We start from the raw sequence: 57,671 nt of genomic DNA on the forward strand, positions 1-57,671 counted from the left end.
TGACCGGGCGCTAATCGGCGTGCCCTTCAACGCCCCTAAACAGGGGTCCCTTTTGCGCGAAAATACGGGGTCCCAATTCCACGGTCATTGACAAAATGACCAAGCGGAAGTTCCCAGTCGGGTTTTGAAGATCCAGGTGGTTCACGCTCGAATAACTCAGTCCTGCTCGGAAGATTCAGCCAGGTCAGACGTTTTCGCAGCAAGTCGGTGATAGGGGCATCGGTAAATTCGATATCCAACCCTATGAAAGTCACTCCAGCGAAACTTTCATTCATTTGGCCTGGAAGGACCTCGAAGATCGTCTTAGGCTTCGTTTCATCCTGGAACGCTACCATAACGGGGTAACGCCCGTAAAAGTTGAAGGGCATACGCCCCGCCGCCTCTGCCAACCTCTGGAGGTCGTCGTCGTTCAGCCCCCCGACGCTGTTTTTAATACCCAGAGTCTCTAAAATGCCCGGCTCATAAATTTCGGAAAAACCGCCGCCTTTGCTACGCAAATAGGGCAGTATGAAAATGGTGCCACCGGCAGGCAGATCAAAAATCAGCGCCTCGCCGTAGAGCGTAGTTGACCCACCCATACCGACCAAACTGTTTTTCAGGCGCGAGTAGCGGCATTCCATGACGGTTGAGGCTTCATGCGTTTGTCCATTGTAGAGGACTTTCGCGATCACCCGATAACGGACAGATGCGCCTCCGTCCTGACAGCCTGCCAAGGGGAGACTGCAAAGAGAGCCTAGGACCGCGCGCCGGCTGATCGTCTTGCCTGTGGACTGCTTCATGGCTCCAACCCCGTGTGGTAATGACTTCAAACTTAAAGCTCCGCTGTCATTGCGCATCTGCCACTTTATCTTGAGCGACGCGTTTCGCATTTCGCCAACCAGTTGGACGAACGAACATACTCTCGCCTTCACCGCTGCGCTCGCCATGGTCGAGCATGTGATTGAATATTCTTGCGAGTAGCCGATCGATTTTTTGTGCTGTCTGCATAACCCTCGGTCGATCAACGTACCAAGCGTGATCAAAATTCCTAATTGAGAAGATGGCAGCCGTCTCAGAACTCGAACCGTCGCTATATGGCCAATGGACAATCTTGTCGCGCTCTCCCTTGATTGAGAGTGCTTCGTCAATCAGAAGAATCATACCTTCGGACCCGGCTTCGCGCGCAAAATCCATTCTGAGCAGATCTTTCAATTTCGCCCATCGCTTTACCGTTGAGCCTTGCGAAAGCAGTTTCACAGTGTCGATGTCATCGGGATCTGATGCCCAAAAAAGCGACTGGTTCAGAATCTGATCGAGGATGGCCCATTTTACTGTCACGAGACCGATTGCCTCGAGCATTTTGGGCTTTGGTATCGCTATGAACTCTTGTTTCATGTCGCGTATCATGTCGCGTCGAGTGGCCGCGCGCCAGTCCATTTGCGGCGCGAGATCACACCTGTCCCGCGCGGCAATTCAATCTGTAGAATGTTTCACAAACTGCTTTTGGTTGGTTAGCCAACTTCGAATGATTAGCTTGCACCTCTGGTTCTGCGTGTTTTCCTAGATCATCTAGAATTTCGTGAGCACTCGCTGATGGCTTGGCACACCGCAATCTTGTTGGTTTTGCTGGCTTCTTCGGCGGCCGCGCAGGAATGCGATCCAAATTATGATCCCTGCGTGCCAGTAGCGAGCGATGTTGATTGCGCCGGAGGCAGCGGAAACGGCCCCGCCTATGTTGCAGGACCGGTTAGGGTGATTGGTACCGATATATATGGGCTTGATAGAGATGGGGATGGGATTGCTTGTGAATGACGAGAATGGCGCGGCTGGCGGGTCTGAAAAACAAACGACTGGTCTGCCCCTCTCACTTGCCCTTGATCACGAGATGCTTTCCCATCCAGTCCTTGATGATGAGCCGAACCGCTTCTGGGCGTGTGATCTCATGCTCTGACGCATACTGATCCAGACCGGCAAGCATGTCGGGCTGAAGCCTAACGAGAATCGGAATACCTTTACCAGTAGCAGCGGGGCCACGTTTCCTTGATATCACAGTTGTTGACTTAGTCATGAAACCTTGATATCACAATCAACGTCGGGCTGAAAGAGGCGGCAACCTCCCTCAGCCCTAACCGAAACGAACCTGTGTTGGAGGCTCGCATGGCTGTTCACAGCAATAGCACAACTTTGCCCAAAATCGACCGTGCCGCAGTAATGCGCACAGCGTGGGCTCACTATCGCTCATCGTTCACTCGGTCATGGCGCAAAGACGCGTTCAACCGCTCGAACTTCGCCTAATGCCTGACATGTGCGTGGCAGAAGCATCGTGAGGCTCAGATGTCTCCTAGCGAGCAGCACGTTGCCCGCGTCGAGCGCGAGATTGACATGCTCAAGTACAAGTCGCTTCGTTACGACATTGCGCCGATGCAGCGCCGTCTCGAAGCCGAACTTGCAGCACTGGCTGCTTGAGGGAGGCGAGAATGAAAAAGATATCTCGCCGCCTGTTCTTGAGAAGCATACCGCCAGCAGTTGCCGTCGGAACTGTGGTAGGTGTCCCTGCCGTCGCGGAAGAAAAAGCAGAATTGCCCGTCACTCGTGTCAACCGCCTTGCGAAGGAACTATCCCTCGCAATGGATGTTTGGATCGATGACTTGGCGTATCCCAGTATCGAACGGGATATCTGGAAGGCGCATGTCTATCCTGCCTCGTACTGCCAATACCCGGTGTCGTTTGAGAACATAGACGCTCGACCAACAAGGACGCGTCACGCTCATCTGAGCCGACAGCATTCCTCGCAGTCACTCCTTCCATGCGCAAGAAGCTCGTCGCGACCTGCGAAGCCCTAATTGCTCTGCTCGATGAAATAGACGGCGACGAAAACGTAGAGGGGACCGCCGACGAAGAGCCGCTTTTAGGTTGGCCGGATGGAGGTCAGCGACCTACAGCGGAAATGTCATGCGATGGCGACCGAGAGGCAGACGACTGCGATCTTGAATCGGGTAGCGATGATGAACGCGAACTCGGTTGGCAGGATGAGGGCAGCCAAGCCAGCCTGCAGGGCTCGTTATACGACGGCGAGCCGGACCTTGGTTTCTGTGGTCATGGCACAGGGTGGCGTGAAGGTGAAGCGACCGACGACCGCGAGCAGGAAAACGAACACCTCGACAAATCCGATTATGAGCCGTTCCTAGGTTGGTCCGAAGTTCAATCGCAGCATGGAGCGCAACCTACCGGCGAAGAGTTTCCCATAGAATGCGGGGGTTCAGCCAAAGCTGACGGCAGCGGCGTGCGCATCGCAAAGAAGCAGCTCAAGGAAAATGCGCGCCGTCGAAAAGCAGCCGGTGTCAGAGGCGAGATTCTATTCAGGCGTGAAGAAGCTGATGCCACCCCAATGCCACGCTACATGTGGAACGATCAGTGGACCGGCAATCTACCACCTGAGGCGAACGAGGTGCTGATTCCGAACTTCTCAATGTATCGGGCGTCGAAATGACCTGCGTCGAGGTTCATTTGCCGATCCCGTCTGGAGAGCGCAATATTTCGATGTGGTGTATTGAGATCGAAAATCGGCTCTGACAATAAGCTGGCTTGCTTAAACGAGTTTCGAGAACCTACGCGGGCCGCAATGGATGCTACTTCCCCAGTAGTCAGCAGACCTAAGACACACCTTTCGATCTTGCTGATTCTAAGCGCGACACACCTGCTGAATGATCTGATGCAGTCGCTCATTCCGGCGATCTACCCCATCATCAAGGGTACGTACGCCTTGGATTTTGTGCAGATCGGAATGATCACGCTCACGTTCCAGATCGCGGGATCGTTGCTGCAACCTGTTGTCGGCTATGTCACCGACAAGCATCCAATGCCCTACTCCACAGTGGTCGGGATGACGTTCACGCTTGCTGGGCTGGTTGGGCTCGCCTTTGCTTCCAGCTATGGGCTCATTCTCATTTCCGTCGGATGTATCGGGATCGGTTCATCGATTTTTCATCCGGAAGCGACACGCATGGCCCGTCACGCATCGGGTGGCAGGCAGGGATTGGCGCAAGGGTTATTTCAGGTAGGAGGGCAAACGGGCGGTGCGTTGGGTCCGCTGCTGGCGGCGCTCATCATCGTGCCACGCGGCCAACCAAGTCTTGCATGGTTTGCAAGCCTCGCACTGATTGCAATGATGCTAATGGTTTGGACAGCCGGCAAACATGCCGAAATTCGCAGACACGTAGAGCGCGCGCACTCCGCGCTTTCAAATGTCACCACCACGCGCCACGCTCATTCCACAGCAACAATCGCGCTTGGCCTGACTGTCCTAACGCTGCTTATGTTCTCGAAGAATGCTTATGGTGAGAGTTTTCGGTCATTTTACACCTTCTATTTGATCGACCGTTTCGGCATTTCAATCCAGGCATCACAGCTTATGCTTTTCGTTTTCCTGGTCGCATCGGCTGTTGGCGCGCTTATCGGTGGCATAATTGGCGACAGGATCGGTCGCTATCGGATTATCTGGATTTCAGTACTGGGCCCGCTCCCATTCACGCTCATTTTGCCCTACGCGGATCTGTTCTGGACCGGTGTGCTCACTGTTCTGATCAACCTGATCATGGCGAGCGCGTTTGCGTCAATTCTGATCTATGCAATGGAATTGGTTCCAAATCGCATCGGGTTGATCGGTGGATTATTTTATGGGCTAAACTTCGGTTTGGGAGGAATAGCTGCAGCTATCCTCGGTGTTCTCGCAGACAGTATGGGCATTGAAGCGGTCTATCAGCTTTGTGCGTTCTTGCCGCTCGCTGGCTTGCTGACCTGGTTCTTGCCAAGGATCGAAGACAGTCGCGAATTGCCAACAGGATGATGCGCTCACGATCCTCAGCCAACTAGCCACAATCCGTAGCAAAAGTAGCAGGAGTAGCAACCGTAGCAGGTGATGGAATTGAGTTTTGTCCGTTTTGTCCCATTTGTCCCGAGAGCGTTCTAGCTTTCGCGTGTCATTCGCAGGATTTGTTGGAAAAATAGTTGGCTATCGATATCAATCCTTATTAAAACTGTAGCATTATCAACTTGTTACATAAAACATTCGGTGGACCTCAGCTCCACCAATGGAACGGCGTGATCATAAGGCGATCCGGCCGCAGACTATCTTCTCAAAAAATGTGGACTTTCCAGTTCGTTCCAGTACCGTCGGCGCGATGTTGCTAGCGTTTCGTAAGGAAGCGGCTGAAAAAAGGGGCACCCCATGGCGATGAAAGCCCGCGGGATCGATCCGGCGGCCAAGCCGTCAGGAACCGGTTGCGAAGAATGTCTGGCCGCGGGAACATGGTGGTTTCATCTGCGGCGCTGCGCAGAGTGCGGTCACATCGGCTGCTGCGACAGCTCTCCGCACCAGCATGCCACCAAGCATTTTCATGCCACCGGCCATCCGATTATCAGAAGTTTCGAACCGGGCGAGACATGGTTCTGGAATTTCGAGACCGAATCCCAGGTTCGCGGCGAAACGTTAGCGCCACCCGAATCCCACCCGCTAGACCAACCCGCGCCCGGACCGGCCGGCCGGGTTCCCGCAAACTGGCAGTCGCTGCTGAACGAATAAAGTAGCAGGCGCATTGGCAAGCGGGCGGGCTTTACAGGAGAACACGCCATGAGCACCGGCAAGTCACCTTCCGATTTCTCATCCGGTGACCTTTGGCCGGCGCTTTCCTATCCAGCCTTCGAGCCGACGCGATATTTGCTTCACATGGTGTTGCAGGCCGTCGGTAAGCTTAAGCTAACGGAGCCATTCCAGGCGCAATGGGCCGAAGTTCCGTTGTGGCTTTATGCAAGGGGCCTCACCACCGGCCCGATTTCTTATGGCGGCGGTGTCTACGAGGTGCGCGCAGACTTGATCTCGCATGAGATGCAGTGGATTACGAGTTCGGGCGCGTCAGGACAAATGCCCCTCGGCCCGACATCCGTAGCCATGTTCGTCGACACCTTCCTTGACCAGCTTCGCCGATCAGTGAAGGACGCCTCGATCACTCTCATGCCGCAGGAGGTGCCTAACCCGATCGCGTTCGACAAGGACACTGCGCACCGTCCGTACGACCGCGACCTTGCCAATGCCTGGTGGCGCGTTCTCCACAGTACGCAACGCGTCCTTCAAGTCTTTCAGGGTCGGTTCACGGGTAAGACGCAGCCTATCGGGCTGATGTGGGGAACGCTCGACATCCGCTTGGCCCTCTATAACGGCAAGCCTGCTTTGCCGGCACCGAACGCAGGCTATATCCGGCGCAACTCGATGAATGCGCAATTGATGGAGATGGGGTGGTGGTCGGGTGATCCTTCCTATCCCAAGCCCGCGTTCTACTCATTCACCTATCCTCAGCCTCAAGGTATCGAAGAAGCGAAGATTAGCCCGCCCGCCGCACGATGGGACTCTGGGATGGGTGAATTTATTCTCGACTATGACGACCTGCGCCGGTCCGACAATCCTGACCGCGACCTGCTTGCCTTCATCGAAACAACCTACAATGCCGGTGCAACCCCTGCGGGCTGGGATTCCGGGCTGCTCGGCAGCGGGCGTCCGGAGTGAATCTCTGTGCCACACGCTACTAGACAAGATTGATCCCCGCCCCTCCCAGCGCGCCGAAGATGACGACAATCCATGGTGGCGCCTTCCACACAACAAGAAGGACAAAGCAAACGAGCGCCAGCGCGAACGAGGCCGGGCTGACGATGGCACTTGTGAAAAGGGGATTGTATAGCGCTGCGCCAAGTATGCCCACGACAGCAGCATTCGCCCCGCGAATGACACTTTGCGCACCTGGGCGTGCACAAAGCGCTGACCAGAACGGTATGCTGCCAACCAGCAGCAAAAACCCAGGAAGAAAGACTGCAAAAAGCGCAATCATCGCTCCTGTGATGCCGTTTGGTTCGGGGCCGAGAACCGTGCCGAGATAGGCGGCAAAGGTAAAGAGTGGGCCGGGTACTGCCTGAGCCGCCCCATAGCCAGCAAGGAATTGATCGTGGCTGACCCAGCCTCGGCTTACGACTTCCGATTCGAGAAGTGGAAGCACGACATGACCACCACCAAACACCAGGGATCCGGCGCGATAAAAAGAATCAAATACCGCAAGTCCTGGGTTGCCCAGTGCATTTGTGGCAAGGGGTAAGCCAACCAGCAACAATGCGAACAGGGCCAGACATATCGAGCCCGCCGTTCGCGAAACTTTGAAGGCGATGGGCCCGGATACAATCGCGCCGTCACTCTTGACGAACCAGAGGCCTCCCACCGCGCCTGCTATTATTGCGGCGACCTGACCGAATGCACCTGCCATGCCTGTTACAATCAGAGCAGCTGCAAGAGCAATGGTCGCGCGTTCTCTGTCTGGGCAAAGGTTCTTTGCCATGCCCAATACTGCCTGGGCGACGATGGCAACGGCAACGATCTTCAATCCGGCGATGCCGCCGCTCCAGAGCGATCCGTCGAAGATCACCACGCCGTAGGCGAACGCGACCATTGCTATGGCGGACGGCATTGTGAAGGCGGTCAGGGCGGCCAGCGCTCCGAGAGGTCCGCCTCGGAGCAATCCCATCGCAAAACCAACCTGACTGGACGCGGGGCCGGGCAGAAACTGGCAGAGCGCGACAATATCCGCATAGCCCTGTTCATCGATCCACTTTCGGCGCTCGACAAGCTCGTTGCGGAAATATCCCAGATGCGCGATTGGACCGCCGAACGATGTCAGGCCAAGTTTAAGAAAGACGCGAAAGACCTCGCCAGGGTTACCCTGCCGCGAAGGCACCGGCTGCGACACCACGCTGGCTGAATTCGTCACACGCGTTCCACCTTCAAAGCGCTCATAATGTGATGATTCCAAAGATTGCATTATTGAACAGGTGGCTGGAACAGAAAGCCACATCATCAGTTCATTTTGGCAGTTCAATTTGATCTGGGGTTGGAACGATGGCAGACAAACAGAAACTCAAGCCGCTCAAGGGCGAAGAGGAGCTTGCGCTGCACATTGCCGAACAAAGCGACCTTTCATTGAATCAGGCTAAGGAACTTATCCAGAAGCACGGTAACAATCTGAAGAAGATTGAGGAGGCTGCGAAGATATACAAGGCTGAAGGGTGATGGCTCATTCCAAGCCAGGTCGAGAGGGTTCGCTCGGTGCGGTTCTGGTTGTCGCCTCGGTCATTTGCATCGGGTCGATAATCGGCGTGATCAATACGCCGGATGCTTGGTATCAGGCGTTGAACAAGCCATCTTTCAACCCGCCGCCATGGATTTTTGCACCCGTTTGGACGTCGCTATATGTGCTTATCGGTATAGCCGGGTGGCGCTCGATCTTCGTCAAGAACGACAGGCTGTTGACGTCGCTTTGGTTCATCCAGATGGTTCTGAACTTCGCCTGGTCACCTGCGTTCTTTGGGCTTAAGGCGCCCTTCGCGGCGCTGATCATCATTCTGGCCTTGGCGTGTACAACCGCCCTCTACGTCCTCTATGCATGGAAGCGTGATCGACCTGCGTCACTGATGTTCGTGCCCTATATACTTTGGGTCGCTTTTGCGTCAGTTCTCAACGCTGCGATTGTCTGGCTCAACTAGCTTCGTGACTGGACAGGCGCGCAATCGAGGCCGCTTGAATGTTCCGAAGAGTATTCGCAATCTGCCATCATCATTCTATTCTTCATGCGAATCGACCGCAAAGCGCTTGATCCGAAAATGGGGACAGGAAGATGGCTGCCAACGCAGGTAGGCATTCCACAAAGGTGCGGCGGAAGCGATTGCTGGAACGTCCTGTTATGGGGCCGCTGGTCGCGCTGGGCGTGGGTGTGCTGCTTGAGGTGAAGCAGGCAACAATCGGGCGCTTGCCTGTCGCTCCGGAAATAGTGCTGTCGGTGCTGGTCCTCGCACTGGCTTTCGTGACGGTCTTCATCACATTGCGCCATGCCGAAGCGATTGCGCACAGGGTTGGCGAGCCGTACGGAACCTTGGTGCTGACCGTAGCGGTAACGGCAATCGAGGCGTCGGTGATCGTAAGCGTCATGCTTGGGGGCGACCAGAATCCCACGCTGGTTCGTGAGTCGGTATTCTCAACGGTCATGATCGTATGCGGCGGTATGCTCGGCATATGCCTTACGCTCGGCGGGCTGCGCCACAATCATCAGGAGCTGAAACGGCAGGGCACAAGTGCGTTGCTATCCGTTGTCGTCGCGCTATCGGTTTTGACGCTCATCCTGCCGGATTATACGCTCACCTCCACCTGGGGCACGTTTTCCCGGATGCAACTCGTTTTCGTCAGCACGCTGTGTCTGCTGCTATATGGCAGCTTCCTGTTCGCGCAGATGACGCGTCATCGCGATGATTTCCTTGATGACGTGTTTTCTGGCGGCGAAGATGAACACACTCCTTCGAACGACAGTCTCGGCAAAAGCCTTGTGCTTCTTGCGATAGGATTGATCGGCATTGTGCTTCTCGCAGAATATGTCGCCAGTGCGCTGGAAGAGGGACTGGCCGCGCTGCAGATCGGGCAGACGGACGCCATCGTCGGCGCGTTTATCGCCACGCTTGTGCTGATGCCGGAGACTGTTTCCGCAATACGCGCTTCCATGAACAATGAATTGCAGCGCAGCCTGAACATCGCACTCGGCTCCGCTTGCGCAACGATTGGCCTGACGGTTCCCGTTGTCGCAGCCATAACACTCTTTACCGGTACGGATCTGACGCTAGGGCTTGGCGCGGGCGACACCGTGCTCCTGTTGCTGGTGCTTGCAGTCAGCACAATCAGCTTTGGAACCGGGCGCACGACCGTGCTGACCGGACTGGTGCATCTGGTCATATTCGTGGCTTACCTGATGTTGATCGCGGTTCCATGAGTTCGCTTGCCCAGTGAAGCGAACCAGCTACATTGCCGCGACAGGTCGCATATTGCAGGAACTGACATGAGCAATCATCTATTCGATGCCTTTCGGTCCGCCGCTCGCCCTGATACGCCATTTATCAAAACTCCGGACGGCCGTGTCTGGACCTACGCTGACATGCTGGATTTCTCCGGTCGTCTGGCAAGCGCGCTTCAGCAGCGCGGCGTGCGCCCCGGCGACAGGGTCGCCGTTCAGGTAGAGAAAAGTGCCGAAGCGCTAATGCTCTACCTCGCCTGCATCAGAGCAGGGGCAGTCTACCTTCCGCTGAATATTGCCTACACGCTCGCTGAACTCGACTATTTCATCAGTGATGCAGCGCCGCGTCTCGTCGTCGTATCGCCCGGCGCGCAAGCAGGGGTGCAACCCGTTGCGGTGCGCTATGGTGCTGAGGTTGAGACGCTTGACGATGCTGGCGGCGGTTCGCTGATCGATCTGGCCAAGAACGCATCTCCAGCCTTTGCAGACGTAGCGTGCGGACCGGATGACCTCGCGGCGATCCTTTATACCTCCGGCACGACCGGCCGCTCCAAGGGCGCCATGCTCACGCATGACAATCTGCTGTCCAATGCCCAGACGCTTGTGCGCTATTGGCGTTTCACCAGTGCCGACCGGTTGATCCACGCGCTGCCGATTTTTCACACGCATGGGCTTTTCGTTGCCTCCAACGTCGTGCTGCTGTCCGGCGCGTCCATGTATTTCTTGCCGAAGTTCGATGCGAACGAAGTTCTTCGCTTGATGGGCGAAGCGACGTCGATGATGGGCGTGCCGACATTCTATGTAAGGCTTGTCGGACATCCGGGCCTGACGCGCGAAGCGGCCGCGGGCATGCGGCTGTTCGTGTCGGGGTCTGCGCCATTGCTTGCGGACACGCATCGCGCGTTTTCGGAAAAAACCGGCCACGCTATTCTCGAACGCTATGGCATGACCGAAACCAATATGAACACCTCAAACCCGTATGATGGTGATCGCGTTCCCGGCACAGTCGGCTTTCCGCTTCCGGGCATATCCTTGCGAGTGACGGATCCCGAAAATGGAAAGCAATTGCCGGATGGGCAAACGGGCATGATCGAGATCAAAGGCCCGAACGTGTTCAAGGGTTATTGGCGCATGCCCGAAAAGACCATGAGTGAGTTTCGTGCGGATGGCTATTTCATCACCGGCGATCTCGGCATGATCGACCCGCGCGGTTACGTGCATATTGTGGGTCGCGGCAAGGATCTCGTGATTTCCGGCGGATACAACATCTATCCGAAGGAAGTCGAAACCGAGATCGACCAGATCGATGGTGTGGTTGAAAGCGCGGTCATCGGTGTGCCGCATCCGGATTTTGGCGAGGGCGTCACGGCGGTTGTCATCAGGCAGCCGGGCGCTGCGATTGACGAAGGCGCAATTCTGGCTGCGCTGGCAGATCGCCTTGCCCGATATAAGCAGCCCAAGCGCATTCTGTTTCTTGAAGAATTGCCGCGCAACACGATGGGCAAGGTGCAGAAGAATATTCTGCGCGAGCGCTACAAAGCTATTTATGATGCGTTGGCATCCGACTGATGCAACTGCATGGCGCTAAAACATAAGCCGATAATTTTGCTATCGCGCAGTTTTGCGAAAACCTTCAAATGTCATATCTGTGTTACCTGGCAACCATAAGCGGGAAGCATTCTGAACACGGAGAACAGAGATGCGCCACCTGATTGGAACGCTTGTGTGCAGCACGATGCTGCTTTCGCCCTTTGCTGCGAACGCAGCCACTGTCTACCCGTTGGATCGTGCGACGATTCTGGTTTCATCCCCGTTCGACTTCAAAGTCGAGTTCGACGGCATCGTTCAGGAAGGCGATGTGTCGGTAACGGTCAACCGCAAGCCGGTAGCTGAAGTGTTCGGCAAGCCTGCTTCCTTCATCGGCAAGGAAGATGGTGTCGATGCATCCGCAGTGCGCCTCAATGGCGTGACGCTGGCCGAGCCCGGAACATATACCGTTGTCGCCAAGGCCGGAAACGAAGAGAAGACAGTTAAGTGGGAAGTCTATGACACGCCCGAAACCGCATCCGCGAAGAATGTGATCTTCCTGCTCGGTGACGGCCTTTCCGTTGCGCACCGCACGGCTGCCCGCATCATGTCCAAGGGCATGACCGAGGGTAAGGCCAATGGCCGACTGAACATGGACGATATGGATCGTTCCGTGTTTATCGGCACCTCCTCCACCAGCGCAATTGCCACCGACAGCGCCAACACCATGTCGGCTTACATGACCGGCCACAAGACGGCGGTAAACGCGCTCGGCGTCTATGCTGACCGCACCAATGATTCGCTCGATGATCCCAAGGTCGAGACGCTCGCTGAAGCGCTGCGCCGCCAGACGAAAAAGTCGATCGGCATCGTCACCACCGCGGAATTGCAGGACGCTACGCCTGCCGCAGTGTTTGCCCACACTCGCCGTCGCTCGGATAAGGCAGTGATCAACGGTCAGACATTCGACCTCAAGCCGGACGTGATCCTTGGCGGCGGCTCGGCATATTTCCTGCCGCAAACGCAGCCGGACTCCAAGCGCAAGGACGACACCGATTATATCGCGCTTTACAAGGACGCGGGCTACACGCTGGCCACGACGAAGTCCGAACTGGAAGCCGCTGATGGCACCAATATGGGCAAGGTGCTGGGCCTTTTCCACACCGGCAATATGGATACGACGCTCGACCGCGAGTTCCTCAAGAAGGGCACCGTCGAGAAATTCCCGGAACAGCCCGGTCTGGTTCAGATGGCGAAAACCGCTATCGACGTTCTGTCGCGCAACAATGATGGCTTCGTTCTGGTTATCGAGGCTGCCAACATCGACAAGATGTCCCACCCGCTCGACTGGGATCGCGCTGTCGTGGATACGATCGAGTTCGATAAGGCAGTCGGCGTTGCCCGCGAGTTCGCCGCAAAGAACCCGGATACGCTTGTTGTGGTAACGGGCGACCACACGCATGGCGTCTCAATCATCGGCACCGTCGATGATGAGAAGCAAGGCGTAGATATGCGCGAGAAGGTCGGCACCTACGCGGAAGCCGGCTTCCCGAACTACGAAGACAAGAACGCTGATGGCTATCCTGACCGTGTCGACGTTACGCGCCGCCTGTTCCTCAGTGCAAATAACGGCCCGGACCATTACGAGACGTTCCGTCCGAAGCTCGATGGTCCGTTCGTTCCGGCTATCCAGAACGAAAAGAAGGAATATGTCGCCAACGAAGCTTACAAGGATGTTCCGGGCGCGATGTTCATGCAGGGCAACATCCCCCATGAGGGCGACTCAGGCGTTCATGCGGTTGACGACGTTGTGCTGCAGGCTTCCGGTCCGGGATCGGAAAACTTCAAGGGCTATCTTGAGCAGAGCGATGTTTATCGCGTGCTTGCGCAGGCTTTGGCGCTCGGCGTCAAGCACTCTCAGTAAGCGACCGTCGAGCATATCTTCCCGGACAGCGATGTTTTCAGCATTCGGCGTGACGCTGCAGGCAAGGCCCTGATAAATGAAAAGCCCGCCGAGGGAGGATGTTCGGCGGGCCCAAGCCAGTCGGTCGCTTACTGCGTAATCTCAGGTTCAACGAGTCGAGCGAGATTGCGCAGCGATTCCTGCCAGCCCAGATAGCAGGCTTCGGCGGGGATAAGGTCAGGGATCCCGGCCTGCGTAATGTTCACCTCGGTGCCTACGGAAACTTGCTTCAGCTCCACCGTAACCTTCATTTCGCCCGGCAGGTTCGGATCATCGAACTTGTCCGTATATTCGATATGCTCGTTCGGTGTGAGCTTTTGATATTCGCCGCCGAAAGAATGGCTTTCACCGGTCGTGAAGTTTCGAAACGACATTTTGAATGTGCCGCCAACCTTCGCCTCGAAATGCTGCACGGAGCAGGTGAAACCGTTTGGCGGAAGCCACTTGGCAAGCGCATCGCTTTCCAGAAATGCGCGGTAAATCTTTTCAGGGCGGGTAGCCATAACGCGGTGCAGTTTAATGGTGCTCGGCATATCTATGTCCTCTCATTGCTGAATGTCCCAAGGACGTCGGAACGAGCTCTAGTCCGACAATAGATAAACATGGATTTCGAAAATTTTTCGACGCGCCGCCAGTGATTCGGAGCTAGTTTCCAGCGCCTTCGACAATTTCTTCCCAGTGCAACTGGTAAATATCGCCGTTCAGCTGTTTGACTTTTCGCCGGATAATTCCCCGTCTTTCCAAAGCATCGAGCGTGCGTTTCCAGTGCGGTAACTTCTGGATTCTCGCAATGGGCAGTATGTCGTGGCTGCTTGCGCGTATCTCCGCCAGCACATGTTTCATCTGCGGAGTGATACCAACAGTCTCGGGGGCTGACTCTTTCGTGATTTTGCGGGGTTTGCGGCCCGTGATTCCCTATTGCCGAAGGAGATTCGGCGATGGGATCAGCGGTGAAGTTGCGGAACGACTATTCGGCAGGCGAGCTTCGGCGGCTGGCGCGAGCCTCGAAGGATGTGCGCCAGAGCAGCCGGCTGTTGTCGATCGCGGCCGTCCTGGACGGGATGAGCCGGGCCGACGCGGCGCGGATCGGCGGCATGGACCGCCAGACGCTGCGCGACTGGGTGCATCGGTTCAACACAGCAGGTCCCGTAGGTCTTGTCGATCAATGGTCGTCTGGTCCGCCGTCGCGGCTGTCTGCGGAGCAGCGATCCGAGTTGGCTGCGATTGTCGAGAAGGGTCCGGACCGCGCCATCGACGGCGTCGTTCGCTGGCGGCGTGTCGACCTGAGGCGCGTCATCAAGGAGCGGTTCGGGGTGGACTATGACACGCGCTATGTCGGCAAGCTGCTGCACAGGCTCGGCTTCTCGCATATCAGCGCGCGCCCGCAGCATCCGGCGCAGGATGCCCAAATCGTCGAGGCGTTCAAAAAAACTGGCCGCGCACGCTGAAGGCACATCTTTGCGACCTGCCGCCGCGCACGAAGGTGGAACTGTGGTTCCAGGATGAAGCCCGCATCGGCCAGAAGAACGGCATCGTGCGGCAATGGGCAAGATGCGGCACACGTCCGCGGCAGCCCGCCGACCAGCGGTATCAAAGCGCCTACCTGTTCGGCGCCATCTGTCCCGCGCGCGGCGTCGGTGCTGCTCTCGCGCTGCCCTTCGCCGACACCGAGGCCATGCAACTCCATATCGACGAGATCAGCCGGCACGTCGAGAAAGGCGCCCATGCCGTGCTCGTCATGGACCGGGCCGGATGGCACACCACCGCCAACCTCAACATGCCCGAAAATATCACGCCGATCTTCCTGCCCTCGCGCGCGCCGGAACTGAACCCGGTCGAGAACATCTGGCAATTCCTGCGCCAGAACTGGCTTTCCAACCGCGTCTTCGACGGATACGACGATATCATCGATGCCGCCTGCAAAGCCTGGCGGAAACTACTCGCCTCTCCCGAAACCATCACATCGATCGGAATGCGGGAGTGGGCGCACGTCGGTCAAACACCATGACTCTTGGTATGAGTCCCTGCCTTGGTCGTGGCATTCTTTTGCCCCTTTTGATGCAGCCATCCCCGCCTGCGCTAAATAGGAGGGCTGCATTTTCGCCGAGCTAGGCTGAGGTTCTAGTTCCCCTTTTGGTGGATAGCCGGCGTTAATCCGGCAGCTTCGGCGCGTGTTCTTGCGGCGGCGCCCTGAATTGCGGCTTCAAAGGCGACCGCACCTCGCTTTAAACCAAGAGCTAAATTTCTGACTTGGCTCCAGCTTTTTGCGCAAAATATCGCGCAAAAGCATCGCCTATATCTTGATCGCCTTGCCTTCCTTGACCGATTGCACTGCCGCATCGGCCAGCAAGAGCGCTGCCAGGCCATCCGCGCCGGATGGTTCCGCCTTCTTTCCCTTGGTCATTGCCTCGATGAAACTGGCAATTTCATTGGCATAGGCTTCAGTATAGCGGGTCATGAAGAAATCATGCAGGGGCGGGCGCGTATAGCCATCTGCATTGGCGATTTCGATTGACACTGGACGCTGGTTTTCCGCAGCCACCATGCCCTTCGACCCATGCACTTCAATGCGCTGGTCGTAGCCGTAAGTAGCGCGCCGTGAGTTCGAGATAATCGCCTGCTTGCCTGATTTGGTCTGGAGAATGACGCTCACGCTGTCGTAATCGCCAGCCTCGCCGATTGCCTTGTCCACCAGCACTGCCGCATGGGCCGAAACGCTGACGGGCTCCTCGCCCAGCAGAAAGCGCGCCATGTCGAAATCATGGATCGTCATATCGCGGAAAATGCCGCCTGAACGCTTGATGTAATCCACCGGCGGCGCGCCGGGATCGCGCGAAACGATAGTCACCATTTCGACCGCACCGACAGCGCCATCATCGACCGCCTTGCGCACGGCTGCGAAATGCGGATCGAACCGGCGGTTAAAGCCAACCATCAGCGTCGCGCCGGTATCTTCAACGACTTTGAGGCATTCCCGAACGCGTCGTGCGTCCAGATCGATTGGCTTTTCACAAAAGATCGCTTTTCCGGCGCGCGCAAAGCGCTCGATCAAATCGGCATGGGTGTCAGTCGGCGTGCAAATCACCACCGCATCGATGTCCTTCGCCTCCTCGATGTCATCGATGGTCCGCACCTGTGCGCCATAGGATTTCGCAAGGTCCTGTGCGGCCTTGTCGAAGGCGTCCGCCACTGCCACCAGCTTTGCATTGGGGTTTGAGGCAACGGCCTTGGCGTGAACTTTGCCGATGCGGCCAGCGCCAAGCAGGCCAAAGCGTACGGTCATTTTTATCTCCAGATATTTGATGTGTGCTTGGGCTACACCATGCCGCCGAGTTCGTCGGAAAGCGACTGCAATTCCTTGTCGCCCGCCATCAGATTTTGCAGTTCTTCAATGCCGATTTCCGACTTGCTGAACGTGCCAAGCGTTCGCCCGCGATTGAGCACTGTGAACGAATTGCCGACTGCATAGGCATGGCGAACATTGTGGGTGATGAAGATAACGCCCAGTCCGCGCGAGCGCACGAGGTTGACATATTTCAGCACCATCGACGTCTGCGCCACGCCGAGCGCTGATGTTGGCTCGTCGAGGATCAATACTTTCGCGCCGAAATAGACCGCGCGGGCAATCGCCACACATTGCCGTTCACCGCCTGAAAGCGTGCCAACGGCCTGCCCCGGATCGCGCACATCAATGCCGATCTTGCGCATTTCCTGCCGCGCCACGTCTTCGGCAAATCCCATATTCATGAATTTGAGCGGCCCGAATTTGCGCACCGGCTCGCGACCCATGAAGAAGTTCCGCGCGATAGACATCAGCGGCACCATTGCGAGATCCTGATAGACCGTCGCAATGCCTGCATCGAGCGCGTCTCTCGGCGTCTGGAACGTCACCTGTTTCCCGTCCACGAAATACTCACCACCATTCGGCTTGTGGACGCCGGACAGGGTTTTGATGAGCGTTGATTTGCCCGCGCCATTGTCGCCCAACAGGCACAGAACTTCGCCCGCGTGAACCTTCATCGAAACACCGGCGAGCGCCACCACGGCCCCGAAATGTTTCACGAGGTTGCGAACTTCAATTATTGGCGTTTCAGAAGGCTGATTGGTCGTCGCCGTCATGATTTGCCTCCCTTAAACGCAGTTCTTATCGACCCCTTGTTCGGCTGCCGACACCTTCTCCCGCAATGAGAGATGGCAGAAGCCGTCAAAGAGGCGTCAAATTTATCATCCTTCTTCTTTTGCGGGAGAAGGTGCCGGCAGGTGGATGAGGGGTAGCTGCTCAACATCTTACCGTTCACCTGTCGCGCGGCGACGAATGACACTGTTGAACAACACCGCCGTCAGCAGCATCAGGCCGAGGAAAACCTGGAACCAATCATTCGGCGCGCCGGTAAACAGAATACCCATTTGCACAACACCGAATATCAGCGCCCCGAAGAATGCGCCGATCACCGAACCATAGCCGCCCGTCAGCAGACACCCGCCGATAACCGCTGCAATGATGGCTTCGAACTCTTTCAGCACGCCGCGATCTGCTGCTGCGGAGCCGAATTCCATCACCTGACACGTGGCATATACGGTGGCGCAAAAAGCAGTGACCATGAACAGGGTGATCTTCACCCGCGCAACCGGAACACCGACATTGCGCGCCGCATTCGCATCGCCGCCGGAGGCAAAAATCCAGTTTCCGAAGCGTGTGCGCGTCAGCACGATGTGGCCGACTGCGGCGATGGCGAACGCCCAGAGAACGACCGCGGGAATGCCCTGCACGGCAGGCTGTCCGTTCGGCAATGTGCCGATCACACCGGCCTCCGCCAGCCAGATGAAAAAGCCGCGAAATGCCTTGCCCGCGAACAGCCAGCTTACGAAGGAATCGTCGGCAAAGTTCTTCACGCCGCTGACAATGGTGCGGTTCGCGAAAAGAATGGAAAGCGCAATCGTCATGCCACGCAGAATGTAAAGCGAGGCGAGTGTGACGATGAAAGACGGTAGTCTGGTTCGCACCACGATCACGCCGTTCAGGAAGCCGATCAGCAACGCTCCGCAAAATGCAAACAGGACGCTCAGAGCAATGGGAACGCCGAAATAGACTGTCGGGATGGCGATCATCATGCCGGCAAAGCCGATCATTGAACCGACCGAAAGATCGAACTCCCCGCCGATCATCAGAAGCGCCGCGCCGGTGGCGATGATGGTGAGTTGTCCAGCGACAGTCACCCAGTTCATTACACCGTCAGCGGCGAACATGCCGGTGCCGCGCGCGGTAACGGCGAAGAAAATGAACACGAGAATTGCGCCTGCGACAGCGCCCAGTTCCGGTCTGGACAACATGCTGCGCAGTATGGATTGCCTGCGCAAGCGCTCGTCGCTCGACCGTGCGGCTGGCACGGAAGTTTCGCTGTTCGCCATTGCGAATCCTCTAAGTTAAATCGCGAAGTGTAGGCGAAAGCCCGGCTCCGCCAAGCCGGGCCCTCCGGGAGGATCTTTGGTTAGCGGTATTCGCCCGCCAGCTTTTCGACCAACCCGATATTGTCCTTGGTCACAAAGCCAGGACCGGTGTTGATGTTGTTTGCGGGCATAACGCCGTAGCGCTTGTATTGGGTCAGCAGAACCACAGGCAGATAACCCTGCAAATAGGGTTGCTGGTCGATAGCCGATTCAACGATGCCGTCCTTGATGCCCTGCGAAATGTCAGCGGACAGATCGAAAGTGATGAAGTTGTACTTGGACGTTTCGCCCGTGTCGCGCAGCAGCTTGATGGTCGGCTCTGCCGAGTTTGGCCCGAGGGTCAGGATACCGTTCGTGTCCGCATGAGCGGTGAGATACGCCTTCACCTTGTTATAGACCTGTGTGGGATCCTGGCTGGAATCGATCATGTGATCGCCGAGCGGAACGCCGAGCGCATCAGCATAACCCTGGCAACGCTCAACCGAAGCCGCGTTGGTGATGTAGTGGTTTACGCAGACGAAATTTGTAACACCGGCGGCTTTGGCTCTGGCGCCTGCGCCCTTGCCTGCATCATATTCCGGCTGGCCGATATGCATCAGCGCGCCAAGCTGCTTGGACTGGTCTGCCGTACCCGAATTGACGGTCATGACCGGAATGCCCTTGGCGATAGCCTGCTCGATGGAGGCTTTCAGCACATCGAAATCTGCGATCGTCGTGATAATGCCGTCTGGATTGGTCGCCGCGCTCTGTTCAATGATACGCGCCATATCAGCAATGTCGCCGGTTGGCGGGTTGCGATATTCAACCGTCGTTCCAGTTTCTTTGGCGGCGTTTTTGAGCGCGTTCTTGATGACATTCCACCACGAATCAGTGTCCGGCGCGTGGCTCACAAATACAAAGCGCTCGCCATCCGCATGGGCTGCGGGGGCGATGCTCATCATAACCGGCACTGCAACGGCAAATGCCGTAAGCAGCTTTTTGACAAGGCTTGCCATACTAAATTCCTCCCTGGTGAATTACGGAACGTGTCTACCAAAAACATGTTCAGTAGAATATACATTCCATTTTATCCAGCTTCCGTCAAGTATGGATGCTATTAAAGATAGCGATAATGTCCGCGCGCTCCGCCCACCTCCCAATCATTTGGGCTATAATGTGCAGGGACAGATTTCCTCCGGGCAATTGTCTGCGCGCGTAGCAATTGCGCACAGGCGAAAAGCCTGCGAAATTGGGCGCCGGAGGTAGCGAATGGCATTGCGTCCCGAAACAGGAACATCGCGGCTTGACGATGCGGCAAGGGCTGGTTGGCTCTATTATGTCGCGGGAAACACGCAGGACCAGATTGCAGCAAAGCTGGGTGTTTCACGACAAACAGCGCAGCGACTGGTTTCGCTGGCAATGTCGGAAGGGCTGATCCGGGTCAGGCTCGATCACCCGATTGCGCGGTGCCTTGAGCTGGCCGAAGAATTACGAAAACGCTTTGCGCTGGACCTTGCGGAAGTCGTTCCAACCGATCCTGATTCCGTCTCCACGACTATTGGCATTGCCGAAGTTGCGGCGACGGAAATCGAGCGTTTTTTGCGCGCCCCGGAACCGATGGTGATGGGCATCGGTACGGGCCGTACGCTCAAGGCCGCGACAGAACAATTGCCGCCGATGGAATGCCCGCAGCACAAGATCGTATCGCTGACAGGCAACATTTCGCCGGATGGCTCGGCGGCGTTCTACAACGTTATTTTCAACATGGCCGATCGCATCAAAGCCCGTAGTTTTCCTATGCCTTTGCCGGTTATTGCGTCGTCGGAAGACGAGCGCGAGATGCTGATTGCGCAGCCGATGGTAAAGCAAACTTTCGAGCTTGCGGCCAATGCGTCAGTCACGTTTGTGGGTATCGGAGAGCTTGGACCGCAGGCCCCGCTTTTCGTGGACGGCTTCATTTCCGAGGCCGAATTGAAGGCACTGCAGAAGGCCGGCGGGGTGGCCGAAATCGTCGGTTGGGTGTTCGACCAGCAAGGCAATTACATTGACGGACTTACCAATGCGCGGGTCGCAAGCGCACCATTGCCGTCGCGAGAAAAAGCGCTTGTCGTTGCGCTCGCGAAGGGTGAACGGAAGCTGCCCGGCATCCTCGCAGCGGTCACGCGCCGGCTGGTCAATGGACTGATTACGGACGAGCGAACAGCTGCCGCATTGCTCGGTGAGCGCTAAATTTCGCGCGAAAGACGCGTGTTTCTCGCCGTAAAAACCCCAATATTTCAAAAAATACGCCCGTAAAAACTGCAAAACGCGCCCAAATCAAGCGGTTTTACGGTCGTAAAAACCCTCGTTGGTGCAGCGCAGCAACGATTCCCGATTGACAGCCGGGAGTTGTAGTGAATAATCGCCCACAGACTTAGCAAATGCTCACGCTGGTCCCTAGGGAGGAAATTGATGAGACTGACCACGCTCGTATTGGGCCTGTGCACCGCGAGTGCGCTTGCCTTCGCTGCGCATGCCGAATCCATCACCATCGCTACTGTCAACAACGGCGACATGGTGCGCATGCAGAAGCTCACCGACGATTTCACGAAGAAGAATCCCGACATCCAGTTGAACTGGGTGACGCTGGAAGAGAACGTTTTGCGCGAACGCGTAACGACGGACATCGCCACCAAGGGCGGTCAGTACGACGTCATGACCATCGGCACTTACGAAGTTCCGATCTGGGCGAAACAGGGCTGGCTGTTGCCGCTCGACAATCTTGGCGCGGACTACGATACGGCTGACATCATTCCGGCCATTGCCGGTGGCCTTTCCGTTGACGGAAAACTCTACGCCGCACCGTTCTACGGCGAATCCTCATTCGTCATGTATCGCAAGGACCTGATGGAGAAGGCTGGTCTGACCATGCCGGATGCTCCGACCTGGGACTTCATCGTCGATGCGGCGAAGAAGATGACGGATCGCGCCAATGACGTGAACGGCATCTGTCTGCGTGGCAAGGCTGGCTGGGGTGAGAACATGGCGTTCCTCACGGCCATGTCGAACTCCTTTGGCGCTCGCTGGTTCGATGAGAAGTGGCAGCCGCAGTTCGACCAGCCCGAGTGGAAAAAGACGATGGACACCTATGTCAGCCTGATGAAAGAGGCTGGCCCGTCAGGTGCATCGTCCAACGGCTTCAACGAGAATCTGGCGCTGTTCCAGCAGGGTAAGTGCGGCATGTGGATCGACGCGACGGTTGCGGCGTCCTTTGTGTCTGACCCGAAGAACTCGACGGTTGCGGACAAGGTCGGCTATGCGCTGGCTCCCGACAATGGTCTTGGCAAGCGCGGCAACTGGCTCTGGGCATGGTCGCTGGCTATTCCGGCCGGCACGCAGAAGGCAGCAGCGGCAGAGAAGTTCGTTTCGTGGGCGACAGACAAGGCCTATCTCGAACTGGTTGCTTCCAAGGAAGGCTGGGCCAACGTTCCTCCGGGAACGCGCACCTCGCTCTACAACAATCCTGAGTATCAGAAGGCAGCGCCTTTCGCGAAGATGACGCTGGACTCGATCAACTCTGCTGATCCGACCAAGCCGACCGTGAAGCCGGTGCCTTATGTCGGCGTGCAGTTTGTGGCCATTCCGCAGTTCCAAAGCCTTGGCACGCAGGTTGGTCAGCTGTTCTCGGCGGCACTTGCAGGCCAGATGTCGGTGGATGATGCCTTGGCTCAAGCTCAGGCTACGACCGTGCGCGAAATGACCCGCGCCGGCTATATTAAATAGGCTCCTCCCGGTGCCTTGGCCGTCCGGTTCCCCAGTACTGGGCGGCCAGCTTTTCGAACTAAGAATATGACCCTTCATCCGCCTGCCGGCACCTTCTCCCATAAGGGGAGAAGGCCGATAATCTCAATGCCTCAAACATCCTGCGATGTTGAAGATTGAAGCCGGTGTTTCAGACTCCCCTTCACCCCTTGCGGGAGAAGGTGCCGGCAGGTGGATGAGGGGTATCGACGTATCGCTTTGAAAGCGTGCGCATCGAGTCGAGAGGTCCAGGGACATGGCTACTCAAAATACCCGCTCAATCGCGCGCTTCATGATGGCGCCTTCGGTTATCCTCCTGCTGATCTGGATGATCGTGCCACTGGCGATGACGCTGTGGTTTTCATTCCAGAACTATAATCTGCTCGACCCAACGAATGTCAGCTTCGGCGGTCTTTTCAATTATCGATATTTCCTGACCGATCCGGCGTTTTTGACCTCGATCGTCAACACGCTGTTGCTGGTGGTCGGAGTGCTGATAATCACGGTTATTGGCGGCATCCTGATCGCGCTTTTGATCGACCAGCCTATATTCGGGCAGGGGATCGTGCGCATTCTGGTGATCTCGCCATTCTTCGTTATGCCGCCGGTCGCAGCGCTGGTGTGGAAGAACATGATCATGCATCCGGGATATGGCGTTTTTGCCGATATTTCCCGTTTCTTCGGTCTTCAACCGGTAGACTGGTTTGCGCAGTTTCCGCTGCTGTCGATCATCATAATCGTTGCGTGGCAGTGGTTACCGTTTGCGACGCTCATTCTGCTGACTGCACTTCAATCGCTGGATGGCGAACAGAAGGAAGCAGCGGAAATGGACGGCGCGAATTTCCTGTCGCGCTTCTGGTACTTGACGCTGCCGCACATGTCGCGGGCGATCACAGTGGTGATCCTGATCCAGACGATCTTCCTGCTTGGCGTCTACGCAGAAATTCTCGTCACCACCAATGGCGGGCCGGGCTACGCGTCTACAAACCTGCCGTTCCTGATCTATCGCACCGCGCTGCTTGGCTATGACGTGGGTGGAGCTTCAGCGGGCGGTGTCATCGCCATCATCCTTGCCAATATCGTCGCCTTCTTCCTGATGCGCGCCGTCGGCAAGAATCTCGATAAGTGAGGGTACGGACATGGCACGCGCAGTTTCTACACGCACCAAGGCGATCTGGACGGTAGCCGCCTGGATCGTGGCGCTCATCATCTTCTTTCCGATCCTCTACACGATCATTACGTCGCTGAAGTCGGAGCAGGAGGCGATTGCGGGCTTCAACCTGATCCCCTCGTTCACGCTGGAAAGCTATGGCGAGGTGCAGAGCCAGCAGAATTACTTCAAATTTTTTATGAACTCGGTGATTATCGCCGTTGGCTCAACGGCAATCGGGGTTCTTATCGCCGTTCCCGCCGCATGGTCGATGGCGTTTGCGCCAACCAAGAAGACCAAAGATATCCTGATGTGGATGCTCTCCACGAAGATGATGCCTGCGGCGGCAGTGCTGGTGCCCTTCTACCTGCTGTTCCGCGACTTCGGTCTGCTGGACAGCAGGGCGGGCCTGACCATCATGCTGATGATGATCAACCTGCCGATCGTGGTGTGGATGCTCTACACTTATTTCCGCGAAATTCCGGGTGAAATCCTCGAAGCGGCGCGCATGGACGGCGCTTCGCTCTGGGGCGAAATCTGGCATGTGCTTATGCCGATGGCGGTGCCCGGCATTGCTTCCACCATGCTGCTCAACATCATTCTCGCGTGGAACGAGGCGTTCTGGACGATCCGCCTGACGACCACGGAAGCAGCACCGCTGACGGCGTTCATCGCGTCGTTCTCAAGTCCACAGGGCCTGTTCTGGGCCAAGCTTTCGGCGGCATCCACACTGGCGATTGCGCCAATTCTCATCATGGGCTGGTTCAGCCAGAAGCAACTTGTCCGCGGCCTGACCTTCGGCGCCGTGAAGTAGGGAGTGAGCGATGTTCGACCAACCTCATCCCGCCATGCTCGGGCTTGTCCCGAGCATCTGCCAGAGCTGGCGAGCTACCCAGCCAACTGGTTCGACTTACGCAGATCCTTGGGACAAGCCCAAGGCTGACGCCGGGAAACCTTCAGAAACGAAAACACAGCCTGGGAGGAACGCATGGGCAAGATAAACCTTCGGGGCGTGAACAAGTCGTTCGGCACCACCACGATCATTCCGAATATCGATCTCGATATTGAAGACGGCGAGTTCGTCGTTTTCGTCGGGCCTTCGGGTTGCGGCAAGTCTACGCTTCTGCGGCTTATCGCCGGGCTGGAAGATGTGACCGCGGGCAAGATCGCCATCGACGGACGCGACGTGACCCAGGAAGCCCCCGCCAAGCGCAAGCTGGCGATGGTGTTCCAGTCCTATGCGCTCTACCCGCATATGACGGTGGCGAAGAATATCGCGTTTCCGCTCAAGATGGCGGGTGAGACGCCGGATGCGATAGACAAGAAGGTGAAAGACGCGGCGCGCGTGCTGAACCTGACCAACTATCTGGAACGTCGTCCCGGACAGCTCTCCGGCGGGCAGCGGCAGCGCGTCGCAATCGGTCGTGCGATCGTTCGCCAGCCCTCCGCGTTCTTGTTCGATGAGCCGCTGTCTAATCTTGACGCTGCGCTGCGCGGCACGATGCGGCTGGAGATTTCCGAGTTGCACCATCAGCTCAAGACGACCATGATTTATGTGACCCACGATCAGGTTGAAGCCATGACCATGGCCGACAAGATTGTAGTGCTGAACGCGGGGAACATCGAACAGGTCGGCTCGCCGATGGATCTCTATCGCAACCCGCGCAATCTGTTCGTTGCTGGATTCATAGGCTCGCCGAAGATGAATTTCGTCGAGGGCGATGCAGCCGCCGCGCATGGAGCGAAGACAATCGGTATTCGGCCGGAACATGTGAAGATTTCGGCCAAGGAAGGCGATTGGAGCGGCACGGTCGGCGTGGCTGAACATCTGGGCTCAGATACGTTCCTGCATGTGCATACGGATAAGTATGGCACGATCAATGTACGGGCCGATGGCGAGGTCGATGTGCATCATGGCGACAAGGTATTCCTGACCCCAACGCCCTCCAAGCTGCATAAGTTCGACGCCAATGGATTGGCGATTAAGTGAGTGATGATGCGCAGGCGCTGCCGCTCACCCTCTCACCGTAAACAGGGAGAGGGTGAGGGGCAGCGCCAACTTCTCAATGCGCGAGCATGAAAGGTTTCGCACGATGACAATAAAGCTTTCCGCCGCGAACCTCGACAAGTTGCCCAAGAATGTGGGCAAGCCAAGCTATGACCGCAGTGCGCTTTCGGGCGGCATTCTGCATTTCGGCCTGGGCAATTTTCACCGCGCGCATCAGGCGGTTTATCTGGACGATCTGTTCAATGCGGGATTGGACCACGACTGGGCGCTGGTGGGCGCAGGCGTTTTTGATTTCGAGAAGCCCGGACGGGACCGGTTGAAGGATCAGGACTGGCTGACGACAGTTGTCGAACAGGATGCAGGCCACAAACAGGCGCGCGTAACCGGCGCGATGATCGATTTCATCGAGCCGGGCGATACGGATGCGCTAATTGCGAAACTCGCCGATCCGGCCATTCGCATTGTGTCGACGACCATCACGGAAGGCGGCTACTTCATCGATCCGGCGACGCAGAAGTTCAATCCCCAACATCCCGACATCGTGGCCGACGGCAAAAACCCGGACAGACCGAAGACGGTGTTTGGACTGATGCTGGCAGGGCTGAAAAGCCGTCGCGCAGATGGCACGCCGCCTTTCACCGTCATGTGCTGCGATAACATTCCGCATAATGGCAAGGTGACCGCCGATGCGGTGGTGGGGTTGGCGCGGCTTTCCGATCCTGAGTTTGCAGACTGGATCGTGCGCAACGTCGCGTTTCCGAATGCAATGGTGGACCGCATCACGCCTGCGACCACAGACCGCGAGCGCAAGGCGCTGAAGGATGATTTCGGCGTTGAGGACAACTGGCCGGTGTTTTGCGAGCCGTTTCGGCAGTGGGTTCTGGAGGACAGGTTCCCGGCTGGCCGACCGGCGCTGGAAAGGGTCGGCGTACAATTCGTTGAGGATGTGTCGCCGTTCGAGTTGATGAAGATCCGCATTCTGAATGGCGGCCATGCCGTGATTGCCTATCCGGCGGGGCTGATGGACATTCACTTCGTTCATGAGGCGATGCAGAACGATCTGGTTCGCCGGTTCCTGTCGAAGATCGAGAATGAAGAAATCATTCCGACCGTGCCGCCGGTGCCGGGAACCGATATCGATGATTATTTCGCGCTGATCGAACGGCGCTTTTCCAACCCGACAATCGGGGACACGGTGCGCAGGCTGTGTCTCGACGGATCGAACCGTCAGCCGAAGTTTATCATTCCAACCATTGCGGATCGGCTGAAGGCAGGGAAATCAATTGATGGATTGGCGCTGGAATCTGCGCTCTGGTGCCGCTATTGCTATGGCACGACGGACAGCGGCGCGATCACCGAGCCGAACGATCCGAACTGGGAACGCATGAACGCAACGGCAAAGAACGCGAAGAACGATCCGGCTGCCTGGCTGGCAATGGAAGATATTTACGGCGCGGTTGGCCGCTCGGATGTCTTTGCGCGTGGTTTTGCGGAAGCGCTCGGTTCTCTTTGGAAGGATGGCACGCAGGCGACGCTTGCGAACTATCTTTCGCGCTCCTGATATTTGCCGTGACGCCCGCTCTCATTATCTTCGATTGTGATGGCGTGCTGGTGGACAGCGAAATGATCTCGACGTCGGTGTTGTACGATCTGTTCGTGCAATACGACATTCCGATAGACCAGCCGACGATCTATGAGCGCTTTCTGGGGCGCAGCATGGCTTCCATGCGCACCGTGCTTGCTGAAGAGTATGGCGTGTCGATGACCGACGAACATCTGGAGTTCGTGAGGCGCAATATGCGTGAGCGCTTCATGCGCGAACTGAAGCCCGTGCCGGGCGTGGCGGATGCGCTGGCGCGGTTGCGGATTCCGTTGTGTGTCGCGTCGTCCAGTTCGCCGGAGCGCATAAGACTGAGCCTCGGCGTGACGGGCCTGATTGATTTCCTTGAGCCGAATATATTCAGCGCGACCATGGTGAAAAATGGAAAGCCGGCACCGGACCTGTTTCTTCACGCGGCGCGGGAAATGGGTGTCGCGCCGGCGCGCTGTGTGGTGATTGAGGACAGCCCCGCTGGCGTGATGGCGGCGCAGGCGGCGAAGATGAGCGTGTTCGGTTTCATCGGCGGCGGGCACGCAGAGCCAGCCGGTTTAGGCGCGGCACTTGCCGCACTCGGTCCTGACCTGATATTTAACGATATGTGCGATTTGCCCCAACTTCTCGCCTCCAAGGCAACCAAAAAGGCAATATAATGCCGCGATATGTTTGCTCGGTCGATGTCGGAACGGGCAGCGCGCGCGCTGGCGTTTTTCAGGCCGACGGCCAACTGCTTGGTCGTGGTGTAGAACCGATACTGCTGAACCGTCCAAGCGCGGACTACGCCGAGCACGATTCTGAAAACATCTGGCAGTCGGTCTGCAAGGCTGTGCGGGCTGCGGTTCGCGCGGCGGGCGTGAAGGCGCAGGACATCGCCGGACTGAGCTTCGATGCGACTTGCTCGCTGGTGGTGCGTGGCAGGGAAGGCGAGCCGGTTTCGGTTTCACCCGGCGGCGATGATCGCTGGGACACGATAGTGTGGCTGGATCACCGCGCGCTAGCGGAAGCTGACCAATGTTCGGCCACGGGCCATGAAGTGCTGGACTTCATCGGCGGCACGATGTCGCCGGAAATGGAAACGCCGAAGCTGATGTGGCTGAAACGGCATTTGCCGAAGAGCTGGGAAAGGGCGGGACATTTCTTCGATCTGGCCGATTTTCTGACATGGCGGGCAAGCGGATCGACTGAGCGTTCGCAATGTACGGTGACGGCGAAATGGACCTATCTCGCGCATGAGAATGAGCCGTGGCGGCGCGATTTCTTCGAAGCGGTCGGTATTGGCGATATGCTCGAGCGCGGTACGGTGCCGCCGCACGCAGTGCCGCCGGGAACCGATCTTGGCCCGTTGACGGCGGAAGCAGCGGAAGCGCTGGGGCTGACGCAAGGATGCCGGGTTGGCGCAGGGCTGATAGACGCCTTTGCGGGAGCGCTGGGCGTGCTTGGCCCATATGCCGGAAAGCCGGATGAACTCGCACGACAGATGGCGCTGATTGCAGGCACATCGAGCTGCGTCATGACGATGGCGAGCGAGCCGAAGCAATTGCGCGGGTTCTGGGGCCCGTATTACGGGACCATCCTGCCGGGCCTATGGCTGACCGAAGGTGGCCAATCCGCAACCGGCGCGTTGCTGGATCATGTGATCCGTCTGCATGGGGCGGGCGGCGAGCCGAGCGCGGACATGCATCAGCGTATCGCGGACCGGATCGATGAATTACGGACCGTGGAGGACGATCTTTCGCCACGGCTGCATGTCTTGCCGGACTTTCATGGCAATCGCTCTCCCTACGCGGATTCCCATGCTCTTGGCGTGGTGAGCGGGCTGACGCTGGATGCCTCGTTCGACAGCCTGTGCAGACTGTATTGGCGCACGGCGGTGGGCATTGCGCTGGGTGTGCGACACATACTGGATACGCTGAACGCGCATGGTCACGACATAGATACGCTGCATGTGACCGGCGGTCATACGCGCAACGCACTGCTCATGGAACTCTACGCGGACGCGACGGGCTGCGCGGTGATCGAGCCGGAGACGGATGAGGCGGTTCTGCTCGGTACGGCGATGATAGCGGCGGCGGCTTGCGGCCTTTACCCGAACCTTGCGGAAGCGGCAACGGCGATGGCGCGACCGGCGCGCAAGCGCAGCGCGAATAGTGCGCGCGCGGTACGTTATGAACGGGATTACCGCGTGTTTTTGGAAATGCACAAGCAGCGCAAGGCGCTGGACGAAATAGGGCAATAGGCGCGGAGGCAAAAGCCACCGCGCCCCATGCGATTGTTAGGCGAGCATCAGATTTCCGTTGGTGATCATGTCGTCCAACAGCGTATTGCTGTAGGCGACATGGCGAAGGGTGATGGAGATGGTTGTCGAGGAGCCGCCTGCTCCGTCGTGATCGATCGTCAGCACGGTGTCCGTGATGCCCACACTTGCGGCAGTGATATAATCCGAGAGAGTCGATGTTTGCGAATTATATCCAACCAGCACGTCTTTCAAACGAATGATGTCGCCGCCTGAGCCATTCGTGAAGCCGGTGATCATGTCGCTACCCGCATCTTCAAAGCCATACTGGTAGGTATCGCTTCCGTCACCACCGGTCAGAATGTCATTGCCAGTGCCGCCGTCGATCCAATCAGCGGCCGAGCCGCCGGTAATGGTGTCGTTTCCGCCGAGACCATGGATTGATTGGCTGGTTATTGAGAGGCTCAAATCAATATCGTCGCCGACGCTATTGTCGCCTTTCGTACCGGAGAAGGTGCCGCTGTCCGTCGTCCATCCATAGTGATCCTTGAGATATTGCAGCGCCGTTTCGTCGCTGTAATTGCCGAGGCCAAGAGTAACACCGCTGTGGATGCCCGTTTCGCCTGTGGTGATATGCGCCCAGCCACGCAAGGTGTCGTCCATGTTTGCCGTGGAAATGCTGCTATCCTTAAACATCCGGCTGGCATCGGTGAGGCTCGAAATATCCCAATCGGCAAGGCTATGGTTGAACGACGATTCCTTGAACATATTCGTCATAGTGGTGACGTTGCTGACATCCCAGCTGCTAAGGTCCTGATTGAAGGCTGTAGCCTGATTGAACATGGAAGCCATCGTGGTGACATTGCTGACATCCCAGCCGCTAATGTCCTGATTGAAAGCCGTAGCGTTATTGAACAGTTCGACCATGTTGGTGACGTTCGATACGTCCCAGCCGCCAATGTCCCGATTGAAGGACGAAGCGAAAGAAAATAGCGTGCTCATGATCGTAACATGCGATACGTCCCAATTGCCGATGTTCTGATCGAATGAGGAAGCGCCGTAGAACGTGCCGCTCAAACTGGTGACATTGCTCATGTCCCAGCCGCTAATGTCGTCGTTGAACCCCGTATTGTTCAAGAACGTGGAATTAGCAGTGGTGGCATGGGAGGTGTCCATGTTCACTGCATCTGCGCCTATAGGTGTGCTGCCAAGAAACAGGCCGTTCAGCGAGGTTTCATTTTGGCCCCCCGCATTGTTTACGCCTGAAAGCGTTTGAACTGCGCCTGCCGCCAAAGTGATCGCGACGTTGCTCCTAGCTCCCGGATCGGGCGCGACCTGGACGGTCCAAATGTGGTCGTCCGTCTGAAGGAGTGTTCCCTCTAAGATTGTGCCGTTGGCAATGGTGATATCGGATTCAGTGAAGCTGAGCGGATCCACTTCCTTGTTGAAGGTGAAGGTGATGATATGGTCGCCGCTTCCGTTGCCGGTGACTTCCACTGTGAGAGGTCCATCATCAACGACTGGAATGTGCGGTGCAGAATCGTCTGATTTATTACCGGCAACAAGCGCGATGCCGCCTGCGCCGGCGGAGGCGCCAAGGATGCTCAGCAGGGCATTGGTCGAAAGTCCGGCACCGATGGGATGAACCGTTACCAATGATTCGACGATGTGGTCACCCGCAGCGCTTACTGCATGGCTCAAGTCGATGACAAAGGCCTTGTCGCCGTCCTCAAATACCAGATTGTTGAAGTCCCAGCCCTTCGCTCCGAAGTCGCGAATGAGATGGCTTCGCCCATTTTTCATTTCGACGAGCAGATCGTTGCCGTGGCTCGCATAATTCGCAACGTCCTCAGCATGGCCGTGAATGATGAAGTTGGTAGGTTTGGCAGTCGCAGTCGCGCTTTTGACAACGCGGACATTCTCGTGTCCGCCTGGCAGCGTAGGTGAAGTCATTAAAAATACTCCAAGTTGGGCAAATTTTAGATATTTAGTGTATTCTAAATTACATGTCTTAAAAATACCTAATTTCGCTCCAGCATTCCAATTTTCGAAACCTAGTTGGTCCGCCAGTCCGAGCCTGCGCATATCCAAAGAGATGAATTGACCTAGGCGCCTCGCAAGCGCTCACTGGCGATCTTGTTAACCATACGACCAGCGTGCTGAGTCGGGATTTTTTTTGGTTCTGCGTCGTAATGAAACTGAATATCCACAATTTGAATGAATTATCGCATGCAAATTGCGCCTTAACTTCAATAACTTCAGCATATGGCCATTCTTACGCCATGATTTGTTTGGCAAACCCGAAGTTCTTTTCCAATAACAGCACGGATACTGGCCATTACTACGGCAGATATAAATATTCATGCGGGAAAGTCCGCGTTGGCGCAGCGATTGCTAGGATTGTTCGGCAGAATATTGCCGGGCAACTTCTCGCGATCTTCTGCCTCGAAGCTGGCGGACACTATGCGCCTCGGTGATTTCAGTCTGAGCCACAATAGCGCCTTGTCGGGCGCGCTGGCAGCTTTCAAGCGCGCCTTTATCAGTATTGGGATTGTCAGTGGCGTCATCAATATTTTGACCCTGACCGGCTCGTTTTATCTGTTGCAGGTCTATGACCGAGTGGTGCCGGGCCGCAGCATTCCAACGCTCATCGGCCTGTCTATCATCGCGCTGGTGCTATTCAGCTTTCAGGGTGTGCTGGAATTGATTCGCTCGCGCCTTCTGGTGCGTATTGCGTCGGCTATCGATTACGCATCCAGCCGACCGATCTATACGGCGATGGTGCAGTTGCCGCTGCGTATCAAGGTGCCGGGCGACGGCAACCAGCCAATGCGCGATCTGGATCAGGTGCGCTCGTTCCTGTCGAGCACCGGACCTTCGGCGCTGTTCGATCTGCCCTGGATGCCGATCTATGTCTTTATCTGCTTCCTGTTCCACTTCTGGATCGGCGTGACGGCGGTGGCCGGCGCAATCCTGTTGTTTGGCCTTACCCTGCTGGCAGAAATGCGCACCAAGGAGCCGATGCGGGTTGCAAGCGTGCTGGCCTCGAACCGCGCGGCATTGGCAGAATCGGCCCGCCGCAATGCGGAAGTGCTTCAGGCTATGGGTTTCGGATCGCGCATTCGCGATCGATGGTCGAAGTTGAATCTCGAATATTTGCAGGCGATGGCAAGTGCGACGGATACCGCCGGAACACTGGGAACCGTTGCGCGCATCCTGCGCACTGTGTTGCAGTCACTGATTCTGGCGATTGGCGCGTTTCTGGTTATTCGCGGCGAAGCAACGGGCGGCATCATGATTGCCAGCTCCATCCTGATGAGCCGAGCGCTTGCGCCGATCGACCAGCTTATCGGCCACTGGCGCGGCTTCGTTGGTGCGCGGCAAGGCTGGCAGCGACTGGAAAAACTGGTCGAGATGCTGCCAAAGGATGAGGATCGCACGGAACTTCCGGCGCCACGCAACCAGTTCACCGTCGAGGCTCTTGGTCTGGCTGCGCCTGGTGGCAGCTATTTCATCGTGCAGGACGTGAATTTCGGCTTGCGCGCGGGTGATGGGCTCGGCGTGATTGGTCCGAGCGCTTCGGGCAAGTCATCGCTGCTTCGCGGTCTGGCCGGCGTTTGGGCGCCGGTGCGCGGTTCGGTTCGCATGGATGGTGCAACGCTCGATCAATGGCCTTTGGATGAGCTTGGTCGCCACATCGGATATTTGCCGCAGGACGTGCAATTGTTCGAGGGAACGATTGCGGAAAACATCGCTCGTTTTGACCCTGAGTCCACATCGGACAAGGTGATCGCTGCTGCATCTACTGCTGGCGTTCACGAGTTGATCGTGCGGCTGAAGGATGGCTACGAAACGCGCGTCGGCGAGCAGGGGCTGGAGCTTTCCGCAGGCCAGCGCCAGCGCATAGCTCTCGCGCGTGCCCTTTATAATGATCCGTTCCTCGTTCTGCTGGATGAGCCAAATTCCAATCTGGACGCAGAAGGCGAAGCTTCGCTGGGTGAAGCGCTGCGGCGCATTCGCAGGCGCGGTGGCATTGTGATCGTGGTGGCGCATCGTCCAAGCGCGCTTGCTAATCTCGATCTGGTGTTGGTGATGAATGGCGGCAGAATGCACGCGTTTGGCCGCAAGAGCGATATTCTTTCCAAACTGACGCGCCCTGCCTTGCCGCAGCGTACGTTGAAAGTGGTGTCTGCCCCGGAAGCTAAATGAAACTAGAAGCTAAATCTCCTTTCAGCGCGAGCATCAACCGCTACCTCTTTGCGGGCCTGGCGACATGCGCATTTCTGGTTGGCGTGGTCGGCGCGCTGGCTGCGACCATCAGTATTTCGGGCGCGGTGATTGCGCATGGATTGCTGGCGGTTAGCTCCAACGTCAAAAAGATTCAGCACCCGACGGGCGGTGTCGTAAGCGAAATCGATGTGAAGGAAGGCTCGAAGGTGCGGGCGGGCGACTTGCTGGTCAAGCTCGATCCAACCGTGACAAGGGCAAATCTGGCAATTGTAGCGAACAGCCTTGATGAATATTGGGCGCAGCTTGCGCGTCTTGAAGCTGAACGCGACGGTATGCAAAGCATTCGTATGCCGGCTGCTTTTACGGGACGTGAAAACGATCCGACAGTGCAGCGTTTGATGAAGGATCAGCAAACGGTATTTGAACTGCGTGCCAACGCGCGCAGCGGCCTGAAATCGCAGTTGCGCGAGCGCATTACGCAGCTTGGACAGGAAATTTCCGGCCAGGAAGAGCAGCAGTCGGCCAAGCGGCGCGAGATGGAACTCATCAAGAAGGAACTTGATGCGGTTCAGTCGCTGTGGGACCAGAAGCTGGTTTCGGTGCAAAGGCTGGCGGCGCTTCAACGCGAAGCGGCACAGCTCGACGGCGAGTATGGCGCGCGCACAGCGGCCATTGCGCAATCCAAAGGAAAAGTGGCCGAGATCGAACTGCAAATCATCCAGATCGATGAAGATTTGCGCAGCGAAGTGGCCAAGGAAATAAGCGACCTTCAGGCAAAGGTCAGCGAGGCTGCGGAGCGCAAGACCGCTGCCGAGGATCAGTTGAAGCGCGTCGAGATTCGCAGCCCGCAGGAAGGCGTCGTGCATGAACTCGCGGTTCACACGATAGGCGGTGTTATCGCGCCGGGCGAAACGGTGTTGCAGATTGTGCCGACCGAGGATGATCTGGCGGTGGAGGCGCGGATTCTTCCGCAGGATATCGATCAGGTGCATCAGGGACAGCAGGCCATTATCCGCCTGTCTGCGTTCAGCCAGCAGACGACTCCTGTGCTGGACGGCAAGCTGGAGCAACTGGCTGTGGACTTGACGATAGACAAGCAGACAGGCGCTGCTTTCTATCAAGCTCGCGTTGAAATTCCGCGTAAGGAACTCGCCAAGCTGGATCATCTGCAATTGACGGCGGGTATGCCTGCAGAGGTCTATTTCGAGACGGGAGATCGCACGATGCTCTCCTATATCGTGAAGCCGCTAAAGGATCAGCTCGACCGCGCATTCAGGGAAGATTGAGACTTATCCACCCCCTGAGTCGGCGAATTTAGGATTGGCGCAACATTGACCTCACGGGAGTTGCGCCTTGGAAGAAACCTCAAACCTCGCCCTTCCTTACATATTGCCATCGCAGGCACAGAAGCATGTGACGCATAACGAGGCGCTGCGCCGCCTCGATGCGCTGGTGCAACTGGCTGTCGTATCGCGTGTGACCGGAGCGCCGCCGGCTTCGCCCGCCGAGGGCGACAGGTATATTGTGGGTGCATCCGCTACAGGTGCGTGGGCTGGCAAGGAGGCGCTGGTTGCAGCCTGGCAGGACGGAGCGTGGGCCTTTTTCGAGCCGGTGCCGGGCTGGATTGCCGCCATTCTGGATGAGGGCGCAGTTTGCTTCTGGGACGGGACGCACTGGCTTGAGCTTCAGGCCGCACTTGACGGCGTGCTCGACGGGATGAGCATCAAGAACGCGCCGCTGGCGGGCATCGGGACCGCTGCCGACGCGACCAACCCTTTCGCGGCGAAACTGAACAATGCGCTCTGGACCGCGAAATCCACCGGCGAAGGCGGGACGGGCAATCTGCGCTACGTGATGAACAAGCAGGCGGCGGCCAATACGCTTTCGCTGCTGATGCAATCAGCCTATTCGGGCCGCGCCGAACTCGGTTTGGTGGGCAATGATGACTTTACGCTCAAGGTCAGCGCCGATGGTGCGACCTGGCGGGAAGCGTTGGCAATCAACAAGTCGACCGGGGTCGTTCGGCTTCCGTGCAACAATATCCTCTCGGATTATTCGCTCAACCTCTATGCCGATAGCGGACGCTTTGCAGGATCGGGCGTCAATACGGTTGGTGTTACCACCTTTACGCTCCCATCCTATCTGTCGCGTTACAACAGCACGACAGTTGCAGGGTTGGCGAAATTCATCACCAACAATACGGATTATGGCGGTACTGCCGGAACGCTGAACGCTTCGGCAAAGGCGCTCGTCGATATGATACGCGATGCGTCCTACCGCCGCTATGGCGTTGAATATTGGATTGCGGAGTTCACGCATGGGAGCGGGACAGCCTCACCCGTGACCCATCTTTCGGTTACATATTATCTCAGCGTGCTTTCAAGCCAGTTTCTGCGTGCGCCGAATATGACGTTTCACGCTTACTTGCGGGCAATAGATGATGACATCCTGATCAAATACACGGCAGGCCAGACATTGGTGCTGAACGGGACGAGCTATCAGAACCATGTGCTGATACAGCCATCTGCCGGATGGGTGTCGCTCACGATTTACGACAGCGTTCCGTTAAGGCAGAGCTTTGGCTATACGCCCACGACGCTGAACCTCTTTGCCAAGACAACCGGCAATCGCTACCAGATGGCCTGCCCGGCGCTGATGGGCGGGATCACAACGGTGGACGATAATATCGGGATCGTTGCGGCAACCAACAGTTGGCCAGCGTAACAGGCTGTGGTCCCGTTAAAATGCGCAGGCGATTGGCCTTGGAAGCGTCGATTGTACCTGCTATTTGGCCGCCAAGGAGATTTCCCGCTGCTATACGCAGCGCTCGAACAAGGATTGAACGTTGTCGGAATCAAACCAAATCAAGCAGGAGCTGGTGCAGCGTCTCGGCCAGCGTAGCGCAACCATTGGCATTGTCGGGCTCGGCTATGTCGGCCTGCCGCTGGTGCTGCGGTTTTGCGAGGTAGGCTACAAGGTCATCGGCTTCGATATCGATGAAAGCAAGATCGACCTGCTTATGCAGGGCAAGAGCTACATTGATCACATCAGCAGCGCCAGCGTCGGAGAAGCGCGAAAGGCCGGCTTTGAGGCGACCAGCGATTTTTCGCGCGCCGGAGAAGCTGACGCGCTGATCCTTTGCGTGCCGACGCCGCTCAGCAAGCACAGGGAGCCGGATCTGAGCTTCGTGCTCGATACGGTCGCGTCGCTGCTGCCGCACCTGCGCGAAGGGCAGGTGATGTCGCTGGAGAGCACGACCTATCCGGGCACGACAGATGAGGAACTGCTTCCGCGCATTGCCAAGCGCGGGTTCAAGGTGGGCGAGGACTACTTTCTCGTTTATTCGCCAGAACGCGAAGACCCCGGTAATGAACATTTCACCACGCGCACAATCCCCAAGGTTTGTGGCGGCTATAGTCCGGCCTGCCTCGAGGTCGGTCTGGCGCTTTACGGGCAGGTAATCGACAAGGTTGTGCCGGTCAGCTCAACGCGTGCTGCCGAGCTCACCAAGCTGCTCGAAAACATTCAGCGCTCGGTAAATATCGGCCTTGTCAACGAGATGAAGGTGATTGCCGACAAGATGGACATCGACATCTTCGAGGTGATCGATGCGGCCAAGACCAAGCCGTTCGGTTTCACGGCCTATTATCCGGGCCCGGGCATCGGTGGACACTGCATACCGATCGATCCGTTTTACCTGACGTGGAAGGCGCGCGAATACGGTCTCAATACGCATTTCATCGAGCTGGCAGGTGAGGTGAACCGCGACATGCCGAAATGGGTTGTCGACAAGATCGCCACCGCGCTCAACGACCGTCAGAAATCGCTCAAGGGCAGCCGCATACTGGCACTTGGCATCGCCTACAAGCGCGACGTTGACGACATGCGCGAATCGCCCTCGGTCGAGGTCATGGAGATCCTGCGCGACAAGGGCGCGGTGATCGAATATTCCGATCCCAACGTTCCGGTCTTCCCGCGTATGCGCGAGCATAATTTCAAGCTGAGTTCGGTGGCGCTGACGCCGGAAGTGATCGCAAGCTATGATTGCGTCGTGCTGCTGACGGATCATTCGAAATTCGACTACGACATGATCCGCGCGAACGCTCGTCTTGTTGTGGATACGCGTGGCAAATTCCGTGAAGGATTCGATACGCTGGTGAAGGCGTGAGGCTCTTGGCCAGCAGGGTATTCACCCTACGAGGGCACTGTGCGTGGTCCTGAGCTATGCAAAGCAAACGATCGCGCGTAGCGCTTTTGCGAAATCCGTAGGGACGCTGGTCTCGGCAAGCGTGGTGGCCCAGCTTGTCGTGCTGGCGGCAACGCCTCTCACGACTCGCCTGTACGGGCCGGCGGATTTTGGGGCGTTTGCTGTTTTCACGGCGATTTTCGCGCTTGTGCTGGTGGTCTCCAGCTTTCGCTATGAACTGGCGGTTCCGCTTCCGCGCAGCGATGCGAACGCATTCGGAGTGCTTTCTCTCGCACTGTGCTTGAACTGCGCAGTTGCACTGCTCGTTGCGCCGGCTGTCGTGATCTGGCGCGCGCCCCTGGCGCAGCTGCTTAATGCGCCAGAACTTTCGGATATTCTCTGGATATTGCCGATTGCCATAATCGGAGCGGGTAGCTACCGGGCGTTTCGCTTGTGGGCGGTGCGCAGACATGAGTTTGGAACGATTGCGCGCACCCGCATCGTGCAATCAATCGCGATGGTGGTGGTGCAGATCGGTGCAGGATTTGCCGGTTTTGGCGGCGCGGGCTTGGCTGCGGGCTATGCTGTTGGGCAAACGTCCGGCGCGTTTCGACTCGCCGCGGGCACCGGGCATCGCTTTGCCGGGACGCAGCGATCATTTTTTGCGCGAATGAAATATCTCGCACGGCGCTACGACCGCTTTCCCAAATATGATGTGGCGGCGGCGCTTATCGATACGCTGAGTGTTCAACTGCCGAACCTGCTGCTGGCCTTGCTGTTCAGCCCGGCAATCGCGGGATTCTATATGCTGGGCGAAAGGGTCCTTGCGGTGCCGCTCGGGTTGCTGAGCCAATCCATCGGACAGGTTCTCTATGCGCGCAGTCGCAAAGCGGTCGAGGTTGGGCGCATCTCCGAACTGGCGATGAAATTGCTGCTGGCGATGTCGGCCTTTCTCGCGCTTCCGGTATTGATAATGTTCCTCGCTGGCGAACCGCTGTTTGCATTCGCATTCGGCGAGGCCTGGCGCGAGGCGGGGCTTTTCGCAAGCTGGCTGACGATAGGTCTGTTCGGCCAGTTTCTGTTTTCTTCCATATCGCTGGTGCTGATGGCGACAAACGCGCAGAACATCAACCTGATGCTTCAATCGATGATGCTCGTTTTGCGTGGTGCCGCGCTGCTATATGGATTCGTGACCGGCAGCGCACTTGGAGCGATTATTGCGCTCTCGCTGGCGAATCTGGTGGGCTATCTTTTCGCTTGTGTGGTCATCATTGGTCACACGCGAACCCATGATGCAAAACGGTCTGCGCCACCGCTCGCAGACGGAGGAAACTGACTATGTGCGGAATCGCCGGAGGCTTCTGGAGGACCGATACTCCGCTTATCGAGCGGCGGCTGACAGCTGCGCTCGATCTGATGCGCCACCGCGGGCCTGACGATAACGGCCACGAAACGACCCGGACCGATGCTGGCACCGTGGCAATCGGACAGAATCGACTTTCAATCATCGATCTGAGCGAACGTGGCCATCAGCCCATGCTGAGCGAGGATGGGTCGCTGGTCATCGTCTTTAATGGCGAGGTCTATAATTACCGCGAGTTGCGCGAAGAACTGCGCGCACTTGGTCACCGCTTCAGATCCGATTCCGATACGGAAGTGCTGCTCACTGCCTGGGCACAATGGGGCAAATCATGTCTCACCCGCATTGAGGGCATGTTTGCTTTTGCTGTGCATGACCGCCGCGCGCAGACACTGACCTGCGTGCGTGACGCGTTCGGCATCAAGCCGTTTTTCTATTCGATTGAGGGCGACAGCTTTGTTTTCGCGTCGGAACTTCCGGCGCTGGTCGAATTGCGCGGGACGGTTCCTCTTCCTGACCTTCAGCGCGCCTATGACTATCTGGTCAATGGCGAATATGATGGCAGGCCGCAATCGTTCATTGCAGGCGCACGGCATTTGTTGCCGGGGATGTTGCTGGAAATCGATCTGCGCACGAACCGCATCGGGGAGCCGGAACTATGGTGGCGCGCACCTGTTCCGAAGGCAGTCGATCTATCGTTCAATGACGCTGTCGAGGCGGTGCGTGAGCGCTTTCTGCACAATATCAGGCTACATCTGCGCAGCGATGTGCCGCTGGGGGCCGCGCTTTCCGGCGGAGTGGATTCTTCGGCCGTGGTCTGCGCAATCCGGCATGTCGAACCCAAGGCTTCGCTGCATACCTTCAGCTATATTGCCGAAGGCAACGAACTCTCGGAAGAAAAATGGGTCGACCTGATCAACGAGGTGACGGGCGCCGTTCCGCATAAGGTCCGTGCGAGTGCGCAGGATCTGGCGCGTGATATTGATGCCGTGGTGACTGCGCAGGGTGAACCCTTTGGAAGCACCAGTATTTATGCGCAGTATCGTGTTTTTAAGCTGGCGAAAGAGAACGGAATTAAAGTTACGCTCGACGGCCAAGGCGCGGACGAGTTGCTTGCAGGCTATTCCGGTTATCCGGGTCAGCGCCTTCTCAGCCTGATGGAAAATGGCCAATACACATCCATGCATCGCTTCGTCAAAAACTGGGCTGACTGGCCGGGGCGCTCCTACAAGGAGGCCTGGATGCTGCTGGGGCGGGCGACCTTTCCCGATGCCGTCTATTTGAGAGCGCGCAAGGCGCTTGGCCGCGACGCGCAACCAGCTTGGCTGAAAACAGATGTTTTGCGCGATGCGGGCGTGGTGTTTCGCGAAAACCGGATCTCCCTCGACCCGGCCAACAAGGGGCGCAGGGTGATCGAACAACTTGCCCATGCGCTTCAGCAGCGTGGGCTTCCGCATCTGCTACGGCACGGCGACCGCAATGCGATGGCGTTTTCCATTGAAAGCCGCGTGCCGTTCCTGACCATTCCGATGGCCGAACTGCTGCTCTCCTTGCCGGAGAACTATCTGATCTCGGATACGGGGGAAACGAAGCATGTTTTCCGTGCCGCAATGCGCGGGATCGTGCCGGACGCAGTTCTGGACCGCCGCGACAAGATTGGCTTTGCCACCCCGGAAAAGAGCTGGTTTCTCAGTATTGCTCCACTCATCAGGACATGGCTGGAAGACGCAGACAATGTTCCGTTCATCGACCGCGCCGCGATGCTGGCGGCGTTCGACCGGGTGATTGGAGGGAAAGTGCCGTTCAACTGGCAGGTGTGGCGCTGGGTGAACTATGTGCGATGGTATAGCATGAGGATCGGTGGACGGGCAGGCCACGCCTGACCTGTCCCCATTACGGATTCAAGCCATGGAAAAGGAAAGGAAGGAAAACCGCTTCTATCTGCTGATCCTGTATTATTTGATGTTTGCGATCCTTGCGGAGCTTTACATCATCTACATAGCCCCGGTCTGGGGTTATATGGGCTTCGACCTCGACGTCGACCGCTCCAAGATCATTACTTCGATTTGTGTGCTAACGGCGTTTGTCATCATCACCCCCGCCAAGGTTGGGGTTCGCTCGTTCTTTCTCAATCTCGCCATAACGCTTCAGCTCATCCCGTCACTGATCCTTTATTCGTTGGGCGGCAAGCCGCAGCACAATGCTGAAATCATCTGGACGGCGCTTCTTATCGTTTATGCAGTGAGCGCAATTCCGGTGTCGGCGCCGAGCGTGTCCAATCTGAACCCCAAACGGGTTATGCTTGCGCTGGCCTTTGCGACAGGAGCGTTGCTGTTCTCCTATCTCGCCTTTAGCGGGCTCTCGAATTTCAATCTCGACCTGCGACTCGTCTATGATTTCCGCGATAATGCCGCGGCTTCATTGCCGGGCATATTCGGCTATTTGACGCCGATCTTTTCCAAGATCGTCGTTCCTTTCGGCGTGGTTGTTTCTCTTTATTATAAAAAGCCAATATTCGCGGTCGTTTTTCTGGCTTTCGCAGTTATTATGTTTGGTTTCACTGGTCACAAGGGAATAGTGCTTTATATAATAATGTCGATCGGGATATTTTTTGCTCTGAAATTCTACAATGGGTATTTGATGGCCTTGATCGGCGTCATGTTTCTATTGGTTCTGTCATATTTCGACGCGATATATTATCTCGAATCCGATGGGTATGATAATTGGGGATGGTTTGTCAGCATCATTGCTCGACGCGGATTAATGGTTCCGACGCTGCTGGACTATTTTCACATCGCGTTCTTTCAGAACAACGATAAGTACCTGTGGTCCACATCGCGACTTACGTTAGGATTGGTGGTGAACCCTTACGGGGTGCCACTACCCAATCTGATTGGCAGTGAATATCTGAACAGCGACCTTACCGCCGCGAACACCGGCTATATCGGCTCAGGTTTCGCGCAGGCAGGGTTTTGGGGCGTTGTGTTCTATTCGGCGGGTGTGGGGCTGGTTCTGGCTTATCTCAACGCATTTGGGCGTAAGCTGGGGTTGCCATTCGTAGCGTCGATAGTTACGGCTCAGGTCGCGACGATGTTCTCTTCAACGGATTTCATCACTCTTTTTCTGACCCACGGAATGCTCGTGTCGATTGTACTGCTGGCGATGATTAGTGCGCCGGAGGAAAAAAGCAGGAAGACGTGACCATTCAAACCAAACGTATCAAGACGGCTCATCTTACCTCTGCGCACCCGCGTAGAGATGCGCGCATTTTCTTGAAGGAATGCAGCAGCCTTGCGCGCGCCGGGTATGACGCGCATCTCGTGGTCGCCGACGGGCTGGGCAACTCCGCCGAGAATGGCGTGACCTTCACCGATGTCGGCAAGGCATCGGGCAGGCTGTCCAGAATGGTCGGTGCGGCATATAGGGTGTTTGCTGCCGGGCTAAAGCTCGATGCGGATGTCTATCATCTGCATGATCCTGAGCTTTTGCCCTACGCAGTGATGCTCAAGCTGAAAGGCAAGACCGTCATCTTCGACGCGCATGAGGATTTGCCGCGACAAATTCTTTCCAAGCATTATCTGCCGGTTGCGGTCCGCAAAACGACGTCGGTGCTGGCGGAAGCCGGGCAGAAATCGATCTGCAGGCGGCTGGACTTTGTTGTCGCTGCTACCCCCGTCATTGCCCAATCGTTTCGAGCGATGGGTGTTGCCTCCGAGGCGATCAACAATTTTCCGCTGCCCGGCGAACTTGAAATGAGTGCAGCCACCCGCAGCCGCAAAAAGAATCAGGTCTGCTATATCGGTGGCATAACGACGGTTCGCGGGATTCGTCAGATCATTTCGGCGCTTGGCCTGGTGAAGTCGGGCGTGCGCCTGACGCTTGCAGGCAATTTTGCTGAGCGAGAACTGGAAAAGGAACTGATGCAGACCAAGGAATGGAAGCATGTCGATGCGACGGGTTTCGTTTCCCGCGACAAGGTTCGCTCAATTCTGGAAGAATCGATCGCGGGCCTTGTGACATTGCTGCCGACCCGCGCCTATCTCGATTCGCTGCCCGTCAAAATGTTTGAGTACATGGCGGCGGGACTGCCGGTGATTGCCTCGGATTTTCCGCTGTGGCGAGAGATTGTCGATGATGCCGATTGCGGTGTGCTGGTCGATCCGGAAGACCCGCAGGCAATTGCAGATGCTATCGACACGATTGTAAACGACCCTGAAATGGCACGGCGCATGGGCGAGAACGGTGCCCGCGCGGTGCGCGAAAAATACAATTGGGGTATCGAGGAAAAGAAGTTGCTGGCGGTCTATTCGAAACTGGTGGGACCGCCGCAAAAAGACGCCGGTCCCGTCGTCTGAGATTGTTGATCACCAAGGAGCATTCATGGCGTCCATAGCGCATATCGGATACGGCTACTGGGGCAAGAACATAGCCCGCAACTTTGCCGAACTGGGCTTGCTGGCGGCGATTGTCGATCCAAATCCGGCATCGGCGGAAGCGGGTGCGAAGGCGCACGGCGTTCGTGCAGCGTCGTTTGACGAGGTATTGGCCGATCCTGCTATCGACGGCGTTTCCATTGCCGCGCCCGCCGAACTGCATTTCAAGCTTGCCTCAGCCGCGTTGCAGGCGGGAAAGCATGTGTTTGTCGAGAAGCCGCTCACGATTGATATCGGTGAGGCAGAGGCGCTTTGCGCGATTGCGGACAAGGCGGGTCTGACGCTGATGGTCGGCCATCTGCTGCAGTATCATCCAGTCTATGTGAAGCTGCGCGAGATGGTGGCGGCGGGCGAACTGGGCAAGCTGCAATATGTCTATTCCAACCGCCAGTCGCTCGGAAAATTTCGGCGTGAGGAGAATGTGCTGTGGTCCTTTGCGCCGCACGACATCTCCATGATTCTGGGTCTGACGGGCGAAGAACCACACCATGTTTCCGCACAAGGCTGCGTGGCCTATACGCCCGGCGTGGCCGATATGGTGACGATGCAGATGCATTTTCCGAGCGGCGTGGCCGGTCATGTGCAGACCTGCTGGATGCATCCGTTCAAGGAGCAGAAGCTTGTGGTGATCGGTGAAAAGGCGTCGGCCGTGTTTGAAGACAGCCTTGGCGAGTGGGAACAGAAGCTGCTGCTTTATCCGCACAAGATCGACACGAGCGGTGCGGTGCCGGTGCCTACCAAGGCTGACGCGGTGCCCATTGCGGTGGCGAAATCGGAACCGCTGAAGGCTGAATGCCAGCACTTCGCCGATTGCATCGATGGCCGGACAACGGCGCGCTCTGACGGTGCGGAAGGAACGCGTGTGCTGCGCGTGCTGGACCGCGCCGAAAAGGCGCTGACCGAGAACCTCAAACTACAGACCGCATAGGAGACGGCGATGAGCAGCAAGTTTTTCGTCCACGAGAGCGCCTATGTGGATGACAATGTCGAAATAGGCGACGGCACGAAGGTCTGGCACTTTGCGCATTTGCTGCCCGGCACGCGGGTCGGCAAGAATTGCTCGATTGGCCAGAACGTGATGATCGGCCCGGATGTTTCCGTGGGCGACAATTGCAAGATCCAGAACAACGTCGCGCTCTACAAAGGTGTCGAACTGGAGGATGGCGTTTTTTGCGGGCCGTCTTGCGTCTTCACAAATGTGCTGAATCCGCGCTCGGAAGTGGAGCGCAAGAACGAATACAGGCTGACAAAAGTGCGGCGCGGCGCGACGATCGGCGCGAATGCAACGATCGTGTGCGGGCACGAACTGGGTGCCTATTGCACCATCGGCGCGGGCGCGGTTGTTACGAAGAATGTGCCGGAATTTGCGCTGATGGTAGGGGTGCCGGCGCGGCGAATCGGCTGGGTGTCGCGCGCTGGCGAGATTTTGGACGAAACGCTGGTTTGCCCGCGTACCGGCGAACAATATGAAGAAGTGGGCGGAAAGCTGCGCCTGAAGGTTGGGACCGCCTAGCCGCAGGCCTGCTGGCCGGTGTCGAGAAGCGCTTTCTCCACACCCTTCATGCGAATTATCAGCCTGCGACGACTTCGATGATGCGGTCCTGCGTCTCGCGGTCGAGATAGGGATGCATAGGCAGGCTCACGACGCGCTGCGAAAGATCTTCGCTGACCGATAGGCCCTTGGGATCACGCGGGAACTCCTTGTATGCCTTCTGCTGGTGCAGAGGCATCGGGTAATAAATCACCGTGGGAATGCCTGCGGCCTTGGCCTTTTCCATCAACGCATCACGCTCGGCCTTGTTTGCCGTCTTGAGCGTGTATTGTGCCCAAACGCTGGTTTGTCCCTGCGGGATATAGGGCGTTTCGTAGCGATTCGAGAGACCGGCATCGTAGCGCTCTGCGACCTTCTGGCGGGCTTCAAGCTCATCGGCATAAACGGCCAGCTTTTCGATCAGGATCGCAGCCTGCAACGTGTCGAGACGGCTGTTCAGGCCGACGCGGTCGTTGAAGTATTTGTGATGGCCCTTGCCGTGCACGCGATAGGAATCGAGCAGGGCAGCAAGCTCATCATCATTCGTAAATGTTGCGCCGCCATCGCCATAGCAGCCCAACGGCTTGGCCGGGAAAAATGATGTGGTTGCAATGTCGCCGATAGAGCCGGTGATTCGGCCATGATAGCTCGCGCCGAAACCCTGCGCGCTGTCACCAACCAGCTTCAGGTTGTTTTCGCGGCAAATAGCTTCGATGGCGTCATAATCTGCGGCCAGCCCGAATAGATCGACAGGAATCACAGCAGCGGGACGCAGGCCATCATCCTTGGCCTGCGCAATTGCGCGCTTCAGGCTTGCCGGGTCCATGTTGAAAGTGTCCGGCAGAACATCGACGAAAACCGGCGTGGCACCGACCAACGGCGCGATTTCCGCCGTAGCCGCGAAGGTGAAAGACGGAACGAAAACCGCATCGCCAACACCGATGCCAAGCGCCATCAGAGCAAGCTGAAGCGCATCGGTGCCGTTCGCGCAGGAAAGACAGTGCTTTACGCCGCAGAACTCGGCCAGCTGCTTTTCGAAACGGGCAACATCCGGCCCCATGACATACTGCCCCTCATCCAGCACCCGTGCGATTGCGCGGTCGAGCTGTGGGCGAAGTCGAGCCTGCTGGGCGGCCAGGTCAATAAATTGCATTGAATTACCTTCTTGCAGCTTTGTGTTTTGCGCGGTGTTTATACGCGGATGGAACCACGCGCAAATCACGTGGTTTTCTGGCTCGTAACCGAGCGTTATGGATTTGCCGACTGCTTATGTGGCCTTCGCGGATAAAATTGCTCGGTAAATTAGCACTTTGTATTTTTGCGACATGGATTTCGCACGCGCGACTTGCGAAACAGAATTCAACACCGCTTGCCACCTTACTCCGCACAACCGTCTCGGCAGGCAGTGTAGGAGCCTACAGGCCGCCACCTGTAGGCTCCGTTTTTTTTGCAAGATCGATAAAGCAATTTTTTGATTCGCCCGGCGCATAGATATTGGCGCGTTCAATTTGGGTTAAAAAAGTCTTAACAACGATTGACTTGGATCAAAACATGAATAACAGAAGATCCTTGATTAGGTATCTTTTGGGTTAAACACAGGTCAAATATGCGGGTCTGGGCTTTGAGGACTGGCGTGTTGGATGTGGCGTTTGGCTATTCGTTTTATTCGCATATTCATTTGAAAATACTGGCGAAACTGGTTGCGCGATTAGAGCTTTGTCGCAGTTTGCGTTGACAAGCTCGCGCTGAATGGTGGCTCGACAGTGAACCATTCAAAGCGCACCCCAAAAAACAAGCGACCGATAGTTTATTGACATTTTAAATTCCGCTAATATAAATAACTTTATTAGGTTGGGTTTTGGGTTCGGGCTGGTTTTCGAGAATGGCTAATTCTGGGGGAAATCCTTCTGGTTTCGCGTGACTGGAAACGGTCTTGTTCAAAGCCGAAGTTTTAAAATCCTGGTTTGCTTGCTGCAACTTCTTCCATGGCCGCTATTTGCCATGGAACGCCTTGCTGCGAGCGGGCAATAGGTCTCGAAAATGGGGGTACGTTGAGTCTAGTGCTGAAGCAAACAGCGTCTGAACTGCAATTCTCCTTAAATTGAATCTCGGGGACTGGGGCCTGATGGCAGCAGCAAGGGACTCTGAGCGGGAAGAGATGGAAGAAGTTCGCGACGAAATATTTGTCGGAGCCGATTGTGCGAAATGCGATTTCGCTTCCGATGCACTATGTTCTATTTTCGCTGTCAGCGGCTCGGCAATGGAAGACCGTGGCCGACAAATGACAAATGGAAGCGCTTCAAGCGATGCCCAATCCTACAAGGTTGGTGGGCTTATTTTCTCCGTGATTCCAAGCGGCAGCAAAATTTCTGATGATGCGCGTGGTCGCGGAGCTGCCGCGGTGCACGAATGGGTGCTTGTCTATCAAAAGGCGAGCCTCACAGACCGAGCCTGTGCTGAATGTGCGAAACCGGCCATCAGATTTCAATTTGCGTCCGATCTGAAGTCGGATTGGAATCTTGGCGGCGATATGATGATCGTGCATTTTCCGCGCACGACGTTCAAAGGGCTCGAGACTCACATCGAGGCCATTTGTGCAGGCACTGCAGAATTCGCAGCAAGCGAGCTTCTTTCGGCCTACCTGGAAACCCTTTGGAACTGCCTGGCGAAAATGTCCGACAGCGAGCAGTCAATCGTTGAGGCGGTAACGAACAAACTTGTTCGAGCGTGCATCATACGGGTTGAAGACTCGATTGCATCGGCCAGCGCTGCGAGCCGTAACAGGCTCGAATGCGCCAAGCAGTATATTGATGAGCGCATAACGCAGCCGAGCCTCACAGTGGAGAGTATCCAGAGCTGGCTCGGAATTTCGCGCCGGCAGCTCTATTCGCTGTTCGAATCATATGGTGGCGTTGCGCGATATATAATGAGCCAGCGCCTGAAGCGATGCCATGTCGCGATAAACGATCCGACGGACCAGCGCCCCATAGGACGCATCGCGGAGCATTACGGCATCGATCCAACTCGCGTTACGAATCTGTTTCGGCAGGAATTTGGTTATGGGCCAGATCAGGTACGCTCTGGTGTCCAATATGGTCAACCGAGCGGTATTGTCGCCGGACAGGACGCTGAACCCGTGGTGCGTGCTGCATAATGCGTGCCGAGGTTAGCGAGTCGACAACCAAATGTTTTTTCGCAAACCAGAACTATAGATATGTCGACGGGTTCGTGCGGGAAGATCGCCTCGAAACGTGCTCTGCCCCGATAGACGACCAGTTCGAGATCTGGCGCGACAGTATCGAAAATATCGCAGAAATTTCGTTGCCGGACCTGGCAAGGTCAAATCAGGGATTTCGCGTAGACGCGCGTGGCTATGATCTCGGAAAGATGGCTGTTCTCAATCTTAGAACCGATGCCTTTGAGTTTCGGCGCGACGCTGATCTTATAAGGCGCAGCGGGTTGGATCATTGGGTGCTGACCTATCGCAGTTTGGGCCACACCTTTAGCCGATGCGGTGAACGCAATTTGAGCGTCGAACCGAAATCGCTATGGCTCGATTCGCTGGCGTATCCATCGGAAGGGCGCATCGGCGAAGGAAGCGTGATTTCGCTGTTCATTGAGCGTGATCATTTGCTGCCGATAGCTGATCAGCTGGACCGGCTGAACCATACCGTTCTTCATGGAATTACGGAACAAATCGCTATTCAATTTCTCATCTCTATGGTGAGATTGCTGCCCTCTACGCCGATAGGCGACATCCCGATTTTTGTCGAAACGGCATTCATCGTGATGAAGGGGCTGGCAGATCAGGCTGGATCGGTGAATCACAATCCGTCGCGTCCGCTGATGGCGGTGCGGCTGGAGATGGTGAAGCGATACATTCAGGAAAACCTGACATCGGATCGGCTGGAGCCGGACGACATTTGCCTGGCGATGAAACTGTCTCGCCGGCAACTCTATTACCTTTTCGAGCAGATCGGCGGAGTTAGCGCCTATGTTCGATCGCACCGACTGGTCGCGGTGCATGCGGCAATTTCTGATCCGACGGAAACGCGGCCAATTCACGTTTTGGCGGCTTCGTTCGGATTTCAGGATCCTGCGTTGTTCAGCCGACAGTTTAAATCGCAGTTTGGCTACAGCCCAAAGGATGCGCGCGAAGGAAAATACTTCGAATATTTGCCTCTGGCGCAGGCTCCGCGATCAATACAGGAATGGCTCGGCCAAGTCCGAGACACCCAAGAAATATAATCAAAAAAGGACCAAATCGGTATGGTTAAATATGCCTTGACTTATTGTCATATACATTATTAATATCTAATATTAGTTTTAAAAGGGATGCATTCTCGTGCTTGCAAGAGATTCCCAGTTCGACAGCCCCGCCCCGGTTTCGCTTATATCGGAAGCTCGGCCTAGTAACTTCGTTGAAGACCTGGCCTTCGCGGTCAATGTTCAGTTTGTTCGTGTGCCTGGCAGGCATGAACGCTTGGCCGTGATACCGGAGCGTGAGTATGAGTTGATGCTCTCGGTGCTGCGTCACAAGCAATCTTCCAACTGGCGGGAACCGTCGGTTGAGCAGATACCGGAAGAAGCGGTCAGCGCCATTCGCCGTGGCGAGTCACCGGTCCGTGCGCTGCGCAAAGCGCGGGGGCTGAAGGCCGCTGAATTGGCGCGTTTGGTAGGGCTTACCCCAAGCATGTTGTCTCAGATGGAGACGACCGGCAGAAGTGGATCGGTAACCACATTGTATCGTCTTTCGCTGGCTTTGAGTGTGCCTATGGAGGCGCTTCTCTCGGGTCCAGAAATCGAAAAAGTAGCGTAAAATCAATGTCTAAGGGTATTTGAGGAAGTCGGTTGCGCAACGCCCCAAGGGGTGCGCAAAACGCATTGCTCAAATTTTATGTGATGTCGAAGATGTTCTGTAAAGAGTTGATGTTAGAGATTGCTTATATGTGAAGTCGTGGCGGCGATCTCACAAGTTTGTCAACTTGGAGTTCTGCCGACTATGGTTTCATCGGGGCATCATTTCCCACAGCGGCTTCATCCCAAACTGCGCCAACTTGAGCATCAGTTTCGGGACTTGCTGATCCGACCATTCGACCCAGACACGCTGGCGCGGTTGATGAAAATGGAAGTCGAAACCGCGTTTCCGGGCTTGAATGAGCGTGACCAGGAACAGATCGTCGATATTGTTCTTGAACACATGCAGTTCGATAAATCGCGCGCCGCAAAAGCTGCGGCTGCGCATTCGTCAAACATAATCCAGTTCCCTGTCATCGGAAGGGCGGTGAATCAATAGACGCTTCAGGATCGGTGGCGTCTAAGCGGCGGCTGACTTGTTGCCCTCGAACACTGCCGGTGGAAGGGGCGGAACCCCTAGAATGAGGTCCGCGCCCTTTTCGCCAACCATAATGGTCGGGGCGTTGGTGTTGCTCGACGGCACACGCGGCATGACGGAAGCATCGCACACGCGCAGGTTTTGAATGCCACGCAGCCTGAGGTCGGGCGTTACGACGGCCATCGGGTCGTGGCCCATCTTGCAGGTGCCAACCGGGTGGTGGTCGGTCTTGGACGAGCGGCAGGCATAGTCAAACAGTTCGTCGTCGGTTTGAAGTTTGTCGCCGGGCAGAACCTCGCGCATGACATAACGGGCGAGCGATTTCTGCTTCATGATTTCGCGCGCGATGCGCAGGCCCTTGAGTGACATTTCACGGTCGTAGGGGTCGGCCCAGTAGTTGGGATCAATCAGCGGTATGGCGGCGGGATCGGCGCTTTGCAGGCGCACCGTGCCGCGCGAACGGGGGCGCAGGAATGCCGAGTTCAGCGTGACGCCGGGATTATTGAGCTTTTCGACGCCCGCCTCGATGCCTGAACCAAGGCCGAGATGAAACTGAATGTCCGGTTGGTCGGCGGTGGGGTCTGCGTACCAGAAACCGCCGGTTTCAAAGAGGCTGGACGCTGCCGGACCCTTTTTGAGCAGGATATATTGCAGGCCCGCCCAGACGGTGCGGTGCAGCTTGGCGTAGCTGTCGTAAGTGTAATCGCCGCTGCATTCGGAAATGACGAACAGGTCGAGATGGTCCTGCATGTTGGAGCCCACGCCGGGCAGATCGTGGACCGGCGTTACGCCCACGGATTTCAGGTGGTCGGCGGGACCGATACCGGATTGCATGAGCAGCTTGGGCGAGCCGATGGCGCCGCAGGATACGATCACCTCACGCTCGGCGCGCAGCATCGCGGGCTGTCCGCCGGGACGATCTACGACCTCTACGCCGACGGCTTTGCCGCTCTCGACAATGATGCGCGTGACGAGCACATCTGAGCGGATGGTAAGGTTCGTCCGATCGCGGATGGGATTGAGGTAGGCGACGGCGGCGGATGAGCGGCGCGCGTTCTTCTGGGTGAGCTGATAGTAGCCGAGCCCTTCCTGCCGTGCGCCGTTGAAATCGGGATTGAAGGGAATGCCCATTTCCTGCCCGGCCTGAAAATAGGCCTCGCAGATAGGCAGCGGCGAAATCGGGTTGGAGACGCCAAGCGGCCCACCATAGGAGTGGTAATCGTTGGCGTAACGCTCATTGTCTTCGGCGCGTTTGAAGTAGGGAAGGACCTCGCGATAGGACCAGCCTTCGCAGCCTTCTTCCCTGGCCCAGCGATCATAGTCCTTCGCGTTGCCGCGCGTGTAAATCTGCGCGTTGATGGAGGAACCGCCGCCAATGACCTTGGCTTGGGTGTACCAGAAGACGCGGTCCTTCATGTGCTTTTGCGGGACAGTGGACCAGCCCCACGAGGCGATGCCCTTGGTCATCTTCGCGAAGCCTGCGGGCATGTGGATCAGCGGGTGCCAGTCCTTGCCGCCTGCTTCGAGAAGGAGAACTGAGTTGGCCGGGTCTTCCGATAACCGGTTGGCCAGTACGCAGCCAGCAGGGCCGGCGCCGATGATGATGAAGTCAGTCATGATCGTTCCATAGTCACAAGCGCGGCACGGAAAGCGCGCCGTCGAGGTTGAGCACGGAGCCGGTTGCGAAACCTAGCTTGCCGGTGGCGAGCGCAGCCACCGCCGCGCCGATATCCACGGCCTCGCCCCAGCGGCTGGCTGGCACAAAGCCTTCTGCAATGAGCCTGTCGTATTTGGCGGCGGCGCCTGCCGTCATGTCGGTGCGGATGATGCCGGGGCGGACCTCGAACACACCGACATTTTCAGGCGCGAGGCGGATCGCGAGATTCTTGACCCACATGGAAAGCGCGGCCTTGGAAATGCAGTAATCGCTGCGTTCCGGCGACGCCATCTCGGCGCTGACAGAGGTGATCGTGATGATACTGCGCGCGTGATCTGCCGGTTGCGCGAGCATCTGGCGCGCAACCGCGAGCGTAAGAAACACAGTGCCGCGCAGGTTGATGTTCATCACCTTGTCGAAGTTTTCCGGGAGCAGGCCCAGCAGGTCACCACGCACGGGCGCGCCGATGCCTGCATTGTTGACGAGACAGGCGATCGGGCCGAGGCGGTCAGCGCAGGTAGCAGCAAGAGCCTCGTGTCCGTCGAGATCGGAAATGTCGGCCTGACGGTAGAGCATCGAAGCTCCGGCTTCTTCCATGCGATGCGTGAGTTCCGCAGAGGGGTGGTCGGCGAGGTCGGCGACAAACAGGTCGAAGCCATGTTGTGCGAGGACTTCGGCGCAGGCGAGGCCGATGCCGCGTGACGCGCCTGTGACGAATGCGACCGGGCGGCTCATGCGGCAAGCTCCGTCTTGCGTATGTAGTCGGCGACGCGCAACGCCTGTGCAGCGACAGTCAGCGACGGGTTAACCGCCGCCGATGTGGGCAGCAAACCGGCATCAACGATGAACAGGTTGCGATGATCGTAGCTGCGGCACCATGGATCCGAGACGTATTGCGCGGGGTCGGTGCCGATGCGCGTCGTGCCGCACTGATGCGACGGCAGGCGACCGTCAACGAGCTGGCTGAGCAGAATGGGGTAGCCTGCGGCGCGCATACGCTCCTTCACGCGCGCCACCAGCATTTCATGCGCCTTCATGTTGGAGAAGCGCCATTCGAGGATGACCTGCTGACCGTCGAGCCGCACGCGGCTTTCCTTGCGCGGCAAGTCTTCCGATACGAGATACCAATCTACGGAGCGGCGACTCAGCATGTTCAGCGCGAATTCCGGCACGGCGCGGAGCCGACTTTTCAGGACCGGTGCAGTGACGCGGCCAAGCAATTGCACCTGGCCGAGCGGCCCAGAACCGTTGCCGTCGTCAAAATAGAAATCGTTGAAATGCAGGGTCTTCTGATAGACGGAATCATTGACTGTGCGGGGGTCCACCGCGAGCATGAAGGTCGCGTTGTGGTTCATGAAATTGCGACCAACCTGATCGGAACTGTTGGCGAGGCCGTTCGGATTGCGCCCGTTGGCCGAGCTTAGCAGCAGCGTGGCGGAGCGGATCGCGCCCGCCGACAGGATAACCAGCTTGGGCGACAGGCGCTTTTCCTCGCCCTCGTGGCGATAGACGATAGCGCTGATGCGATTTTCCGCGTCCGTTTCCAGTCGCAGAACCTCCGCGCCGGTCATTAGCTGAATATCGGGGTCCGTCAGGGCGGCGTCCAGTCCGCAACTTTCGGCGTCCATCTTGCCCGTCAGCGTGTCGGGATAGGCATCGAACGGGGTGCGCGCCCGCGCCAACCAGCGGTCGATGTCGACGCCGAGCGGCAGGCTGGCGGGGTGTAGCCCTACGGACTTCAGCCGCGCTCGCACCGCAGCGATGGCAGGTTCGTCAGGCACCGGCGCGTGAGGGTAGGCGGTGGAGTGGAACGGCTCGGTCGGGTCTTCGGCTGTCGTGCCGCGCACCTGATAGAGCTGTTCGGCGCGCGAATACCACGGCTCCAGTTCTTCATAGGCAAACGGCCATGCGGGGGAAACGCCGCCGCCCGGAAATTCCAATTCGGAAAAGTCCTCGCGACGGTAGCGGAACAGCACCGCGCCATAGAACTTCGTGTTGCCGCCGACGACGTGATAGTTGCCGGGATTGAAGCTGTTGCCATCGGCATCGAGCCACATTTCCTTTGGTCGGAAATGGCCGTGCTGGAAGATGGCGCGCGCATCGCGCGTCTCCGGCGTATCGGGCAGGCGCTCGCCTTTTTCAAGGATGAGCACCTTCGCGCCCGAGCCGACAAGACCACTGGCGATGGTCGCTCCGCCCATGCCGGAGCCAATGATGACGATATCCGGCTGCATGGCTCAGGAGATACGATTCTGGCTTTCAGGGTCGAAGAACACCGCTTTGGTGAGGTTGAAGGCCAGCGGTGTCGTGGTGCCTGGCTTGACGTTTGCGTCGGCGCGCAGGCGGGCCACAACGTGCTTGCCACCAAGCGCGGTGACCGCGAACGTGTCCGAACCGGCGGGTTCCACCACTTCGATGTGACAATCGGCAGTTGCAAGCTGGCTGGCGTTGCGATCTGCCCCGTCCGGGTCGGTGAGCGCTTCCGGGCGGATGCCGAAAATGACTTTCTTGCCGTTATAGGCGGATAGGCCAGCGGGCCCACCGGAGAGTGGCAGGAGGATGGGCTGGCGTTCGCCTCGGTCGAGCTTGACCGCGAGCTTGTTGCCTTCGGTAACGATTGTTGCAGGCACGAGGTTCATGGCTGGCGAGCCCATGAAATCAGCCACGAACATATTGACCGGATCATTGTAGATTTCGGCGGGCGTGCCGAATTGCTGCAGCAAACCATCCTTGAGCACGGCGATCTTGGTCGCCAGCGTCATAGCCTCGATCTGATCGTGCGTGACATAGACGATGGTCGTTTTCATGCGCTGATGCAGACGCTTGATCTCCGTGCGCATATCGATGCGCAGCTTGGCGTCGAGATTCGACAGCGGTTCATCAAACAGGAACACTTGCGGGTCGCGAACAAGCGCGCGGCCCATCGCGACGCGCTGGCGCTGGCCGCCGGAAAGCTGGCTCGGCTTGCGGTCCAGCAGATGGCCGATTTGCAGAAGGTTGGCGACATCGGCGATGGCCTTGTCGCGCTCGGCTTTCGGCACGCCGCGAATCTCCATGCCGAAGGCGATGTTCTGACCAACGGTCATGTTTGGATAGAGCGCGTAGGACTGGAACACCATCGCAATGTCGCGCTTCGATGGATGCAGGTCGTTGACCTGATTTCCGTTGATGCGGATTTCGCCGCTGGTGATGGGTTCCAGGCCGGCAATGGTGTTGAGCAAAGTGGACTTGCCGCAACCGGACGGGCCGACGAGAACGAGGAAGCCACCTTCCTCGATTTCGAGATTTATGCCTTTCAGGATGTGCGTTGCGCCGAAAGACTTGTGCAGTTCGTTGATTTGCAAAAAGGACATGGCCGATTATCCCTTGACCGCGCCGGCCATAAGGCCGCGAACGAAATAGCGCCCGGAGACGATGTAAACGATGAGGGTGGGGAGCGCCGCGAGGATCGCGCCCGCAAAGTGCACGTTGTATTCCTTCACGCCCGTCGATGAGTTGACGAGGTTGTTCAGCGCGACCGTGATGGGAATGGAGTCCACGCTGGAGAAGGACGAGCCGAAGAGGAAGTCGTTCCAGATATTGGTGAACTGCCAGATGACCGTGACGACGATGATCGGCCCCGAAGAGGGCAGCAGGATGCGCCGGAAAATCTGGAAGAAGGACGCACCGTCGATCTGGGCTGCGCGGATGAGTTCCGTCGGGAAGGCTTCATAATAGTTGCGGAAGAAAAGCGTCGTGAAGCCGAGGCCGTAGACCATATGGATCAGAATCAGGCCGGGAATGGAACCAGCCAATCCGAGTATGCCGAGGATGCGTGCGGACGGGATCAGCACGATCTGGAATGGAATGAAGCAGGCAAGCAGCATGAGGCCGAAAACGAGGTTGTCGCCCTTGAAGCGCCATTTCGTCAGCACGTAGCCGTTCAGCGCGCCGAGAATGGTGGACAGCGCGACAGCTGGCGCGACCATCATGATCGAGTTCAGGAAGTATGGTTTCAGGCCGGTGGGCGACACGCCGATCTGCGCGGTGGACCATGCCGAGCGCCACGGCTCGAAGGTCCATTGCTGCGGCAGCGACAGCATGTTGCCCTGACGGATTTCGTCCAGCGGCTTCAGCGAGTTCACCAGCATCACGTAGAGCGGCAGCAGGTAATAGATCGCGAACAGTATCAGCGCGCTGTAGATTATCGCGCGGGCAAAGATGCCGGTGCGCGCCGCGTTATCTTGAGACGGGACGCTCATTGCTTTTTGCCTCCGCCGAGTTCGGAGTAGAGGTAGGGCACGATGATCGAGAAGATCATGATCATCATGATGATGGCTGACGATGCGCCCATGCCCATCTCGTTTCGTCCGAAGGTGAATTTCTGCATGAAGAGCGCCGGGGTCCATGTGGCCGTGCCGGGACCGCCGTCAGTCATGGCGACGACAAGGTCGTAAGACTTGATTGCAAGGTGCGCGAGCACGACGAAAGCAGACAGGAAAACCGGACGCATGAGCGGGATGATGATGCGGCGATAGATGGTGATCGTCGAGGCGCCGTCGATCTGCGCGGCCTTGATGACTTCGTTGTCTACACCGCGCAGGCCCGCGAGGAACATGGCCATGACAAAGCCGGATGATTGCCAGATCGCGGCGATGACGATTGTGTAGATCGCCATTTTGCCGTCCTTGATCCAGCGGAATGAGAAGCTTTCCCAGCCCCACAGATGCATGACGTGTTCAAGGCCGATGCCGGGGTCGAGGAACCATTTCCACGCAACGCCGGTGACGATGAAGGACAGCGCCATCGGGTAAAGATAGATCGGGCGCAGCACACCTTCGCCGCGGATTTTCTGGTCGAGCAGAATGGCAAGGCCGAGGCCCAGAACACTGCATATGACGATGTAGAGGAAGGAGAAAATGGCGAGGTTTTTGAGCGACGTGATCCAGTTCGGGTGGTTGAACAAGCGCACGTAATTGTTGAAGCCGACCCAGGCGGAGAAGTCAGGCAGCAGCTTCGAGCCGGTGAAAGACAGCACCGCTGTGAACAGGATGAACCCGTAAACGAACAGCAGGATAAGCGCGAAGCTCGGCGCAAGCACCAGCTTGGGCAGCCAGTCCTGCAAAGTTGCGCGCGGATTTTTCGCCGCCGTCTGCGCAGTAGTCGTCATTGCCATGTTCGGTTCTCCTGTGGAGTGGAGAGTGCTTGATGAGGCGGTTTAGCGGGAGCGGTTGTGCTGCCCCTCACCTGCCTGCCGGCATCCTCTCCCCGCAAACGGGGAGAGGAGCGAAGCGGCTGCGCTGCAAACACTTTTCAGTGCCGCATTCGTTGCCCGTGTGCCTCAACGTTTCTGTCCCCCTCTCCCCTTTTACGGGGAGAGGGCAAGGGTGAGGGGCAGCGCCAAATGGGCGCGAACCGCTTCCTTAG

General features: G+C 57.1%; 52 protein-coding genes (1 of these 52 running past the window's edge). 33 read left to right on the forward strand and 19 right to left on the reverse strand.

The genetic code is table 11. From position 1 onward, the window contains the following. Positions 1-35: 35 nt before the first annotated feature. Positions 36-779 (reverse strand): hypothetical protein, encoded by a 744-nt coding sequence (locus DY251_RS14380; RefSeq protein WP_147307441.1) that lies wholly within the window; start codon positions 777-779, stop codon positions 36-38. A gap of 46 nt (positions 780-825) precedes the next feature. Beyond that, positions 826-1,374: a hypothetical protein gene (locus DY251_RS14385; protein WP_137113857.1), complete on the reverse strand. Its 549-nt coding sequence runs from the start codon at positions 1,372-1,374 to the stop codon at positions 826-828. A gap of 198 nt (positions 1,375-1,572) precedes the next feature. On the opposite strand from DY251_RS14385, the gene DY251_RS21965 reads away from it, so the two are divergent. The 6 genes from DY251_RS21965 to DY251_RS14415 all read left to right on the forward strand — a co-directional run bounded on the left by DY251_RS21965 (position 1,573) and on the right by DY251_RS14415 (position 6,538). After that, on the forward strand, positions 1,573-1,791 hold the full coding sequence (locus DY251_RS21965) for an excalibur calcium-binding domain-containing protein (protein WP_116624619.1): 219 nt from the start codon (positions 1,573-1,575) through the stop codon (positions 1,789-1,791). A 522-nt stretch (positions 1,792-2,313) separates the two neighbouring features. Continuing rightward, on the forward strand, positions 2,314-2,445 hold the full coding sequence (locus DY251_RS21895; protein ID WP_281004466.1) for a hypothetical protein: 132 nt from the start codon (positions 2,314-2,316) through the stop codon (positions 2,443-2,445). A gap of 340 nt (positions 2,446-2,785) precedes the next feature. Beyond that, positions 2,786-3,469, forward strand: a complete 684-nt coding sequence (locus DY251_RS14400; RefSeq protein ID WP_116624621.1) for a hypothetical protein — start codon at positions 2,786-2,788, stop codon at positions 3,467-3,469. Positions 3,470-3,601: 132 nt separating this feature from the next. Next, on the forward strand, positions 3,602-4,825 hold the full coding sequence (locus DY251_RS14405; RefSeq protein WP_116624622.1) for an MFS transporter: 1,224 nt from the start codon (positions 3,602-3,604) through the stop codon (positions 4,823-4,825). Between the two features lie 381 nt (positions 4,826-5,206). Beyond that, positions 5,207-5,560: a UBP-type zinc finger domain-containing protein gene (locus tag DY251_RS14410; RefSeq protein WP_116624623.1), complete on the forward strand. Its 354-nt coding sequence runs from the start codon at positions 5,207-5,209 to the stop codon at positions 5,558-5,560. A 48-nt stretch (positions 5,561-5,608) separates the two neighbouring features. Continuing rightward, the gene (locus DY251_RS14415; RefSeq protein WP_116624624.1) at positions 5,609-6,538 is read left to right on the forward strand and encodes a DUF5996 family protein; all 930 of its coding nucleotides are present in this window, start codon (positions 5,609-5,611) and stop codon (positions 6,536-6,538) included. 19 nt (positions 6,539-6,557) lie between these two features. Here the strand turns inward: DY251_RS14415 and chrA are convergent, their stop codons facing one another. Then, on the reverse strand, positions 6,558-7,784 hold the full coding sequence (gene chrA, locus DY251_RS14420; RefSeq protein WP_245415971.1) for a chromate efflux transporter: 1,227 nt from the start codon (positions 7,782-7,784) through the stop codon (positions 6,558-6,560). A gap of 128 nt (positions 7,785-7,912) precedes the next feature. On the opposite strand from chrA, the gene DY251_RS21650 reads away from it, so the two are divergent. The 5 genes from DY251_RS21650 to DY251_RS14440 all read left to right on the forward strand — a co-directional run bounded on the left by DY251_RS21650 (position 7,913) and on the right by DY251_RS14440 (position 13,299). Beyond that, a complete protein-coding gene (locus tag DY251_RS21650; protein ID WP_170971414.1) occupies positions 7,913-8,083 on the forward strand; it encodes a hypothetical protein in 171 nt (56 codons plus the stop codon). Further along, positions 8,083-8,556 carry a TspO/MBR family protein gene (locus DY251_RS14425; RefSeq protein ID WP_116624626.1) on the forward strand — a complete coding sequence of 158 codons (474 nt, stop codon included), beginning with the start codon at positions 8,083-8,085 and terminating at the stop codon, positions 8,554-8,556. The genes DY251_RS21650 and DY251_RS14425 overlap by 1 nt, the downstream gene beginning before the upstream one ends. A gap of 131 nt (positions 8,557-8,687) precedes the next feature. After that, complete coding sequence (locus DY251_RS14430) at positions 8,688-9,827, forward strand: calcium:cation antiporter (RefSeq protein WP_245415972.1); 1,140 nt, start codon at positions 8,688-8,690, stop codon at positions 9,825-9,827. Between the two features lie 66 nt (positions 9,828-9,893). After that, positions 9,894-11,417, forward strand: coding sequence for a malonate--CoA ligase (locus tag DY251_RS14435; protein ID WP_116624628.1), 1,524 nt, complete (start codon positions 9,894-9,896; stop codon positions 11,415-11,417). A gap of 130 nt (positions 11,418-11,547) precedes the next feature. Then, complete coding sequence (locus DY251_RS14440; protein ID WP_116624629.1) at positions 11,548-13,299, forward strand: alkaline phosphatase; 1,752 nt, start codon at positions 11,548-11,550, stop codon at positions 13,297-13,299. A 128-nt stretch (positions 13,300-13,427) separates the two neighbouring features. Here the strand turns inward: DY251_RS14440 and DY251_RS14445 are convergent, their stop codons facing one another. Both DY251_RS14445 and DY251_RS14450 read right to left on the reverse strand, forming a co-directional pair. Then, positions 13,428-13,871 (reverse strand): SRPBCC family protein, encoded by a 444-nt coding sequence (locus DY251_RS14445; RefSeq protein ID WP_116624630.1) that lies wholly within the window; start codon positions 13,869-13,871, stop codon positions 13,428-13,430. 112 nt (positions 13,872-13,983) lie between these two features. Next, on the reverse strand, positions 13,984-14,181 hold the full coding sequence (locus DY251_RS14450; protein ID WP_116624631.1) for a hypothetical protein: 198 nt from the start codon (positions 14,179-14,181) through the stop codon (positions 13,984-13,986). A gap of 95 nt (positions 14,182-14,276) precedes the next feature. On the opposite strand from DY251_RS14450, the gene DY251_RS14455 reads away from it, so the two are divergent. Further along, positions 14,277-15,346, forward strand: a protein-coding gene (locus DY251_RS14455) for an IS630 family transposase (protein WP_116624632.1) whose coding sequence is annotated in 2 segments (ribosomal slippage) — positions 14,277-14,763 and positions 14,763-15,346 — 1,071 coding nt in all. Because the reading frame shifts where the segments join, the coding sequence is not laid out codon by codon here. Between the two features lie 285 nt (positions 15,347-15,631). Here the strand turns inward: DY251_RS14455 and iolG are convergent. The 4 genes from iolG to DY251_RS14475 form a co-directional block, all read right to left on the reverse strand. Continuing rightward, a complete protein-coding gene (gene iolG / locus DY251_RS14460; RefSeq protein ID WP_116624633.1) occupies positions 15,632-16,621 on the reverse strand; it encodes an inositol 2-dehydrogenase in 990 nt (329 codons plus the stop codon). Between the two features lie 32 nt (positions 16,622-16,653). After that, positions 16,654-17,457, reverse strand: coding sequence for an ATP-binding cassette domain-containing protein (locus DY251_RS14465; RefSeq protein WP_116624634.1), 804 nt, complete (start codon positions 17,455-17,457; stop codon positions 16,654-16,656). A gap of 168 nt (positions 17,458-17,625) precedes the next feature. Continuing rightward, positions 17,626-18,747, reverse strand: a complete 1,122-nt coding sequence (locus DY251_RS14470; protein WP_116624635.1) for an ABC transporter permease — start codon at positions 18,745-18,747, stop codon at positions 17,626-17,628. Between the two features lie 80 nt (positions 18,748-18,827). After that, positions 18,828-19,781 carry a sugar ABC transporter substrate-binding protein gene (locus tag DY251_RS14475; RefSeq protein ID WP_170971413.1) on the reverse strand — a complete coding sequence of 318 codons (954 nt, stop codon included), beginning with the start codon at positions 19,779-19,781 and terminating at the stop codon, positions 18,828-18,830. Positions 19,782-20,034: 253 nt separating this feature from the next. Between DY251_RS14475 and DY251_RS14480 the strand changes: the two genes are divergently transcribed. The 8 genes from DY251_RS14480 (at position 20,035) to DY251_RS14515 (ending at position 29,536) form a co-directional block, all read left to right on the forward strand. Next, the gene (locus DY251_RS14480) at positions 20,035-20,994 is read left to right on the forward strand and encodes a sugar-binding transcriptional regulator (protein WP_116624636.1); all 960 of its coding nucleotides are present in this window, start codon (positions 20,035-20,037) and stop codon (positions 20,992-20,994) included. Between the two features lie 222 nt (positions 20,995-21,216). Then, a complete protein-coding gene (locus DY251_RS14485) occupies positions 21,217-22,527 on the forward strand; it encodes an ABC transporter substrate-binding protein (protein ID WP_116624637.1) in 1,311 nt (436 codons plus the stop codon). A 274-nt stretch (positions 22,528-22,801) separates the two neighbouring features. Continuing rightward, positions 22,802-23,674: a carbohydrate ABC transporter permease gene (locus tag DY251_RS14490; protein ID WP_116624638.1), complete on the forward strand. Its 873-nt coding sequence runs from the start codon at positions 22,802-22,804 to the stop codon at positions 23,672-23,674. Between the two features lie 10 nt (positions 23,675-23,684). Then, positions 23,685-24,509 (forward strand): carbohydrate ABC transporter permease, encoded by an 825-nt coding sequence (locus DY251_RS14495; RefSeq protein WP_116624639.1) that lies wholly within the window; start codon positions 23,685-23,687, stop codon positions 24,507-24,509. Between the two features lie 174 nt (positions 24,510-24,683). Then, positions 24,684-25,685 (forward strand): ABC transporter ATP-binding protein, encoded by a 1,002-nt coding sequence (locus DY251_RS14500; RefSeq protein WP_116624640.1) that lies wholly within the window; start codon positions 24,684-24,686, stop codon positions 25,683-25,685. 103 nt (positions 25,686-25,788) lie between these two features. Continuing rightward, a complete protein-coding gene (locus DY251_RS14505) occupies positions 25,789-27,264 on the forward strand; it encodes a mannitol dehydrogenase family protein (RefSeq protein ID WP_116624743.1) in 1,476 nt (491 codons plus the stop codon). Between the two features lie 8 nt (positions 27,265-27,272). After that, on the forward strand, positions 27,273-27,953 hold the full coding sequence (locus DY251_RS14510; protein WP_116624641.1) for an HAD family hydrolase: 681 nt from the start codon (positions 27,273-27,275) through the stop codon (positions 27,951-27,953). After that, positions 27,953-29,536: an FGGY-family carbohydrate kinase gene (locus DY251_RS14515; protein WP_116624642.1), complete on the forward strand. Its 1,584-nt coding sequence runs from the start codon at positions 27,953-27,955 to the stop codon at positions 29,534-29,536. Before DY251_RS14510 ends, DY251_RS14515 begins: the two co-directional genes overlap by 1 nt. 36 nt (positions 29,537-29,572) lie before the next feature. On the opposite strand, the gene DY251_RS14520 is transcribed toward DY251_RS14515, so the two are convergent. After that, positions 29,573-31,618, reverse strand: a complete 2,046-nt coding sequence (locus tag DY251_RS14520) for a BspA family leucine-rich repeat surface protein (protein WP_116624643.1) — start codon at positions 31,616-31,618, stop codon at positions 29,573-29,575. A 294-nt stretch (positions 31,619-31,912) separates the two neighbouring features. Here DY251_RS14520 and DY251_RS14525 point away from each other — a divergent pair, with 294 nt between their 5' ends. The 10 genes from DY251_RS14525 to DY251_RS14570 all read left to right on the forward strand — a co-directional run bounded on the left by DY251_RS14525 (position 31,913) and on the right by DY251_RS14570 (position 45,255). Next, on the forward strand, positions 31,913-33,742 hold the full coding sequence (locus DY251_RS14525) for a type I secretion system permease/ATPase (protein ID WP_342633571.1): 1,830 nt from the start codon (positions 31,913-31,915) through the stop codon (positions 33,740-33,742). Next, on the forward strand, positions 33,739-35,049 hold the full coding sequence (locus tag DY251_RS14530) for an HlyD family type I secretion periplasmic adaptor subunit (RefSeq protein WP_116624645.1): 1,311 nt from the start codon (positions 33,739-33,741) through the stop codon (positions 35,047-35,049). Before DY251_RS14525 ends, DY251_RS14530 begins: the two co-directional genes overlap by 4 nt. A 67-nt stretch (positions 35,050-35,116) precedes the next feature. Next, positions 35,117-36,487, forward strand: coding sequence for a DUF2793 domain-containing protein (locus DY251_RS14535; protein ID WP_116624646.1), 1,371 nt, complete (start codon positions 35,117-35,119; stop codon positions 36,485-36,487). Between the two features lie 139 nt (positions 36,488-36,626). Continuing rightward, positions 36,627-37,931 carry a nucleotide sugar dehydrogenase gene (locus tag DY251_RS14540; protein WP_116624744.1) on the forward strand — a complete coding sequence of 435 codons (1,305 nt, stop codon included), beginning with the start codon at positions 36,627-36,629 and terminating at the stop codon, positions 37,929-37,931. Positions 37,932-37,974: 43 nt separating this feature from the next. Further along, positions 37,975-39,285, forward strand: coding sequence for a lipopolysaccharide biosynthesis protein (locus DY251_RS14545; protein WP_170971412.1), 1,311 nt, complete (start codon positions 37,975-37,977; stop codon positions 39,283-39,285). A 2-nt stretch (positions 39,286-39,287) separates the two neighbouring features. Continuing rightward, positions 39,288-41,192, forward strand: a complete 1,905-nt coding sequence (asnB, locus tag DY251_RS14550; protein WP_116624648.1) for an asparagine synthase (glutamine-hydrolyzing) — start codon at positions 39,288-39,290, stop codon at positions 41,190-41,192. A gap of 25 nt (positions 41,193-41,217) precedes the next feature. Continuing rightward, positions 41,218-42,510, forward strand: a complete 1,293-nt coding sequence (locus DY251_RS14555) for a hypothetical protein (protein ID WP_116624649.1) — start codon at positions 41,218-41,220, stop codon at positions 42,508-42,510. Beyond that, a complete protein-coding gene (locus tag DY251_RS14560) occupies positions 42,507-43,664 on the forward strand; it encodes a glycosyltransferase family 4 protein (protein WP_245415973.1) in 1,158 nt (385 codons plus the stop codon). Before DY251_RS14555 ends, DY251_RS14560 begins: the two co-directional genes overlap by 4 nt. A gap of 25 nt (positions 43,665-43,689) precedes the next feature. Then, positions 43,690-44,670 (forward strand): Gfo/Idh/MocA family protein, encoded by a 981-nt coding sequence (locus DY251_RS14565; RefSeq protein ID WP_116624650.1) that lies wholly within the window; start codon positions 43,690-43,692, stop codon positions 44,668-44,670. A gap of 9 nt (positions 44,671-44,679) precedes the next feature. Beyond that, entirely contained in the window at positions 44,680-45,255 is a 576-nt protein-coding gene (locus DY251_RS14570; protein ID WP_116624651.1) for an acyltransferase, read from the forward strand. Between the two features lie 58 nt (positions 45,256-45,313). Here the strand turns inward: DY251_RS14570 and DY251_RS14575 are convergent, their stop codons facing one another. Next, complete coding sequence (locus DY251_RS14575; RefSeq protein WP_116624746.1) at positions 45,314-46,426, reverse strand: DegT/DnrJ/EryC1/StrS family aminotransferase; 1,113 nt, start codon at positions 46,424-46,426, stop codon at positions 45,314-45,316. 972 nt (positions 46,427-47,398) lie between these two features. Between DY251_RS14575 and DY251_RS14580 the strand changes: the two genes are divergently transcribed. The 3 genes from DY251_RS14580 (at position 47,399) to DY251_RS14590 (ending at position 50,092) form a co-directional block, all read left to right on the forward strand. Then, positions 47,399-48,427 (forward strand): helix-turn-helix domain-containing protein, encoded by a 1,029-nt coding sequence (locus tag DY251_RS14580; RefSeq protein WP_116624652.1) that lies wholly within the window; start codon positions 47,399-47,401, stop codon positions 48,425-48,427. Positions 48,428-48,501: 74 nt separating this feature from the next. Next, positions 48,502-49,521 (forward strand): helix-turn-helix domain-containing protein, encoded by a 1,020-nt coding sequence (locus DY251_RS14585; protein WP_158553261.1) that lies wholly within the window; start codon positions 48,502-48,504, stop codon positions 49,519-49,521. 241 nt (positions 49,522-49,762) lie between these two features. Next, on the forward strand, positions 49,763-50,092 hold the full coding sequence (locus DY251_RS14590; protein WP_245415980.1) for a helix-turn-helix domain-containing protein: 330 nt from the start codon (positions 49,763-49,765) through the stop codon (positions 50,090-50,092). Positions 50,093-50,281: 189 nt separating this feature from the next. Here the strand turns inward: DY251_RS14590 and DY251_RS21295 are convergent, their stop codons facing one another. From DY251_RS21295 to DY251_RS14630, 8 genes are all read right to left on the reverse strand, one after another. Then, the gene (locus tag DY251_RS21295) at positions 50,282-50,518 is read right to left on the reverse strand and encodes a hypothetical protein (protein WP_137113853.1); all 237 of its coding nucleotides are present in this window, start codon (positions 50,516-50,518) and stop codon (positions 50,282-50,284) included. 72 nt (positions 50,519-50,590) lie between these two features. Further along, a complete protein-coding gene (locus DY251_RS14600) occupies positions 50,591-52,225 on the reverse strand; it encodes a GMC family oxidoreductase (RefSeq protein ID WP_116624656.1) in 1,635 nt (544 codons plus the stop codon). 13 nt (positions 52,226-52,238) lie between these two features. Beyond that, positions 52,239-53,000, reverse strand: coding sequence for a 3-ketoacyl-ACP reductase (locus DY251_RS14605; protein ID WP_116624657.1), 762 nt, complete (start codon positions 52,998-53,000; stop codon positions 52,239-52,241). After that, on the reverse strand, positions 52,997-54,499 hold the full coding sequence (locus DY251_RS14610) for a GMC oxidoreductase (protein ID WP_116624658.1): 1,503 nt from the start codon (positions 54,497-54,499) through the stop codon (positions 52,997-52,999). Before DY251_RS14610 ends, DY251_RS14605 begins: the two co-directional genes overlap by 4 nt. A 3-nt stretch (positions 54,500-54,502) precedes the next feature. Continuing rightward, positions 54,503-55,618 (reverse strand): ABC transporter ATP-binding protein, encoded by a 1,116-nt coding sequence (locus DY251_RS14615; RefSeq protein ID WP_116624659.1) that lies wholly within the window; start codon positions 55,616-55,618, stop codon positions 54,503-54,505. Positions 55,619-55,624: 6 nt separating this feature from the next. Further along, positions 55,625-56,506: a carbohydrate ABC transporter permease gene (locus tag DY251_RS14620; protein ID WP_116624660.1), complete on the reverse strand. Its 882-nt coding sequence runs from the start codon at positions 56,504-56,506 to the stop codon at positions 55,625-55,627. Next, positions 56,503-57,420, reverse strand: a complete 918-nt coding sequence (locus DY251_RS14625; RefSeq protein WP_170971411.1) for a carbohydrate ABC transporter permease — start codon at positions 57,418-57,420, stop codon at positions 56,503-56,505. The genes DY251_RS14620 and DY251_RS14625 overlap by 4 nt, the downstream gene beginning before the upstream one ends. A gap of 247 nt (positions 57,421-57,667) precedes the next feature. Beyond that, positions 57,668-57,671: the end of an ABC transporter substrate-binding protein gene (locus tag DY251_RS14630; RefSeq protein ID WP_170971416.1), read on the reverse strand. 1,247 nt of this gene lie beyond the right edge of the window; the window shows 4 of its 1,251 coding nt (coding positions 1,248-1,251); the start codon falls outside the window, past its right edge — the gene reads right to left on this strand; the stop codon is at positions 57,668-57,670.

Origin of the sequence: Mesorhizobium denitrificans (genome assembly GCF_003403035.1) — a bacterium.
In the GTDB taxonomy this organism is placed as follows: domain Bacteria; phylum Pseudomonadota; class Alphaproteobacteria; order Rhizobiales; family Rhizobiaceae; genus Mesorhizobium_G; species Mesorhizobium_G denitrificans.

Coding starts and splice junctions, on each gene's coding strand:
- DY251_RS14570 (WP_116624651.1), top strand. CDS start 44,680: ATGAGCAGCAAGTTTTTCGTCCACGAGAGCGCCTATGTGGATGACAAT.
- DY251_RS14490 (WP_116624638.1), top strand. CDS start 22,802: ATGGCTACTCAAAATACCCGCTCAATCGCGCGCTTCATGATGGCGCCT.
- DY251_RS14610 (WP_116624658.1), bottom strand. CDS start 54,499: ATGCAGCCGGATATCGTCATCATTGGCTCCGGCATGGGCGGAGCGACC.
- DY251_RS14620 (WP_116624660.1), bottom strand. CDS start 56,506: ATGAGCGTCCCGTCTCAAGATAACGCGGCGCGCACCGGCATCTTTGCC.
- DY251_RS14480 (WP_116624636.1), top strand. CDS start 20,035: ATGGCATTGCGTCCCGAAACAGGAACATCGCGGCTTGACGATGCGGCA.
- DY251_RS14415 (WP_116624624.1), top strand. CDS start 5,609: ATGAGCACCGGCAAGTCACCTTCCGATTTCTCATCCGGTGACCTTTGG.
- DY251_RS14505 (WP_116624743.1), top strand. CDS start 25,789: ATGACAATAAAGCTTTCCGCCGCGAACCTCGACAAGTTGCCCAAGAAT.
- iolG (WP_116624633.1), bottom strand. CDS start 16,621: ATGACCGTACGCTTTGGCCTGCTTGGCGCTGGCCGCATCGGCAAAGTT.
- DY251_RS14385 (WP_137113857.1), bottom strand. CDS start 1,374: ATGAAACAAGAGTTCATAGCGATACCAAAGCCCAAAATGCTCGAGGCA.
- DY251_RS14605 (WP_116624657.1), bottom strand. CDS start 53,000: ATGAGCCGCCCGGTCGCATTCGTCACAGGCGCGTCACGCGGCATCGGC.
- DY251_RS14440 (WP_116624629.1), top strand. CDS start 11,548: ATGCGCCACCTGATTGGAACGCTTGTGTGCAGCACGATGCTGCTTTCG.
- DY251_RS14625 (WP_170971411.1), bottom strand. CDS start 57,420: ATGGCAATGACGACTACTGCGCAGACGGCGGCGAAAAATCCGCGCGCA.
- DY251_RS14530 (WP_116624645.1), top strand. CDS start 33,739: ATGAAACTAGAAGCTAAATCTCCTTTCAGCGCGAGCATCAACCGCTAC.
- DY251_RS21895 (WP_281004466.1), top strand. CDS start 2,314: ATGTCTCCTAGCGAGCAGCACGTTGCCCGCGTCGAGCGCGAGATTGAC.
- DY251_RS21295 (WP_137113853.1), bottom strand. CDS start 50,518: ATGCGCAGCCGCAGCTTTTGCGGCGCGCGATTTATCGAACTGCATGTG.
- DY251_RS14430 (WP_245415972.1), top strand. CDS start 8,688: ATGGCTGCCAACGCAGGTAGGCATTCCACAAAGGTGCGGCGGAAGCGA.
- DY251_RS21650 (WP_170971414.1), top strand. CDS start 7,913: ATGGCAGACAAACAGAAACTCAAGCCGCTCAAGGGCGAAGAGGAGCTT.
- DY251_RS14465 (WP_116624634.1), bottom strand. CDS start 17,457: ATGACGGCGACGACCAATCAGCCTTCTGAAACGCCAATAATTGAAGTT.
- DY251_RS14380 (WP_147307441.1), bottom strand. CDS start 779: ATGAAGCAGTCCACAGGCAAGACGATCAGCCGGCGCGCGGTCCTAGGC.
- DY251_RS14425 (WP_116624626.1), top strand. CDS start 8,083: ATGGCTCATTCCAAGCCAGGTCGAGAGGGTTCGCTCGGTGCGGTTCTG.
- DY251_RS14405 (WP_116624622.1), top strand. CDS start 3,602: ATGGATGCTACTTCCCCAGTAGTCAGCAGACCTAAGACACACCTTTCG.
- DY251_RS14565 (WP_116624650.1), top strand. CDS start 43,690: ATGGCGTCCATAGCGCATATCGGATACGGCTACTGGGGCAAGAACATA.
- DY251_RS14485 (WP_116624637.1), top strand. CDS start 21,217: ATGAGACTGACCACGCTCGTATTGGGCCTGTGCACCGCGAGTGCGCTT.
- DY251_RS14600 (WP_116624656.1), bottom strand. CDS start 52,225: ATGACTGACTTCATCATCATCGGCGCCGGCCCTGCTGGCTGCGTACTG.
- DY251_RS14615 (WP_116624659.1), bottom strand. CDS start 55,618: ATGTCCTTTTTGCAAATCAACGAACTGCACAAGTCTTTCGGCGCAACG.
- DY251_RS14520 (WP_116624643.1), bottom strand. CDS start 31,618: ATGCGCAGGCTCGGACTGGCGGACCAACTAGGTTTCGAAAATTGGAAT.
- DY251_RS14555 (WP_116624649.1), top strand. CDS start 41,218: ATGGAAAAGGAAAGGAAGGAAAACCGCTTCTATCTGCTGATCCTGTAT.
- DY251_RS21965 (WP_116624619.1), top strand. CDS start 1,573: ATGGCTTGGCACACCGCAATCTTGTTGGTTTTGCTGGCTTCTTCGGCG.
- DY251_RS14575 (WP_116624746.1), bottom strand. CDS start 46,426: ATGCAATTTATTGACCTGGCCGCCCAGCAGGCTCGACTTCGCCCACAG.
- DY251_RS14475 (WP_170971413.1), bottom strand. CDS start 19,781: ATGGCAAGCCTTGTCAAAAAGCTGCTTACGGCATTTGCCGTTGCAGTG.
- DY251_RS14515 (WP_116624642.1), top strand. CDS start 27,953: ATGCCGCGATATGTTTGCTCGGTCGATGTCGGAACGGGCAGCGCGCGC.
- DY251_RS14435 (WP_116624628.1), top strand. CDS start 9,894: ATGAGCAATCATCTATTCGATGCCTTTCGGTCCGCCGCTCGCCCTGAT.
- asnB (WP_116624648.1), top strand. CDS start 39,288: ATGTGCGGAATCGCCGGAGGCTTCTGGAGGACCGATACTCCGCTTATC.
- DY251_RS14400 (WP_116624621.1), top strand. CDS start 2,786: ATGCGCAAGAAGCTCGTCGCGACCTGCGAAGCCCTAATTGCTCTGCTC.
- DY251_RS14445 (WP_116624630.1), bottom strand. CDS start 13,871: ATGCCGAGCACCATTAAACTGCACCGCGTTATGGCTACCCGCCCTGAA.
- DY251_RS14500 (WP_116624640.1), top strand. CDS start 24,684: ATGGGCAAGATAAACCTTCGGGGCGTGAACAAGTCGTTCGGCACCACC.
- DY251_RS14495 (WP_116624639.1), top strand. CDS start 23,685: ATGGCACGCGCAGTTTCTACACGCACCAAGGCGATCTGGACGGTAGCC.
- DY251_RS14470 (WP_116624635.1), bottom strand. CDS start 18,747: ATGGCGAACAGCGAAACTTCCGTGCCAGCCGCACGGTCGAGCGACGAG.
- DY251_RS14410 (WP_116624623.1), top strand. CDS start 5,207: ATGGCGATGAAAGCCCGCGGGATCGATCCGGCGGCCAAGCCGTCAGGA.
- DY251_RS14450 (WP_116624631.1), bottom strand. CDS start 14,181: ATGAAACATGTGCTGGCGGAGATACGCGCAAGCAGCCACGACATACTG.
- DY251_RS14580 (WP_116624652.1), top strand. CDS start 47,399: ATGGCAGCAGCAAGGGACTCTGAGCGGGAAGAGATGGAAGAAGTTCGC.